We start from the raw sequence: 55,625 nt of genomic DNA on the forward strand, positions 1-55,625 counted from the left end.
GCCCAGTTCGCCGTCATCTTCGGCGAACGCTTCATCAAGGCCATGGCGGCGTAATGTTCATCCGCCCGCCCGCACACGAAATTCCTGACACTCCCACGCTGAGCGAAGTCGAAACGCACTCCCCGCCATCGCCTTCGCCCTAACTGCACAACCCCGTTCGGCGTTTGAGGTGAATGCCGGGGCTTGGCCTTCGACTGCGCTCAGGCGGAACGGACGTTAGGGTTGGGTCCAAACAGCCGTTCACGCTGAGCGAAGTCGAAGCGCACGCCCCGCCCTCACCCCGGGCTCACAACCCCGCCGCCGCCTCGATGATCGGCACAAACTTCGCCGCCGTCAGGCTGGCACCGCCGACCAGCGCGCCGTCGACATTCTCGACCGCCAGCAGCGTCGCGGCATTGTCGCCCGTCACCGAGCCGCCGTACAAGATCCGCACCCCGTCCGCCGCATCGCCGATCAGCATGCGCAGCTTGGCGCGGGCGATGGCGTGGATGCTGGCGATCTCTTCGACGGTCGGCGTCCGCCCCGTGCCGATCGCCCAGCGCGGTTCATAGGCGAGCGTGAACCAGCTGCCATCGGCATTGTCGGGCACCGACTTCTCGATCTGCGCCTGCACCACCCGCTCGGCCCGGCCGGCATTGCGCTCCGCCTCGGTCTCGCCGCAGCACAGGATGACGTGAAGACCGTTGCGATGCGCCGCCGCCGCCTTGGCCCAGGCGTCCTGGCTGGTCTCGCCCTGGTCTGCGCGGCGTTCGGAATGGCCGACGATGGTGAAGCGCGCGCCCGCCTCCTTGACCATCCCCGCCGAGACGCAGCCGGTATGCGCGCCCGAATCGCGCTCATGCACGTCCTCGGCGCCAATCGACAGGTCGGGCACGCGCTCGGCCGCCGCCGCGATCAGCGTGAAGGGCACCGCCATCGCCACATCGACCTGCGGAGCCGCATTCGCCGCCGCCGCGACGGCGTCCAGCTCGGCCAATGCCGCGCGCGAGCCGTTCATCTTCCAATTGCCCGCCACCAGTTTGCGCCGTGCCATTTCAGGGGCTCCCATGAGTCGACTGTTATACGTGTTCAACACCGATAGCGGATCGCGCGCGCGGCACAAGCTTGATGCGGGCGCGCCGTCCCCCTAAAGCACATGCGTTTTTATCCTTTGCCGATCGGTCGTCCATGCTCAGCTTCTTCCGCCGGATCATCAATTCCAAGGCCGGCGTCATCGTGACCTTCATCGTGCTGGGCATCATCGCGATCGCCTTTGCCGCCGGTGACGTGTCCAATATCGCAGGGATGGCCGGCGGGCTGACCGGTTCGACCGTCGCCAAGGTGGGCGATGCGAAGGTGACCGTCGACGATCTGCGCACCGCCGCGCAGAACGAGGTCGCCGCCTATCGCCAGGAACAGCCGACGCTCGACATGGCGCAGTTCATCGCCGCCGGCGGGTTCGAGGGCGTGTTGCAGCGCGAAGTGACCGGCCTGTCGCTCGAGGAGTTCGGCAAGGACCAGGGCATGGTCGTGTCACGCCGGCTGATCGATGGCCAGATCGCCTCGATCCCCGCCTTTCGCGGCCCCAATGGCCAGTTCGATCCGGCGCTGTATCAACAGCTTCTGGCGCAGCGGAAGATGACCGACGCGCAGGTCCGCACCGATCTCCAGCGCACGCTGTTCGCACAGCAGCTGACCGTGCCGACGATCGGCGCGACCCAGATGGCGACTCAGATGGCGCTGCCCTATGCCTCGCTGCTCCTCGAAAGGCGTCAGGGTGAGGTCGGCTATATTCCGACCCGTCTGGTCGGTGCCGGCGCCGCGCCGAGCGATGCCGACATCCAGGCCTTCTACACCCGCAACGTCCAACGCTACACGCTGCCGGAGCGCCGTGTGGTGCGCTATGCGCTGGTGACGCCCGCCTCGATCGCCGGCCAGTCCGCGCCGAGCGAAGCGGAGATCGCACGCTATTACCAGACCAACGCCGCGCGCTATGCCGCCACCCAGAAGCGCGACGTAACGCAGGTGATCGTCGCCGATCAGGCCGGCGCCAACGCGCTGGCCGCGCGTGCCAAGGGCGGCGCCAGCCTGGCCGATGCCGCCCGCGCCGCCGGGTTGGAAGCCTCGGTGCAGAAGGGCGTCGACAAGGCGACCTATGCCACGCAGAGCACGCCGGCAGTCGCCGATGCGGTGTTCGGCGCAGCGCAGGGCGCGGTCGTCGGTCCGGTGCGCGGTCCGCTCGGCTTCGTCGTCGCGCGCGTCGACGCGGTGACCCAGGTCGCCGGCAAGACGCTGGCGCAGGTTCGCCCCGAGATCGTCGCCGAACTGACCAAGCAAAAGCAGACCGCCGCGCTGGGCGAGACCCGCAACGCGATCGAGGACTCGCTGTCGGGCAACGCGACCTTCGACGAGGTTGTCGCCGACCGCAAGTTGCAGGCGCAGACCACCCCCGCCGTCACCGCGCAGGGCGCCGCGCCCGAGACGCCCGGCTTCCAGCCGACGCCCGAGCAGCGCGCGATGATCACCGCCGCCTTCACCGCCGAGGAAGGCGACGCGCCGCAGATCGTGCCCGTCGGCCAGGATGGCGGCTTCGCCATCGTCGGCGTCGGTCAGATCCAGCGCTCCGCCCCGCGTCCGCTGGCGCAGGTCCGCCAGCAGGTGCTGGCCGATCTGACCGCCGACCGCGCCCGCGCCGCCGCGCGCAAGCTGGCCAATGCCGTGCTCGCCAAGGTGAACAAGGGCATGCCGATGGCGCAGGCGCTGAAGGAAACCGGGCTGGCGGTGCCGCCGGTCCGTCCGATCGCCGCGTCGCGCCGCGACCTTGCCGCCGCGCAGAACACGCCCGCCGCCGCGCCGCTCGCGCTGCTGTTCTCGATGCCGCAGGGCAAGGCCAAAACGCTGGAGGCCCCGGCCAATGAGGGCTGGTACATCATCCGCGCGACCAAAATCGATGCGGGCAACGCCACCGGCAACACCGCCGCGATCCAGGCCGCACGCCAGGACATCGGCCGCCTGATCGGCCGCGAATATGTCTCGCAGTTCGCGCGCGCCGTGCGCGACACGGTCGGCGTGAAGACCGATCCGAAGGCGGTGGCGAAGGTGCGCTCGGAGCTGCTGAACAATGGGAGCAACTAAGCCCCGCACCGACGACGCCGCGATCGCCCAGCTTCAGGCGGGTCGCCCCGCGCTGATCTGGCGTCGGCAGATCGCCGACACCGAAACGCCGGTCGCCGCCGCGCTGAAGCTGATCGAGCCGGGGCGCGGTGACTTCCTACTGGAGTCGGTCGAGGGTGGTGCCACGCGCGGGCGCTACAGCCTGATTGGCCTTGCCCCCGATCTGGTGTTCCGCGCGCATGGTCATGATGCGGCGATCAACCGTCACTGGGCGACCGATCGCGAGACGTTCGAGTCCTGCACCGCGCCGACGCTGGAGGCGCTGCGCCAGCTGGTCGCCGAATGCCGCGCCGATGTGCCCGAGGGACTGCCCGCCGCGCTCGCCTGTCTGGTCGGCTATTTCGGCTATGAGACGGTCGGGCTGGTCGAGACGCTGCCCCAGCCGGCGAGCGATCCGCTCGGCCTGCCCGACATGATCTTCGTGCGGCCGACGGTGATCCTGGTGTTCGACCGGCTGGCCGACGCGCTCTATCTGGTCGCACCCGTCTGGCCGGGTTCGGACGTCGATCCCGTGAGGGCGGTTGCCGAGGCGCAGGACCGACTGGACGCCACCGCCGCCCGGCTGGCCTCGACTCCCCTGCCCGCGCCGGTTCGCGCCGAGCTGGACGAACCCGTTTATACCCCCGCCCTGCCTGCCGGCCGCTATGGCGAGATGGTGGCGCGTGCGAAGGACTATATCGTCGCGGGCGACATTTTTCAGGTGGTGCTGGCGCAGCGTTTTTCCGCGCCGTTCGCGCTACCGCCGTTCGAGCTGTATCGCAGCCTGCGCCGGATCAACCCGTCGCCCTTCCTCTACCATCTCGACCTGCCGGGCTTCGCGCTGATCGGGTCCAGTCCCGAAATCCTCGTGCGCGTCCGTGAGGGCGAGGTGACGATCCGCCCGATCGCGGGCACGCGCCCGCGCGGGAAGACCGGGGCGGAGGACATCGCCCATCGCGACAGCCTGCTCGCCGACCCCAAGGAGCGCGCCGAGCATCTGATGCTGCTCGACCTGGGCCGCAACGATGTGGGCCGTGCGGCGCAGGCGGGCAGCGTCCGCGTGACCGACAGCTATACGGTCGAATTCTACAGCCATGTGATGCACATCGTGTCCAACGTCGTCGGCCGGCTGGCGGAGGACAAGGACGCGCTCGACGCGCTGTTCGCGGGCTTTCCCGCCGGCACGGTCAGCGGCGCGCCCAAGGTGCGAGCCTGCCAGATCATCGCCGAGCTGGAGCCGGAGCGACGCGGTGCCTATGCCGGCGGCGTCGGCTATTTCTCGCCCGATGGTTCGATGGACTCGTGCATCGTGCTGCGCACCGCCGTCGTCAAGGATGGCACCATCCATGTCCAGGCGGGCGCGGGCATCGTCGCCGACAGCGATCCGGCGTATGAACAGCGCGAATGCGAGGCCAAGGCCGGCGCGATGCTGGCGGCGGCACGCGATGCGGTCGCACGGGCGAGCGAAGGCGGTTTCGGGCAGTAAGGTCCGGGCCGTTATGCCGGGGGCGGGATCGCTGGTCCCGTGGTGCCGCCGAAGTTCAGGAAACGAACGGCTCCCCCGCGCAGGCGGGGGTCCAGTTCTTTTTCCATGTGCCGGTGATTCGGGACCTCGCCTTCCGATTAGGCCGACAAAGGAACTGGGCCCCCGCCTTCGCGGGGGAACGGGGTACCGGCCGGGTTTCTGGTGGCAAAATCTCCGCGACCCGCTTGCTCCCCATCGGCGTATGCACGCCATGTGGTGGCAAGGTTGGATAAAAATGGCTTGGAGCAGTAAGCGCAAGTCCCCGTATTGGAGGCAGGATCGCTTCGGCATGATGCCGCCAAATTTCATGCCGCGAACAGTTCCCTCGCGAAGGCGGGGGCCCAGTTCTCTTTCAAACTCCGTTTATTCGGGAACTCCCCGTCCGATCAGCCCCTAAAAAACTGGGCCCCTGCCTGCGCGGGGGAACGACGAGCAAATCAGGTTCCGGCCTACGAATACTCAGCGCCCCGCTCACTCCCCATCGGCCGCCGGCGGCGTCGCCTCGGCTTGGCGGGCGCGGCGTTCGGCCTGATATTGCTGGTTCCACATCATGCTGCATCCGGTCTGGCCGCCAGTACCGATCGGCGAGCAGGTATTGGGGATGCCCCCGGCGACGCGGCCGACCTGATCCATCGTCGCCGCGCGATTGACCCAGCTCTGGTTCTGCGCCGCGATGGGCCGATCGTCGCGCAGCGCCTTGGGGATGCGATACGGTTCGTCGTCGCGGCCGCAGACCACAACCTCCTCAGCGGTGCTCTCGGGACATTTCTGGTCACCGGTCAGCGTCACGTTGCGGACACGCTTGGGCGGTTGGCCGGTGGCCGCCTGCTGATCCTGTGATGCCGTCTGGGCATAGGCGCTCCCCGAGGACAAGAGCAGGGCGGCAATCAGGGCGGCTCGAACCATGGCGACGGGACTCCTTTGATATTCTAACGTCAGACACGGCGCATGGCTCCATGCTGAACGATCGCCCAAGCGCGCGCATTCGGGCGAAATTACGGCCGCCGGCCGCATGTCCGGCCTGTTCGACCCCAAAGGCGTGACCATAAGGGAAAGCGGGGCGTTGCACCGCCCGTACGATCGGCTATGGCGGTCCCATGATCCTGGTCGTCGACAATTACGACAGCTTCACCTGGAACCTCGTCCATTATCTTCAGGAATTGGGCAGCGAGGTGGAGGTGGTCCGCAACGACGCGATCTCGGCGGGCCAAGCGCTCTCGTCGGGGGCGCAGGCTTTTCTCATCTCCCCCGGCCCCTGCACGCCGACCGAGGCGGGCGTCAGCCTGGACCTGGTCGCCGCCGCCGCCGATGCCGGTCGGCCGCTGCTGGGCGTGTGCCTGGGCCATCAGGCGATCGGCCAGCATTTTGGCGGGCTGGTCCAGCGTGGCGGGCTGATGCACGGCAAGACGTCGCCCGTGCTGCATGACGGGACCGGGCTGTTCCGCGGCCTCCCCTCGCCCTTCACCGCGACGCGCTATCACTCGCTGATCGTCAACGATGTGCCGGACGATCTGGTCGTCAATGCGCGTGCCGAGGACGGGACGGTGATGGGCTTCCGGCACCGGACGCTGCCGATCCACGGCGTCCAGTTCCACCCGGAAAGCATCGCCACCGAATATGGCCATGCGATGCTCGCCAATTTCCTGCGCGAGGCGGGCGTGGCGCACGATCTGCCCGAACGGCTGCGGCCCCCGGTCGGACACGCCGCGTGACGACCATCGCCTTGCTGCCCGACACGGCCAGCCCGCTGTCCCGCGAAAGCGCGGCGGCGGCCTTTTCCGACATTCTGGACGGGCGCGCCGAGGACGAGGCCATCGCCGCCTTCCTGATCGGCCTGACCGAGCGCGGTGAAACCTCGATCGAGATCGCCGAGGCCGCGCGCGCCATGCGCCAGCGGCTGATCCCGATCGAAGCGCCGGCGGGCACCATCGATGTCTGCGGCACCGGAGGCGACGGACATCACACGCTGAACGTCTCGACCGCCGTGTCGCTGGTCGTCGCCAGTTTGGGCGTGCCGGTGGCCAAGCATGGCAACCGTGCCGCCTCGTCCAAGGCGGGGGCCGCCGACACGCTGGAGGTGCTGGGCCTCGACATGCAACGCGCGGGTGAGATGGCGCAGGCCAGCCTGACCGATATCGGCATCGCCTTCCTCTTCGCCGCCAATCATCACCCCGCGATGGCGCGGATCACTCCGATCCGGAAGCGGATCGCGCGGCGGACGGTATTCAACCTGATGGGGCCGCTCGCCAATCCCGCGCATGTCGGGCGGCAGCTGATCGGCATCGCCCGCCCCGACTATGCGACCGTCTATGCCGAGGCGCTCGAGCAGCTGGGGGCCGAGGCGGCCTTGGTCGTATCGGGCGAGGAAGGGCTGGACGAACTGTCGGGCGCCGGACCCAGCATTACCGTGTCGGTCGGCCAGGTCGACGCGCCCCGCACGATCACGCCCGAGGATGCCGGACTGCCCCGTCATCCCATCACCGCCATTCGCGGCGGCGACGCGCGGCACAATGCCGAGGCGCTTCGCCGTCTGCTCGCCGGAGAGCCGGGCGCCTATCGCGACGCCGTTCTCCTCAACGCCGCGGCCGCGCTGCTGGTCGCCGGGCATAGCGCCGATCTGGCCCAGGGGGCCGTGGCCGCCGCCCGCGCGATCGACAGCGGCGAGGCCGCCGCCCTCCTCGATCGATGGATTGCTTACCGATGACGATGCTCGACCGCATCCTGGAAACCAAGCGCGCCGATGTCGCCGCGCGCAAGGCGACCATGTCGCACGCCGATCTCGACGCGCGCATTTCGCAGGTCTCCGCGCCGCGCGGCTTTCGCGCCGCCCTCGACGCCAGGACCGGCCATGCGCTGATCGCCGAGGTCAAGAAGGCCAGCCCCTCCAAAGGGCTGATCCGCGCCGATTTCGACCCGCCCGCCCATGCCCGTGCCTATGAGGCGGGCGGTGCCGCCTGCCTGTCGGTGCTGACCGACGAGCGTTGGTTCCAGGGGGCCGACGCCTATCTGGAACAGGCCCGCGCCGCCGTGTCGATCCCGGTGCTGCGCAAGGACTTCATGGTCGATCCGTGGCAGGTGCACGAATCGCGGGCGCTGGGTGCGGACGCGATCCTGATCATCGTCGCCGCGCTCGACGATACGCAGATGCAGGAGATCGAGGCGGCCGCCATCGACTGCGGCATGGACGCGCTGGTCGAGGTGCACGACGCCGCCGAGATGGAGCGCGCCGCCCGGCTCAAGTCGCGGCTGATCGGAGTAAACAACCGCGATCTCAGGGACTTCTCGGTCGATTTTCAGCGGACCTATGATCTGGTCGCGCACGCTCCTGCCGGTGCGACCTTCGTCGCCGAAAGCGGGCTGACCAGCCGCGCCGATCTGGACGCGATGGCCGAGCATGGCATCCGCTGCTTCCTGATCGGCGAGGCGCTGATGCGCCAGCATGACGTCGAGGCGGCGACCCGCGCGCTGGTCGGATGAGCGGACTGACCCATCTCGACGACCAGGGCTCGGCCCGGATGGTCGATGTCGGGGGCAAGACCGTCACCCAGCGTCAGGCGGTCGCGCGGGGACGCATCACGATGACGCCCGAAGCCGCCGCCGCGATCGCGGCCGGTAGCGTCCAGAAGGGCGACGTGCTGGCGGTCGCGCGAGTGGCCGGGATCATGGCCGCCAAGAAGACAAGCGACTTGATCCCGCTATGCCATCCGCTGCCGCTGAGCAAGGTCGAGATCGACCTCGTCCTGGACGACACCGGCGTGACCGCCACCGCGACCGCCGCGACCGCAGGGCAGACGGGCGTCGAGATGGAGGCGCTGACCGCCGTGTCAGTGACGCTCCTGACCGTCTACGATATGGCAAAGGCGCTCGATAAGCGCATGACGATAGGCGACATTCGCCTGTTGTCGAAGACGGGCGGCAAATCGGGCGACTGGCACGCCTGAGCCCCGGAACTTCGGGCGCGTCGGGTGCGTCCTTCGCGTCAACAGGAGTGACCGCCATTCTCTTACCCGTCACCGAAGCCCAGCAGCGCCTGATCGCGCTGACGACCGATCGCCCCGTCACCCATGTCGCGTTGCGCGAGGCCGCCGGCCGCTGGGCCGCCGAGGATGTGCCCGCCCGCCGGACCCAGCCGGCGAGCGACCTGTCGGCGATGGACGGCTATGCGATCCGCTTCGCCGATATGCCCGGTCCCTGGACGGTGATCGGCGAAAGCGCGGCGGGGCGGCCCTTCACCGGCCGTGTTGGTCCGGGGCAAGCGACCCGCATCTTCACCGGCGCCGCGCTTCCCAAGGGCACGGACACCGTGCTCGTGCAGGAAGAGGCCGCGCGCGACGGTGACCGACTGATCCTGGCCGGCGAAGGGCCGGCGCATCAAGGGCGTAATGTCCGCCGCAAGGGGTTGGACTTCACGACCGGCGACCGGCTGATCAGGGCCGGCGAGCGGCTGACCCCGGCACGGATCGCGGTGGCGGCGACGGGCGGCCATGCCACCCTGCCCGTTCGCCCGCGCGTGCGCGTCGCCATCGCCGCTACGGGCGACGAACTGGTCGCGCCGGGGGCGGGCGATCCCGCCGCCCTGCCCGAATCCAACGGCGCGATGCTGGCGGCGATGCTGGCCGACCTGCCGGTCGACATCATCGATCTGGGGATATTGCCCGACAATCTCGATCGGCTGCGCGATGCCTTTGCCGGCGTCGATGCCGACCTGCTGGTCACGACGGGCGGTGCCTCGGTCGGCGACCATGATCTGGTCCAGCCCGCGCTCAAGGCGGCGGGCGGGAGCATCGATTTCTGGCGGATCGCGCTACGTCCCGGCAAGCCGATGATGGCGGGCCGCCTGGGCAAGGCGGTGGTGTTGGGCCTGCCCGGCAATCCCGTGTCCGCGTTCGTGACCGCTCTATTGTTCGTCAAGCTGTTGATCGCGCATCTGGCGGGGGCGGCCGACCCCTTCCCCGCGCCGATCCCCGCTGTGCTTGGGGAGGATCTGCCCGCCAATGGGCCGCGCATCGACTATCTGCGTGCTGCAATGATTGACGGGCGTGTCCATGCCGCCGCCATTCAGGACAGCTCGATGCTGCTGACGTTGGCGCGTTCGACCTGCCTGATCATCCGTCCACCGCATGCGCCGCCGGCCAGCGCGGGCGACTCGGCGGAAATCCTGATGCTCGCTTGACGCAAGCCTTTCCGTTCCATATAAGTTCCACGTCTGTTCTGGACGGAGGATCGCGATGCTCACCGCAAAGCAGCATGAGCTTGTCTGCTTCATCAATGACCGATTGAAGGAAACCGGCGTTTCGCCGTCCTTTGAGGAGATGAAGGAGGCGCTGGACCTCAAGTCCAAGTCGGGCGTCCACCGCCTGATCTCCGCGCTGGAGGAACGCAATTTCATCCGCCGCCTGCCCAATCGCGCCCGCGCCTTGGAAGTGCTGCGGATGCCCGACCGTCCCGAAAAGTCGGCGGCCGTGCCGACGGTGGCGGACAATGTCCGCACGCCCTCGCCGCATGTGCCGATCGAGGCCGCGAACGACGTGGTCGAAATCCCGTTGCACGGCCGTATCGCCGCCGGTGTGCCGATCGAGGCGTTCGAGGGCAGTTCGATGCTCGCGGTACCCGCCGCGCTGCTGGGATCGGGCGAGCATTATGCGCTGGAAGTCTCGGGCGATTCGATGGTCGAGGCGGGCATCTTGGACGGCGATTATGCGCTGATCCGCCGCACCGATGTGGCGCGCGATGGCCAGATCGTCGTCGCGCTGATCGACGAGGCGGAAGCGACGCTGAAATATTTTCGGCGCGAAGGCTCGATGGTACGGCTCGATCCCGCCAACCGCGCCTATGACCCGCAGCGTTATGCGCCGGCGCAGGTCCGGGTGCAGGGCAAGCTTTCCGGGATCTTGCGCCGCTACGATTGAGCCGCGGTGACGGCCGGGAGACGCCGTTGGGTATCGGCCGGCCATGGGGTTGCATGTGACACGCAGCTGACGTTCGGAATGACGAAGCTTGTGACCAAGATTTAGGTTTTCGCGTCAGCCCTTTGCAAACACGACAAAAACCCGCGGGATCACCGTCTCACACGCCAAGCGGCTTAATGGCTCCAGACTTGTCTGGCCGCAGGCCGTGACAACTGTCTTCATCATGGCAGCATAGGCCCCTTCCTACCGTGCGGAAGCTGGTCAAGCGCAGATTATCCCCCGCCCCATGGCTACGGATCGTTCAGCGCCCCCCATGAGACACCGATCGCCGCCAGGGATGTCCGTCGCCCGGCCGATTGACCGTCGCGACCCGGGGCGGATCGAGCCAGACCGTGACGCCGCCGGTCCGGCGTAAAACGGGCGTATCCAGCTTCAACCATCGCGGGCGGCACGCCTGCGGCAGACGCCGGTCGGCGATCATGATGTCGACGCGTCGACACAGCGTGATCAGGCTGCTCCACGGCACCGCATAGCCGCTGCGCGTCGCGGCGATCCGCCATGATCGCCCGCCCGCCATCATGCGCGTCAGGCAGACATCCTTCCCGCATCGCGCGGCGGACTGATCGGACAGCGCGGCGAGTTCCCCCTGCGATCCGCTCATCTCCGCCAGCGTGGTCCGCATATAGTCCCCCGCCCGCTCGCGGAGCAGCGCCATGCCGCCATCGGTCCGGATCGCGGCATGCCGCCCGTCGCCGGTCACGATCAGATCGGGAGCCGGCGCGACGAGCATGGCCGCCGTCCCGCCCAGCAACAGCGGCACCCCGATCCAGCGCCCCCGCGTCCGCCACAAGGCCAGCCAGAGCCCTCCGGCCACCGCCAGCGCGAACGTCCAGGCGGGCGCGACCGGCATCGCCACCGCTGCGCCTGGCCGACTGGCGACGAAATGGGCGAGGCGCAGCAACGCCTCCAATGCCCATTCGAGCATCTGCCAGAAGGGGCCCGCCAATCCCCATGGCTCCAGCAAAAGGGCTACCATCTCGATCGGCATCGCGACGAAGGTCGTCCACGGGATCGCAACGATATTGGCGAATGCGCCGTAGAGCCCCGCCTTGTGGAAGTGAAAGATCGCGATCGGCATCAACGCCGCCTCGACCACCAGCCCGGTCACCAGCAACGCCCCACCCTGTCGGGCGATCGACCAGCGCCAGTCGGGATGCGGCCCGAACCAGCGACGCATCGCGGGGTGCTCGTGCAGCGCGACAATGGCGGTGATCGCCGCGAAGGAGAGTTGGAAGCTCGCCCCCATCAGCGCCTCGGGCCGGAACAGCAGCACGATCACCGCCCCCGCCGCGACCAGCCGCAAGGTCATCGCCTCCCGCCCCAGCGCCAGTGCCGCCAGCACCAGCATCGCGGCCACGCAGGAGCGGATCGTCGGCACCTCCGCCCCCGTCAGCCACGTATAGCCGATCGCCGCCAAGGCCCCCGCCAGCGCACCGACCAGCGGCAACCGTACCCGCAGCGCCAGCCAGGGCCACAATGCCAGCAACCGGATGGTGATCGTCATGACGATGCCGACCACGGCGGTGATATGCAGTCCGCTGACCGACAAGAGATGCGCCAAGCCGGCGCGCCGCATCGCCTCGGCATCCGCCAGCCCGATCGCGCCGACATCGCCGGTCGCCAGCGCCGCCGCGATCCCGCCGGCGCTGCCCTCGACGCGCGTGGTGATGCGCCGCGACAGACGCTGGCGCAGGCCGTCCTCCCGCTGTGCGCGCCGCAGGACGGTGACGGGCGCGAAGCCCCGACCCGTCGCGCCGATCCCCTGAAACCAGGCGGCGCAGGCGAAGTCGTAACCACCGGGCGCGACGGGGCCGGCCGGCGGCATCAGCCTGGCCCGCAATTGCAGGACCGCCCCGCGCCCCAGCCCCGCTGGTACATCGCCATCGGCGATCGAGACGCGGATGCGCGGTGGCAGGGTCAGGGTACGCCCGCGTCCGTCACGCGCCGTGACCGGACGGAGCATGACCCGCACCATCTGCCGCGCCATCAATCGCTCGGTATCATCGACCCGCGCGATCATATCGGCGATGACCGGCCGCGCCAGCACCGGCGCAGCCACCGACTCGGCGCGTAGCCAGGCCAGCGACAGCCCCGCCAGCATCAGCAAGGCCATTGCCCAGACCATTCGCGCGATACGGCCGCCATCCGCCACCACCGCGGCCGCCAGAGCCATCCCCGCCAGCAGACAGGCGAAGGCGGCCCAAGCGCGCGGATCGGGCAACAGGAACCAGGCGGCGATGCCCAGCCCCAGGCCGACCGGCATCCATAATGCTATCTGGGTCCGCTCAGCCTCGGCCCAGCATTCGGCCCGGTCGCGAAGGCCGCGCGACCCCCGCTGCATAGCCACGAAGCGCGGCATTTGGCGGCGCGGGCGCTTGATGCTAGGGGCTGCGGCGGCTGAATGGGCCATCGGATTTCATGATTGGGAGTATGCGCGGTTGAGCGCAACAGATGATATCGCCGCCAATGGGGTCGTGACCCGTTTCGCGCCCTCGCCGACCGGCTTCCTCCACATCGGCGGCGCGCGCACCGCGCTGTTCAACTGGCTGTTCGCCCGTCACCACGGCGGCAAGTTCCTGCTGCGCATCGAGGATACCGACCGGGTCCGCTCGACCCAACCGGCGATCGATGCGATCCTGGACGGCATGCGCTGGCTGGGGCTGGACTGGGACGGCGAGGCGGTGTTCCAGTTCGCCCGCGCCGATCGCCATGCCGAGGTCGCGCACGAGATGATGGCGCGCGGCCACGCCTATCGCTGTTACATGACGCAGGACGAGATCACCGCCCAGCGCGAGGCCGCGCAGGCCGCCAAGCAGCCGCTGCGCATCCGCTCGCCGTGGCGCGACGCCGATCCCGCGACCGCACCCGAAGGTCAGCCCTTCGTCGTCCGCCTGCGCGCGCCGCGTGAAGGCTCGGTCACGATCGAGGACCAGGTGCAGGGCAGCGTCACCGTCCAGAATGCCGAGCTCGACGACCTCATCCTGCTCCGCTCGGACGGGACGCCGACCTATATGCTGGCGGTGGTGGTCGACGATCACGACATGGGCGTCACCCATGTCATTCGCGGCGACGATCACCTCAACAACGCCTTCCGCCAGTTGCCGATCTACAAGGCGATGGGCTGGCCCGAGCCGACCTATGCGCACATCCCGCTGATCCACGGCGCGGATGGGGCCAAGCTGTCCAAGCGTCACGGCGCGGTCGGGATCGAGGCGTATCGCGATGAGATGGGCATCCTGCCCGAAGCGCTCGGCAATTATCTGCTCCGCCTCGGCTGGGGGCATGGCGATGCCGAGATCATCGCGCGCGAGGATGCGGTACAGTGGTTCGACCTCGCCAATGTGGGCAAGGCGCCGTCGCGCTTCGACCTGAAGAAGCTGGAAAACCTCAACGCCCATTATATCCGCGAAGCCGACGACGGCCGCCTGGCCGAGCTGACCGCCAAGCGCATGGGCGTCGAGGATGTCGCGCTGCTGACCGCCGCGATGCCGTCGCTCAAGCCCCGCGCAGCGAATTTGAACGAGCTGGCGGACGGCGCACGGTTCCTTTTCACGACCCGTCCGTTGACCATGGACGACGCCGCAGCCGGCCTTCTCGATGAAAAGGCACGGAACATTCTCTTTGCCGTGCACAGCGCGCTTGACGCGGTGCACAACTGGGATACGGAGCTTTTGGAAGACGCGGTACGCAAGGTGGCCGAAGCCGAGGGCGTGAAGCTCGGCCAGGTCGCCCAGCCACTCCGCGCTGCCTTGACCGGACGCAAGACGTCACCGGGGATCTTCGACGTGCTCAGCCTGTTGGGCCGTGAGGAAAGCCTGGGTCGGATCGCGGACCAGATGACCGCAGATAGGAAGGATAATTGAGCATGAGCGACACCGCGAAATTCAACATCGCAGGCAAAGAGTTCGACTATCCGGTCATGTCCGGTTCGATCGGCCCGGACGTGGTCGACATCCGCAAGCTCTATGCGCAGACCGGCGCGTTCACCTATGATCCCGGCTTCACCTCGACCGCGTCGTGCCGGTCGGAGCTGACCTATATCGATGGCGACCAGGGCGTGCTGCTCCATCGCGGCTATCCGATCGGCGAACTGGCCGAGAACAGCAGCTTCATGGAAGTGGCCTATCTGCTGCTGAACGGCGAACTGCCGAACCAGGACGAGCTGTCGGGCTTCACCAACACCATCACGCGCCACACCATGGTGCATGAGCAGCTGGCGGCGTTCTTCCGTGGCTTCCGCCGCGACGCGCACCCGATGGCGATCATGTGCGGCGTGGTCGGCGCGCTATCGGCCTTTTATCACGACTCGACCGACATCCATGATCCGGTGCAACGCACGATCGCGTCGCACCGCCTGATCGCCAAGATCCCGACGATCGCGGCGATGGCGTACAAATACTCGGTGGGCCAGCCCTTCCTGTACCCGGACAACTCGCTGTCCTACACCGGCAACTTCCTGCGCATGACCTTCGGCGTTCCGGCCGAGCCGTATGAGGTGAACCCGGCCGTCGAAAAGGCGATGGACCGCATCTTCATCCTGCACGCCGATCACGAGCAGAACGCCTCGACCTCGACCGTCCGTCTGGCGGGCTCGTCGGGCGCCAATCCGTTCGCGTGCATCGCGGCGGGCATCGCCTGCCTCTGGGGTCCGGCGCATGGCGGCGCGAATGAGGCCGCGCTCAACATGCTGCGCGAGATCGGCACGCCCGATCGCATCCCCGAGTTCATCGCGCGCGCCAAGGACAAGAACGATCCGTTCCGCCTGATGGGCTTCGGTCACCGCGTCTACAAGAACTACGATCCGCGCGCGACCGTGATGCAGAAGACCGTGCGCGAAGTGTTCGACGCGCTGAAGGTCAACGATCCGCTGTTCGAGACGGCGCTGCGCCTCGAAGAGATCGCGCTGAACGACGATTATTTCGTCGAGAAGAAGCTGTTCCCGAACGTCGACTTCTATTCGGGCGTCATCCTGTCGGCGATCGGCTTCCCGACCGAGATGTTCACCGTGCTCTTCGCGCTCGCTCGCACCGTCGGCTGGGTCGCGCAGTGGAACGAGATGATCACCGATCCCGACCAGAAGATCGGCCGTCCGCGTCAGCTCTATACCGGCCCGACGCAGCGTTCCTACGTCCCGGTTTCGCAGCGCTAAGCGATGAACCGGGTCCGGCCGATCCTGATCGCCATCGGCGTCATGCTGGCACTGACCGGCGCGTTGTGGATCGGCCAGGGCCTGGGTTACATCCGCTGGCCCGAACAGAGTTTCATGCTCGGCCGCGGCGAATGGGCCGATCGCGGCGCGTTCACCGCAGTGGCGGGACTGGCGCTGATTCTGGTCGCACGGCGACTGCCCCGGCGGCGCTGACGGCCGGTCAGGACCAGAGACGAAAAGGGCTCCCTCGGGAGCCCTTTTTATTGCGCGCGCAGGCGGAAGGTGAAGGTGGCGCCCTCGCCGGGCATGCTTTCGACGCTCAGGTCACCGCCCATCGCCCGCGCCAGGCGGCGCGCGATATAGAGGCCCAGGCCATTGCCGCCCGGCTCGGTCGGATCGACGCGTTCGAATTTCTCGAAGATGCGGGCCTGATCCTCGGGTGCGATCCCCTTGCCCTGGTCGACCACGCGGACAAGCGCCGCATCGCCGTCGCGTTCGGCCGTCACCACCACCTCGCCACCGCGCGGGGAATAGCGCAGCGCGTTGCCGATCAGGTTGATCAGGATTTGCAGGCTGCGTCCGAAATCGCCGATCGCGCCCAGGGTTTCGGTGATGGCGGGGCGCTGGATCGTCACCCCGGCGGTTTCGGCGCGGACGCCGAGCAGGCCGGCGGCCCGGCGCGCGACATCGGCCAGGTCCATCGGCATCGCCGCAAGCCGGAAATCGGGCTGTTCGATCGCCTGAAGCTCGACCAGATTGTCGACCAGCCCCATCAGATGGCGCCCCGCATGCGCGATGTCGCTGGCATAATCGGCATAGGTCGCCGCCACCGGACCGTCGCCCTGCGCGGCGATGCTGTCGGCATTGGCGACGATCCGCGCCAGCGGCGTGCGCAACGCGCGGTCGAGGCCGTTGGTGAAGCTCTCGGTCAGCGGTAGGGTGCCGGGCGATACGGTTTCCACGTCCTCGCCCGCCTCGTCTACCAGAAAGGCCGCGCCGATCAGCCCGGCGATGCCGCCCATGGCATCGTGCCGGATCGCCGCCGACAGGCGGACCGGCGCGTCGGTCGGCCGCAGCCTGGCCCCCTGCCCGTCCAGCGGCACCGGATCGGTGAGCAGCCGCCCGCCCGCCGCCGTGTCGAAGACGAACAGCGCATGGAGGGGCTGCCCCAGCAGCGCGGTCGCATCGAACCCATGGCGGGTGCCCGACGATAGCGAAATCAGGCGGAGCGCGGCATCGGTTTCCCACCGGAAATCGGCACCGGTCGCAGCGAATTCGGGGGGTGTCGCGCTCGGCCTCCACGCGTCGCGATCACGCCAGCCGCTGACGCTCAGCCGGATCTGGCCGGTCTCGGGCCGCGCCTGCACCCACAGGTCGAGATCGCCCTCATCGTCCGCGACGACCATGCGGCGCGACACCGCGATGCCCAACCGGCGGGCGAGCTGCGCGATCGTCGCGATGGGTGCCACCGCCAGCCGGTCATGCGCCCCGCCCCCGGCGCGCATATGCAGCAGCTCGATCGGCGGATCGGCGGACAGGATGCGGTTCTCGCCGTCGAGGATCGCCCGCGCCACCATCGATTCGCCGGGGCTGTTCATCGACGTCATCGCGGCAGCGTTCCGTCGAGCCGGTCGATCGCGGTCCGGAACGCGCGCGGCAGCTTCAACAGCGCCAGCGCCTCGGTCGCGTCCGTCGCGGCGATCGCCATCACCGCATCCAGCCCATCGGCAAAACGCTCGACATCGCGGCGGCGGTCGGCCTCGCTGATCGCCCAACCGATCCGGGCGATCGTCGCCCGGTTGAGATCGAGCGCCCTCAGCGCCAGCCACAACCGGTCGCCATCCGGCTCCAGCACGATCTCGCGGACATCGCGATCGTCCAGCCGCAGGGCATGGGCGAGCAGCGCGATGAACAGGCCGAGCTGGCGGTCGGACAGACATTCGAGCAGCAGCGCCGGCAATTCGCTCGGCCGCGCATCGATCGCCGTCGCCAGCCGCAGCGCGGGCGCGCCGAAGCACGCGCCCTCATCGCGTGCGTCGAGCATCCGCTCGGCCGCCTGCGCCAGCGCACGATCCGCCGCCGGGCGATGATTAGCGCGCATCGCGGCGGCGATCATCCAGATCAATCGCTCCTGCGCTCGGTGCGACAGGATCGCATAATCCTCCGCATGGCTCGCCGGTGCCTGCGCATGGCCTTCGGCGGCCAGCACCGCGCGGGCGGCGGAGGCGACGATCCGGTCGGGCGCCTCGGTCAGCCGGACGAGCAGGCTGGGCGCGTCGCCCCCCATGGCCTCGCTGGGCAACGCATCCGCGATCAGCCGCTGCTGCGCCTGGGCGACCAGTTCGTCCACCAGCGTTGAATCGTGCAACAGGCCCGCTATTTGCAGCCGCACGACGATGTCGGAAGCCGTGGCGGGCCAAGGATCGGCCTGATCATGGCCGGTATCGGCCGCCAGCCGGCTCGCCTGATGCTTCAGATCGCGGGCGACCGCCTCGACCAGCCCGCGAAGCCGGGTGCCCACGGCCAGCCGGATCTGGTCGCTCAGCCGGGCGGCTTCGTCCAGCCCCAGTTCGACCAGCGCCGCCTGCCGCCGCCGGGCCGCGCGGCTGCGCGCCTGCGCGACGCGCGCGAACAGCGACGCGGCTGGCGGGTCAGCCTGATACGGGTCCGGTTCTACGGCCATCCGGCATCGCTAACCCCTATGATCTTAATGCGACACTAAACTTGTGCGCGTAATGTCTCGATTGCGGACGCCAATGTCGCAATCGCATACACCCCCGCCAGCGCCAGCCCCCACAGGCCGATGCCCAGCATCGTCGCGGGGAGCATGACGAGCAGATAGGCCGGCGGGCTGGCCCACCAGCGCCGGCGAAAACGATAGAGCGCGGCGCGCTCCGCCAGAATGCCGAGGATGACCAGCATCAGCGCCAGCACCGGCCCCAATTCGTCCCCGGCGACGCGGTAATATTGCCAGCCCATCCCTGCGACCACGATGGCGGTCAGCGCGGCGATGGCGGCCGACTGCGCCTTGGCCGCCGGCTGTTCGTCGCGCAGGCCTGCCAGCGTCTCGCCCAGCCCCAGCCCGAGCGTCCCCGCGATCGCCATGCACAGGCCAAGTGCGGGCAGCCCGAACAGGATCAGGATCAGGCCCAGCGCGCCAAGACCGACACCCGCACCGCCCGCAACATGCGCCGGCACCGCCCGCTCGACCAGACGCGGCAGCGCGAAGCGCGCCACGGGGGCGAGGATGTAGCGATCGAACCAGCTCCGCCGCCCCGACACCAGCCGCGCGACGACCGCCCGACCGCGCGCGTCCAGCGTCTCACCGCGATGGACGATGCCGTGCCCCGCCCGCTCCGCCTCGGCCGGCAACAGGATATGGGTCGCATGCGCCTGTGCCGCGAGACGCAGCAGCGTCGATTGCAGGTCATAGTCGCGCGGCAGCGCCGCCACCTCGGCTACGCGGCGCGGATCGACGCGCGCGACGCCGGCCCAGGCCATCTGCCCGCCGACACGCTCCAGCCCGGCCTCGGCTCCCGCCTCGGGCACGACCATCAACGCGTCATGACCGGTATCGCGCAGGACCAGCGCGATCGTCTCCTCGGTGGTGATCAGCCCGTCCGCCAGCACGATCAGGCGCGACAGCGGATGCAGCTTCTCGGCCGCCTCGACCGCGCTGCGGACCGTATCGACCACCACGCCACGCTGCGCGATCCGGGCGATGGCGCCCAGCAATTCGGGGGTCAGGCGCGCGACGACGATGATCACCTGCGCCGCGCCGGCGGCGATCAGCAGCCGCGCCTGATATTCGATCAGGGTGACGCCGGCGAATGGCAGGGTGGCCGTCAACCGCCCGGGGCGGTCTTCAGCATCGTCGATCGCAAATAATAGCCCGGACAACATCGGTCGCTGTTAGGCGCTTGACGGCGTGCTTGCCAGCCCCGACCCGCACAGGCACGTCAGAGTCGCGCGACGACCTCGCCGATCCGCTCGAGCAGGGCGGGATCGGCCTCGTCCATCTCCGCCGCCTGACCCGCCAGGGTCATCAGCGGCAGCGCATTGACGCTGGCCGCCAGCCCCTTCAGCCGCAGCGCGGCCTCGCGCCATTCAGCGCCGCCCTGGGCCTTGTGCATCGCCTCCAGCGCGCGGGTCGCACTGTCGACGAAAGCGATACGCAAATCCTGGATCACGGCCGGTTCGTCACCCGCAACCGCTGCCAGGGCAGCGTCGATCGTTCCGCGTTCATAGGTCATGATGGCTCCCATAAACCGGAAGCTCCTGCACGGAATAGCGCAATTCGCTTTCTGCCGCCGGCAAACGTGATAAACCGACCCATTGTGACACGGGGGCTTGGATGATCGTGGATTTGCGCGCGGAGCGTCAGGACAGATCGGACCTGCTGGACGAAGCGTCGATCGCTGACGACGCGCCGCAGCCCTTCGACGTCGCCGACCCCATGACGCGCCCCGCCCCCGGCCAGCCGGCGCAGGTCTGGCTGGAGGATCGGGTCGGCATCCCCGCCGAGCCGCCCGCCCCCCGCTGGCCGCTGTTCGCTGCCATCGCGCTGTCCACATTATGGCTGGTCGGCATCGTCCTGTGGGGGCTTGCCGGATCGTCGCCGGTGACGCCCGACAGCTTCGCCCCGATCCTGACGCTGGCGCTCGCAGGGCCGATGCTGGTCACGCTCCTCTGGCTGATCGCACAGCGTAGCAGCCGCGCCGAGCAGCGCCGCTTCGCGCTGACCGCGCGTGACATGCGCGACGAGGCGCTGGCGCTGGAGAGCGCGGTCGCTGCCATCGGCCGCATGCTCGAGGCCAATCGCGGCGAACTGTCGGCGCAGGCCGTGGCGCTGGCGGAGATGGCGCAAGCCGCCGAAACCCGCTTCAACGCGATCGCCCGCGACCTGGCCGACGACATCCAGATGGTCGAGGCGCATGGCCGCACGCTGGCTGATGTCGCGGGCACCAGCCAGTCCAATCTCGCGCATCTGCTCGACGCGCTGCCCCACGCCGTGGACGAAGTCGGCGAGGCGAGCGACCGGATGGCGGAGGCCGCCCGCTCGGCGCAGAGCCATGCCGCCGCGCTCGACGCGCAGCTGGTCGCGCTCGGCCGGCGCGGGCAGGATGCCGATACGATCGCCAGCGGCGCCGCGCAGCGTCTGGCCACGCATCTGGAACAGATGGAGGCGACCAGCCGCGCCGCAAGCGCGCATCTGGACACCGTCACCGCCCATGTCGCGGCGACCATCGACGCGCTGCTCGAACGCGCCGCGCAGGCGCTCGACCAGTCGCGTCAGGGCATCGCCGAACAGGGCGAGGTGTTGGTCGCGATGGTCGGCGAGAACCAGCAGGCGCTCGACAGCGCGGCCCGCGACAGCGCCGATGCGCTGGCCGAGCGACTGACCCAGGTCGACGGTGCGGTGACCCGCCTGACCGCCGAACTGGAGGCGCAGCGGATCGCGGGCGAGGCGATCGTCGACACGCTCGACGCGCAGCTCGACCGGGTAGAGACGCGCATCGCGACGCTCCATGTCCAAGGCACCGAAAAGTCGCAGATGCTCGCCGCCTCGATCAGCGCGCTGGGCGGATCGGCGGATGCGATGACCGGCGCGCTGGAGGCGGGCGAGAGCATGGCCAATCGCGTGATCGGCACGACCGAGACGCTGCTGATCGCGCTGGATGCCGCCGCGCGCGAGATCGACGAGACACTGCCCGAGGCGCTGGCGCGGCTCGACCAACGGATCGTCGGCAGCCATGAGATCGTCGTCCGGACCAAGCCCGAATTGCTGGCGCTGGTGACCGCCGCCGAAAGCACCCACGAAGCGATCGAAGCGATTGCCGAGGTCATCGCCGAGCAGCGCCAGACGCTGGAAACCCTGTCGGGCACGCTGATCGAAACGCTATCGACCGGCCGCGCCAAGGCGGATGCGCTGGGCATGATGGTCGAGGAGACGATCGACCGCACGAACCAGTTCGCCGACGAGGCCGCGCCCAAGCTGGTCGACGCGCTGCTCCGCGTCCGCGAAACCGCCGTGACGGCCGCCGACAGCGCGCGCGAGACGCTGGCCAACGTCATCCCGGAGGCGGCGAGCGTGCTCGAACATGCCAGCGCCGAGGCGATGCGCCGCGCCACCGGCAACACGGTCGAGCGCCAGGTCCATGCCATCGTCGACGCAACGCAAAGCGCGGTCGAGGCCGCGACCCGCGCGACGGAACGACTGGCGCGTCAGGCCGAGCTGATCGCGGAGAAGACCGCCGTCGTCGAAAGCCGGATCGAAAAAGCGCGCACCGAACGCGAGGACGCCGACCGCGACAATTTCGCGCGGCGTGCCTCGCTCTTGGTGGAGTCGCTCAACTCCGCCTCGATCGACATCGCCAAAATCTATGCGCCCGAAGTCACCGACAGCGCCTGGGCGGCCTATCTGAAGGGCGATCGCGGCGTCTTTACCCGGCGCGCGGTGCGTATCCTCGACTCGCATCAAGCGCGCGACATCGCCGATCTCTATGATCAGGACACCAAGTTCCGCGAGCATGTGAACCGCTATATCCATGACTTCGAGGCGATGCTGCGCGGCGTGCTGGCCCAGCGCGACGGGTCGCCACTGGGCGTGACGTTGCTGTCGTCGGACATGGGCAAGCTCTATGTCGCGCTCGCCCAGGCGATCGAGCGGCTTCGTTGACGTCTGACGATGTGTCGTGACGGCGGCCGAGACGCGAAGCCTGGCCGAGCCCTGATCGACATTCATTCCTCCCCTGTAAGGGGAGGTGGCAGGCCGAAGGCCTGACGGAGGGGTGTCCCCGTCGGCGAGATCCGCCTCAACGCACGACGGTCACCCCCCTTACAGGTAAGGAACGACGGCGGCCGTGTCCGAATGTCGACAAGGCCTAGCCCTGATCCACGTCCCGTTCATACAGCCGGTAGCGGTCATGCGCGATGTCCGGCCGCCGGCGCCATTCGCGCAACAAGACGGTCCGGCGACGGCGATAGCGATCGGCTAGCAGGCGCGCGCTAACGATGCGGTCGATGCGGAAGGTCCGGTAATCGCCGCGCAATTCGCACCAGCCGATGAGCACTTCCGCGCGGTTGTACAGGCCGGTCGCGAAGGGCCAGATGATGCGCCGCGACGGATCGCCGTCGATGTCACGATAGACGAGATGCATCCGCCGTTCCTCCCGAATGGCGGCGTCCAGTTCCAGTGGGTCACCCCCCTCATGATCCTCGGCATCCGGATCGATGCACGACAGGGTGGACCGCATAGCCATGGCCTGTTCCGGCGTCATCGCGGCCATGATCCGTGCGGCGGCATTGCGCGCCGCCCGCGTCGTGTCCGGGTCGGCATGCTCGGCGACTTCGGTCACGCCCAGGAGCAGCGCCTCGACCTCCTCGACCGGCAAATGCAACGGCGCCAGCACTATGCCGGGGGTCAGCCGATAGCCGCGCTCGGCGTCGCCCTCGATCTCGGCCCCCAGCGACCGGAGCGTCGCGATGTCACGATCTAGGGCACGCGGTGACATGCCGAGCTGCTCGGCCATGTGCCGGCCGGGCACGACACCGACCTGGCGATGCAGCAGATGGAGAATATCCAACAGGCGGGACGGGCGCGCCATGTCAGACGTCCCGGCTCACCCCGCTCCAGTCGAGCATGCCGGCGGTGATCCAACCATTGACATAGTTGAGATAGAACAGCGCGAACATCACCGTCGCGGTGATCGTCGTACGCAGCAGGAAGCGCCCGACCAGAAACACATGCGGCGCGCTTTCCGCCGTGCCGGGGATATGCTCACCCCCCGCCTCGTGCGTGGTCCTGACCCCGAAGGGCAGGACCAGGAACACGGCGAGGAACCAGAAGAGGACGTAGATCGCAAGGGCCGACGTCCAGTGCATGGTCTTATCCCTCGATCAGCAGAACGTCGACGATCGGCTTCTTGCCGGTCCAGCGCGTCGCGACCTTGCGCACCGAGAGGCGGATGTCCTCGCGCAGCTTGTCGGTCGCGCGACGCGGGCCGTCGACCGCCTTGGCCGCGGCAGCGATCGCCTCGGTAATGAAGGCATCGCGCTCGTCCTCGACCGGCACGCCCTGCACGCGAACCTGCGGGCTGCCCACCAGCCGCCCCTTGGCGACCGCGACGCCGACCGAGATCTGGCCGTTGATCGCCAGCTTACGCCGCTCGTTCATCGTCGAGCCGTCCGACGGCAGGATGACGTCGCCGTCGAGCACCAGCCGCCCGACCGGCACATTGCCGATCTTGGTCGCATTGCCGGGCAGCAGGCGGACCATGTCGCCGTCCGACTGGACGAGGGTCTGCGGCACGCCCTGCGTCGTGGCGAAGCGGGCATGTTCCATCATGTGCCGCATCTCGCCGTGCACCGGCATCAGCGTGCGCGGGCGCAGCCACTTGTACATCTGCGCCAGTTCGGGCTGGCCGGGATGGCCCGAGACATGGACATGCGCCTGACGCTCGGTGACCATGCGGACGCCCTTGCCCGCCAGGATGTTCTGGATACGGCCGACCGCCGTCTCGTTGCCCGGAATCTGGCGCGCCGAGAAGATCACCGTGTCGCCGGTGTCGAGCCGGATCGTGTGGCTGCCCTCGGCGATGCGCGACAGCGCCGCGCGCGGCTCACCCTGCCCACCGGTTGCGACGATCAGCACGCGGTCCTTGGGCAGGCGCATCGCCGTCTCGGGATCGACAACCTCGGGGAAGCCCTTGAAGTAGCCACAGGCGCGGCCGACCTTCAAAATCCGGTCGAGCGAGCGGCCGGTGACGCACAGCTTGCGCCCCGTTTCCTTGGCGACCTCGCCCAGCGTTACCAGACGCGCGGCGTTGGAGGCGAAGGTGGTGACGACCACGCGCCCCTTGGCCTTGGCAACCGTCTCGGCGATGCCGGGGCGCACGCTGGCTTCCGAGCCCGAGGCTTCGGTGTTGAAGGCGTTGGTGGAGTCGCACACCAGTACGTCGACGCCCATGTCGCCGATCGACGACAGCTGCGCAGGGCTGGCGGGCTTGCCGATGACGGGGGTCTGGTCGAGCTTCCAGTCGCCAGTATGGAAGACGCGGCCGACAGCGGTCTCGATCAGCAGCGCGTTGGCTTCGGGGATCGAGTGCGACAGCGGCACGAAGGTGAAGTCGAACGGGCCGACCTCGAACGTCTTGCCCGCCTCCATCACGCGCAGCTTGACGCGGTTGGCGCTGCCCTCTTCCTCCAGCTTGCCGCGCACCAGCCCGGCGGTGAAGGCGGTGGCGTAGATGGGCACGCCCAGATCCTCGGCCAGATAGGGCAGCGCGCCGATATGGTCTTCATGACCATGGGTCAGCACGATGCCAACCAAGTCGTCCAGCCGGTCCTCGATGAAGCTCAGGTCGGGCAGGATCACGTCGATGCCGGGATAGGCCGGATCGGCGAAGGTGATGCCGCAATCGACCATCACCCATTTGCCTTCGGTGCCGTACAGGTTCACGTTCATGCCGATTTCACCCGATCCACCGAGCGCGCAGAACAGCAATTCTTTCTTCGGAGTCATTCACTTCCTGACAATAGAAGCCCCGCCCCGCTGCAAGCGGAGGCCATGGGGCATAGGGATTGCGCCGGTCAGGGCGCGGTCATCTCATGCGTGGCTCGAACGCCCTGCGGATATTCGCGGGCTGCCCGAACCAAATTCTGTTTACCCGATATGGGCGCGTTCCCACAGGATCGCCAGCCCCTGAATGGTCAGATCGGGCTCGATATGATCGAATACATGGGTGTGCGGGCTCAGCAGCGCGGCCAGACCGCCGGTGGCGAGCACCTTGACCGGCCGCCCGACCTGCGCTTTCAGCCGTGCGACCAGACCCTCGATCATCGCGATATAGCCCCAGAAGATACCGATATGCATCTGGTCGACCGTATTGCGGCCGATCACGCTGCGGCTCTCCGGCGCCTCGATCGCGATGCGCGGCAGCTTGGCGGCCGCGGTCACCAGCGCATCGAGCGACAGGTTGATGCCGGGCGCGATGATCCCACCCTTATAAGCGCCCTGATAGTCGCTGATGTCGAAGGTCGTCGCTGTGCCGAAATCGATGGTGATCAGGTCGCCGGGATGCAGCGCATGTGCCGCGATCGTGTTGACCGCACGGTCGGCGCCCAGCGAGGCGGGTTCGTCGACGTCGATCGCGATCCCCCATTCCACTGGCGCACGGCCGGCGATCAAGGGATCGACCTTGAAATATTTCTGCGCCAGCACCTGAAGATTATGGAGCGCGCGCGGCACGACCGTGGCGATGATGACGCCGGTCACATCCTCGCGCGCATAGCCTTCCAGCGCCAGCAACTGGCTGAGCCATACCGCATATTCGTCGCCCGTCCGGCGCGGATCGGTCGCGATGCGCCAGCGGCCCTTGATCGTCCGCCCCTCGAGCAGCGCGAAGACCACGTTCGTGTTCCCGGCATCGATGGCAAGCAGCATGAAAGTCCCTCAGACCAGGAAGATATCGCCGGCATGGATGACATGGGCCGCGCCATCCGCCAAGGCCAGCCGCAGCGCGCCGTCATGCGCCAGCCCGTCGAACGCCCCCGTCAGGACCTGCCCATCGGGCAAACGCGCGGTCAGCGGCGTTCCGCGCGGATGCGCCCGCGCCTCCCAACGCCGGACGATCGCGCCCAATCCTTCCTCGCGCCAGACGGCGAGCCAGCGGGTCATGGCTTCGGCGAGCAGCGCCTGCATCGTCGCGGGCGCGACATCGACGCCATGATCGACCAGCGCGGTCGTGGCGCGGTCGGGTAGCTGCGGGGCCGACGCCAGATTGATCCCCATGCCGATGATGACCGCATCGCCGGTGCGCTCCAGTAAAATGCCCGACAGCTTGGCTCCGTCGATCAACAGATCATTGGGCCATTTGAGCATCGCGCGCGTCGTGGTGCCCGACAGGCACGCCGCCACCGCATCCTCGATGGCGACGGCGGCGACCAGTGCCAATGTGGCTGCCATCGGATCGCCGGGCCGCAGCCGGACCAGCGTCGACCCGTAGAAATTGCCCGAGGGCGAGGACCATTCCCGCCCCTGGCGTCCGCGCCCCGCCGTCTGGCGGTCGGCGCGGAGCCAGAGGCCGTCTTCACCGCCTGCTTCCGCAAGCTGGCGAAGATCGGCATTGGTCGATCCCGTCTCCGCGACGTGGAGCAATCGGCTCAGAACAGCGCTCGAGCCGCCGCCAGCGACCATGCGCCGAGCACCGGGATCAGCAGATAGCCGACCGGCGACACGAACAACGCCGACAGCGCGATCAGGCCGTTCTCGACGGGCTGCGCCTCGCTATTGTCCCAGGCACCCGCCGGCTCATCGAAGAACATCGTCTTGATGATGCGCAGGTAATAATAGGCACCGATCACCGAGGCGACGACGCCGATCACCGCCAGCGGGAACAGCCCCGCCGCGACCGCCGCATTGAACACCGCGAACTTGGCATAGAAGCCGAGCAGCGGCGGAATACCCGCGACCGAGAACATGAAGAACGCCATCGCCCAGGCGAGTGCCGGACGCGTGCGCGACAGGCCCGACAGGCTGGCGATCGACTCCAGCGGATTGCCCTGCTCGTCGCGCATACGGATGACGATCAGGAACGCACCCAGCGTCATGATGACGTAGATGGTGAGGTACGTCAGCACCGCCGCGACGCCCTGCGCCGTGCCCGCCGCCAGACCGATGAGGGCAAAGCCGACATTGTTGATCGACGAATAGGCGAGCAGACGCTTGATATTGGTCTGCCCGATCGCCGCGACCGCGCCGAGGATGATCGAGGCGAGCGCCGCGAAGGTCACGATCTGCTGCCACTGCTGCACTGCCGAGCCCATGGCCTCGACGGCGACGCGGATCGCCAGCGCCATCGCCGCAACCTTGGGGGCCGAGGCGAAGAAGGCGGTCACCGGGGTCGGCGCACCTTCATAGACGTCCGGCGTCCACATGTGGAACGGCACCGCCGACATCTTGAACGCCAGGCCCGCGAACACGAACACCAGGCCGAAGACCAGACCCAGCGAGCGCGTGCCCATCGCCGCGTCGCGACCATAGGCGCCCGCGATCTGCGCGAAGTCGGTCGAGCCCGAGAAGCCATAGACCAGCGAGATACCATAGAGCAGGATGCCCGATGCCAGCGCGCCGAGCACGAAATACTTCAGACCCGCTTCGGCCGAACGACCGTCGCGACGCATGAAGCTTGCCAGGACATAAGCCGACAGGCTCTGCAGTTCGAGACCGACATAGAGGGTCAGCAGATCGCCCGCCGACACCATCATACCCATGCCGACCGCCGAGAGCAGCATCAGGATGGGATATTCGGGACGCAGATCCTCACCCGGCGAACGCGCGAAGAAGCGCGGGGCCATGATGATCGCCACGGCGGTCGCCAGATAGATCAGCACCTTGGCGAAACCGGCAAAGGCGTCCGCGCGGTACAGACCGCCAAAGGCAAGCCCACCGGTCGTCGACGGCCCGGCGAGCGCGACGATCGCACCGGCCAGCACGAACACCGCCGCGATCGAGATGCCGCGCGTGGCGTTCGTCCCGCCCCAGGCGGCGACGAGCATCAGCGCGATCGCGCCTAGGCTCAGCACCAGCTCGGGCAGGACCATCAGAAGGTTCAACGAATAGCTCATCAGTGCGCCTCCCCGTGCGCAGCTTGGTGCTCAGGGGTGTGGGCGGTCGCGAGTGCAGGATTACCGGCGGTCGGACGGCTGTCGGAACCCGGGTTCGCCCGGTCGATCCGCTGAAGCAGGACCTGCACGTCCTTGCGCATCGGCGCGAGGAAGCTCTCCGGATAGACACCCATCCACAGCGTCACCGCCGCGATTGGCGCGAGCAGCCACAGCTCCCGGCTCGTCAGGTCGGGCATCGCCGCAACCTCATCCGACTTGATCTCGCCATAAGCGACCCGCCGGTAGAGATAGAGCATGTACGCCGCGCCCAGGATGATGCCCGTGGTGCAGAGCAGCGCGGTCCAGGTCGACACCTGATAGGTGCCCATCAGCGACAGGAACTCGGCGACGAAGCCGCTGGTGCCCGGCAGACCGATCGACGCCATGGTGAAGAACAGGAACAGCACGGCATATTTGGGCATGTTGATCGACAGCCCGCCGTACCGCGCGATCTCGCGGGTGTGCAGCCGGTCATAGATGACACCGACGCACAGGAAGAGCGCGCCCGACACCAGCCCGTGGCTGAGCATCATGATCATCGCGCCTTCGATGCCCTGCTGGTTGAAGGCATAGAGGCCGATGGTCACAATCGCCATGTGCGCGACCGACGAATAGGCGATCAGCTTCTTCATGTCGGACTGCACCAGCGCGACCAGCGAGGCATAGATCACCGCCACCGCCGACAGCGCGAAGATCAGCCAGGTCAGCTGTCCGCTCGCCTCCGGGAACATCGGGAGCAGGAAGCGCAGGAAGCCGTATCCGCCGAGCTTCAGCAGCACGCCCGCCAGGATGACGGAACCCGCCGTCGGCGCCTGAACGTGCGCGTCGGGAAGCCAGGTGTGGACCGGCCACATCGGCATCTTGACCGCGAACGAGGCGAAGAAGGCGATCCACAACCAGGTCTGCACCGACGCCGGGAAGTCATAGGCGAGAAGCGCCGGGATCGAGGTCGTGCCCGCCGTGCGCGCCATATAGAGCATCGCGACGAACATGAGGAGCGAGCCGAGCAGCGTGTACAGGAAGAACTTGTACGACGCATAGATGCGGTTCGCCCCGCCCCAGATACCGATGATGAGATACATCGGGATCAGGCCGGCTTCGAAGAAGACGTAGAAGAGGAACAGGTCCTGCGCTGCGAAGGTGCCGATCATCAGCACTTCGGTGAACAGGAACAGGCCCATATATTCGGGAACGCGCTTGTCGATCGCGCGCCAGCTGGCGCCGATGCAGATCGGCATCAGGAACACGCTGAGCATGATGAGCAGCAGCGCGAAGCCGTCGATGCCGAGCGACCAGCCGAACGGGCCGAAGATGCCGGGGGCATGTTCGACGAACTGCCACTGCGCGCCGCCCACATCGAACTGCGTCCAGAGCACGATGCCCAGGGCGAAGTCGATCAGCGTGGCGGCGAGCGCCAACATGCGCGCGCCGTTCGCGTTGAGGAAAAGGCAGGCGATCGCGGCAACAGCCGGGACCGCCAGCATGACGGAGAGGATCGGGAAGCCCTGCATCACGCGATCAACCCAAAATGGCCCAGGTGACGGCCGCGGTCAGGCCGATCAACATGACGAAGGCATAGCTGTAGAGGTATCCCGTCTGGAAGCGCGCCGCACCCCGGCTGCCCTGCTGGATAAGCCAGGCGACACCGTTGGGGCCGAAGCGGTCGATCGTCTTCTCGTCGCCACGGTGCCACAGCAACCGGCCGATCGCGAAGGCGGGGCGTACGAAGAGGAAATGGTAGATCTCGTCGAAATACCATTTGTTGAGGAGGAAGCGGTACAGGATGCGGAACTGATCCGCGAACTTCGCCGGGAACTCCGGTGCGCGGATATAGGTCAGATACGCGGTCGCGAGACCGAGCAGCATGACGATCGTCGCCGACAGCTTCACCCACACCGGCACGCCGTGCATCGAATGCATCAGATGCTCGTTGAAGGCGATCGCGCCCTTCCAATAGCTCTCGCCCGCTTCCGGCTCGATGAACCAGCCATGGAAGACGAAGCCCGCCGCGATCGCACCGATCGACAGTACGATCAGCGGGATCAGCATGACCAGCGGGCTCTCATGCGGATGATAGCCACCGGTGCCCTCGGGCAGTTCCTCCTGCGACGGACCATGGACGTGCGGCTCGTCGCCGGCATCCTCGTTCGCGGGGTGCGGGTCATGGGTATGCCCATGATCGCCATGCCCGTGCGCGTCGTGCAGCGCGTGCTGAATATGCTCCGACGCGACCCAGCGCGGCTTGCCCCAGAAAGTCAGGAACATCAGGCGCCACGAATAGAAGCTGGTCAGCAACGCGGCGATCACGCCCGCCCAGAAGGCAAAGCCCGAACCACCCGCATAAGCGACTTCGATGATCGCGTCCTTCGAATGGAAGCCCGCGAAACCGAACGCCATCGGATTGCCGAACAGAGCCGGGATACCGACGCCCGTGATCGCCAGCGTACCCATCATCATCGCCCAGAAGGTGAGCGGGATGTGACGACGCAGACCGCCATAATAGCGCATGTCCTGCTCGTGATGCATCGCATGGATCACCGAGCCCGCACCCAGGAACAACAGCGCCTTGAAGAAGGCGTGGGTGAACAGGTGGAACATCGCCGCACCGTACGCGCCGACGCCAGCCGCGAAGAACATGTAGCCGAGCTGCGAACAGGTCGAATAGGCGATGACGCGCTTGATGTCGGTCTGCACCGTGCCGACAGTCGCGGCGAAGAAGCAGGTCATGGCACCGATGACGGTGATGACGCCCAGCGCGGTCGGCGAGGTTTCGAACATGGGCGACAGGCGGCACACCATGAACACGCCCGCGGTCACCATGGTCGCCGCGTGGATCAGCGCCGACACCGGGGTCGGGCCTTCCATCGCGTCCGGCAGCCAGGTGTGGAGCCCGAGCTGCGCCGACTTGCCCATCGCGCCGACGAACAGCAGCAGGCAAAGCACGGTCATCGTGTCGAAGCGATAGCCGAGGAACCCGATGGTCGAGCCCGCCATGCCCGGCGCGGCCGCCAGGATCGCCGGGATCGAGACGGTCCCGAACACCAGGAAGGTGCCGAAGATGCCGAGCATGAAGCCAAGATCGCCGACACGATTGACGACGAACGCCTTGATCGCGGCCGCATTGGCCGAGGGCTTGCGGAACCAGAAGCCGATCAGCAGGTAGGACGCGAGACCCACGCCTTCCCAGCCGAAGAACATCTGGACCAGATTGTCCGCCGTCACGAGCATCAGCATCGCGAAGGTGAAGAGGCAGAGATAGGCGAAAAAGCGCGGCTGATCCGGCTCCTCGCTCATATAGCCCCAGCTATAGAGGTGGACGAGCGCCGAGACGCTGGTGATGACCACCAGCATGATTGCGGTCAGCGAGTCGACGCGCAGCGCCCAGTCGACCGACATGGTGCCGCTGGTGATCCAGTGGAGCACCGGCGTGACGGTGGCGACATTGGCGCCCGACAGATAGCCGATGAAGATCGGCCATGAGAGCGCACAGGAAATGAACAGCGCGCCGGTCGTGACGACCTTGGCGGGCACGTTCCCGATGGCCTTGTTGCCGAACCCCGCAATGGCGGCGGCCAGCAACGGCAGGAAGACGATAGCGAGGATCAACCCGATTACCCCTTCATCCGGTTGACGTCGTCGACCGCGATGGTGCCGCGGCCACGGAAATAGATGACCAGGATCGCCAGACCGATCGCCGACTCACCGGCGGCCACGGTCAGCACGAACATGGCGAAGACCTGACCCACCAGATCCTGAAGCGCGGCCGAAAAGGCGACGAGGTTCAGGTTCACGGCGAGCAGGATGAGCTCGATCGCCATGAGGATGACGATCAGGTTCTTCCGGTTCAGGAAGATACCCAGCACCCCCATGGTGAACAGGATCGCCGCGACGACCAGATAATGGACGAGACCGATCGTCACAGTTCCACCCCCTGCCCGATAGGCTGATTGATGTTGCGGATCGCCTCATGCGGCTGACGCGCATTCTGCTTGGCGATGTTCTGCGGACGGACGCCGCCGCGCTTGCGATGGGTGAGCACGATCGCGCCGATCATCGCGACGAGCAGGACCAGGCCCGCACCCTCGAAGATGAACAGGTAGCGCGTGTACAGCAGGTTGCCGATCGCCTGGATGTTGGACACCTCCGGCGCGATCGGGGCCGCACGGGCCGCCAGCTGCACGCCGCCGACGCTCCATGCCTGGAACGCGATGATGACCTCGGCCAGCAAGGCCACGGCCAGTGCCAGGCCCAGCGGCAGATAGCGCGCAAAGCCCGCCCGCATCGCCGCGACCTCGATATCGAGCATCATGACGACGAAGAGGAACAAGACCGCGACCGCGCCCACATAGACGATGACGAGCAGCATCGCGATGAACTCGGCCCCGCACAGCACCATGAGGCCCGCGGCGTTGAAGAACGCCAGGATCAGCCACATGACCGAGTGCACCGGATTGCGCGACGCGATCGTGAGCCCTGCGGACACGATCACCACGGTCGCGAAAATATAGAAGGCGATAGCCTGTATCACTGCCTGTCAGGCCCCTTTTCTGTCCGCCCCGAACCGTTGGTCGCGGGCTTTAACGGTACGGCGCATCGGCGGCAAGGTTCGCCGCGATCGCGCTTTCCCAGCGGTCACCGTTATCGAGCAACTTCGACTTGTCGTAGATCAGCTCTTCGCGGGTCTCGGTCGAAAATTCGAAGTTCGGCCCCTCGACGATGGCGTCCACGGGGCAGGCCTCCTGGCACAGCCCGCAATAGATGCACTTGGTCATGTCGATGTCGTAGCGCGTCGTGCGGCGGCTGCCGTCGTCGCGGGGTTCCGCCTCGATCGTGATCGCCTGGGCAGGGCAGATCGCCTCGCACAGCTTGCACGCGATGCACCGCTCCTCGCCATTGGGGTAGCGACGCAGCGCGTGCTCACCCCGGAAGCGTGGGCTGATCGGGTTCTTCTCGTACGGATAGTTGATCGTCGCCTTCGGCTTGAAGAAGTAGCGAAGGGTCAGCGCATGGCCCTTCACGAACTCCCATAGCGTAAAAGCCTTGACGTACTGAGCGACGCTCATGCCGGAACTCCCACGCGCGCATACATCAGCACGCCAGACACCAAGAATACCCAGAACAGCGACACCGGCAGGAACACCTTCCAGCCCAGCCGCATGAGCTGGTCGTAGCGGTAACGCGGTACGGTCGCCTTCACCCAGGAAAAGACGAAGAAGAAGAAGCACATCTTCAGCAGCAGCCAGACGATGCCCGGCACGACATAAAGCGGCGCCCAGTCGAGCGGCGGCAGATAGCCACCCCAGAACAGGATCGCGTTCAGCGCGCACATCAGGATGACGTTGGCGTACTCACCCAGCCAGAACAGCGCGAACGACATCGAGCTGTATTCGGTCTGGTAACCCGCGACGAGCTCAGACTCCGCTTCGGTCAGATCGAACGGCGCGCGCTGCGTCTCGGCCAGCGCCGAGATGAAGAACATCACCGCCATCGGGAACAGCAGCGGGTTGAGGAAGAAGCCGTTGACCGGAATCCCCAGCACGCTCTTCTGCGCCTCGACGATCGCGGTCAGGTTGAAGCTCCCCGCCCACATCACGACCGAAATCAGGATGAAGCCGATCGCGACTTCATAGGACACCATCTGCGCGGCGGCACGCAGCGCCGAGTAGAAGGGATATTTCGAGTTCGACGCCCAGCCCGACAGGATCACGCCGTACACGCCCAGCGACGAGGCGGCGAGAACATAGAGCAGGCCGACATTGATGTCGGCGACGACCACACCCGGCTGGAACGGCACCACCGCCCAGACGATCAGCGCAACCGTGAAGGTGATGATCGGTGCCAGCAGGAACAACCCGCGATTGGCGGCGGCTGGAACGATGGTTTCCTGAAGGAAGACCTTCAGACCGTCGGCAAAGGACTGGAGCAGACCGAAGGGACCGACCACGTTCGGACCCCGGCGCAGCGCCATCGCCGCCCAGATCTTGCGGTCGACATAGATGACCATCGCGACGGCCAGCATCAGCGGCAGCGCGATCGCCAGAATCCCGACCAGCGTCGCGATCGTCCAGGCCCAGCCATAGGGAAGGCCGAGCGTCGAGTTGAAAAACGCGGTCACTCCGCTGCCTCCGCATAGCTCTCACCATGGACCAGTTCGGCCGAGCAGCGCTGCATCGTCGGGCTGGCGCGGCAGATCGCGTTGGTGAGGTAGAAGTCCTTGATCGGATAACCGTCCATCGTGCCGGACGCGGTCGCGTTCAGCGACGGTGCGGCCCAGTCGAAGGTCACGAGGCCGACCTGGCCGAGCGCCGGAACCTCTGCGGCCATCGCGGCGCGCAGCTCTTCCAGCGTGTCGAAGCTCAGGGTCTGACCCAGCACTTCGGACAGCGCGCGGAAGATCGTCCAGTCGTCGCGCGCGTCGCCCGGTGCGAACACCGCACGGTCGCCGCGCTGCACCCGGCCTTCCAGATTGACCCAGGTGCCCGACTTCTCGGCAAAGGTCGCGCCCGGCAGGATGACATCGGCGTGATGCGCACCCTTGTCGCCATGATGGCCGACGAACACCTTGAAGCTGCTGCCGAACTTGGTGAAGTCGACCTCGTCAGCGCCCAGGAAGAAAGCGAGCTTCGGCGCGGCCGAAACCACGTCGGCGATGCCGCCCTTCTGCGCGTAACCGAGCATCAGGCCACCCATGCGCGCCGCCGCCATGTGAACGACATTATAGCCGTTCCAGGCCGAGCCATCCTCCAGCGTCCGCACCAGATTGAACTGGTCGACCAGCTTCAGGCTCGCGCCGTGCGCGCCCTTCAGCGCACCGCCACCGACGATCACCATCGGACGCGCGGCCTTGCCGAACAGCTCGGTGACGCCCTCGGGCAGGTTGCCCAGCACCGACAGGTCGGCGCCCAACCACTCGACCTTGTAGGTCAGGTCGGTTTCGGGGCCGATCGCGAAGACCTTGGCGCCCTTCTTGATCGCCTTGCGGATACGGGTGTTCACCAGCGGCGCTTCCCAGCGCAGGTTGGTGCCGATCAGCAGGATCGCATCGGCCTTCTCGACGCCCGCGATGGTCGTGTTGAAGTTGACCGCGGCCAGGCTCGACGTGTCGTAATCCATGCCGGTCTGACGACCTTCGAGCAGGTTAGAGCCCATCTTGGCCAGCAGCGCCTTGGCGGCGAACATCGTCTCGCAATCGACCAGATCACCGGCGATGGCGGCGACGCTCGAACCCGCGTTCACGTCCCGGATCGCGGCGAAGGCCTCGTCCCAGGTCGCGGGCACCAGCTTGCCGTCGCGGCGGATGAACGGACGGTCGAGACGACGACGGACCAAGCCGTCGATCGCGTGACGCGTCTTGTCGCTCGCCCACTCCTCGTTCACCTCGTCATTGATGCGCGGCACGCAGCGCAGCACCTGACGACCACGGCTGTCGAGGCGGATATTGGTGCCGACCGCGTCCATCACGTCGATGGCGAGCGTCTTCTTCAACTCCCAGGGACGCGCCTCGAACGCATAGGGCTTCGACGTCAGCGCGCCCACCGGGCACAAATCGACGACATTGCCCGACAGCTCGCTCGACACGGCCTGTTCGAGGTACGAGGTGATCTGCATGTTCTCGCCGCGATAAATCGCGCCGATCTCCTCCACGCCCGCGACCTCTTCGGCGAAGCGGACGCAGCGGGTGCACTGGATGCAGCGGGTCATGACCGTCTTGACGATCGGACCCATATACTTCTCGGTGACGGCCCGCTTGTTCTCGTCATAGCGGCTATGGCCCTTGCCATAGGCCATGGACTGGTCCTGCAGGTCGCACTCGCCGCCCTGATCGCAGATCGGGCAGTCCAGCGGGTGGTTGATCAGCAGGAATTCCATCACGCCTTCGCGCGCGGCCTTCACCATCGGAGTGGTGGTGAAGATTTCCTGATTGTCCGCCGCCGGGAGCGCGCAGCTTGCCTGCGGCTTGGGGGGGCCAGGCTTCACCTCGACCAGGCACATGCGGCAATTGCCCGCGATGGACAGCCGCTCATGATAGCAGAAGCGCGGGATTTCCTTGCCCGCAAGCTCGCAGGCCTGCAGCACGGTGGCACCCTGCGGCACCTCGATCTCGACGCCGTCGACTTTGACCTTAGGCATTATTCGGCAGCTTCCATCATCGGGGCGTTGCCGCCCGTCTCGCCTTTGCGTTCGCGAATGCGGCGTTCCATCTCCGGGCGGAAGTGGCGGATCAGGCCCTGGATCGGCCAGGCCGCCGCGTCGCCGAGCGCGCAGATGGTGTGGCCTTCGACCTGCTTCGTCACCTGGAACAGCGTGTCGATCTCGGAGACGTCGGCATCGCCGGTGCGCATCCGCTCCATCACGCGCCACATCCAGCCGGTGCCTTCACGGCACGGCGTGCACTGGCCGCAGCTCTCATGCTTGTAGAAGTAGGACAGACGGCTGATCGCGCGGACGATGTCGGTCGACTTGTCCATGACGATCACGGCCGCCGTGCCAAGACCCGATCCGACCGCCTTCAAGCCGTCGAAATCCATCGGCGCGTCCATGATCTCGGCGGCGGGCACCAAAGGCACCGACGAGCCGCCCGGAATCACCGCGAGCAGATTGTCCCAGCCACCGCGAATACCGCCGCAATGCTTCTCGATCAGCTCGCGGAAGCTGATCGACATGCTTTCCTCGACCACGCAGGGGCGGTCGACATGGCCGGAGATCTGGAAGAGCTTGGTGCCCTTGTTGTTCTCGCGCCCGAAGGAGGAGAACCACTCGGCCCCGCGCCGCAGGATTGTCGGCGCGACCGCGATCGACTCGACATTGTTGACCGTGGTCGGGCAGCCATAAAGGCCCGCACCCGCCGGGAAAGGCGGCTTGAGGCGCGGCTGGCCCTTCTTGCCCTCCAGGCTCTCGATCATCGCGGTCTCTTCGCCGCAGATATAGGCGCCCGCGCCGCGATGGACGAAGACGTCGAAGTCGTAACCCGAGCCACAGGCATTCTTGCCCAGGAAGCCCCGGTCATAGGCCTCGGCGACCGCCGCGAACAGCGTCTCGGCCTCGCGGATATATTCGCCGCGAATGTAGATGTACGCAGCGCGCGCACGCATCGCGAAACCGGCGACCAGCGCGCCCTCGATCAGCTTGTGCGGATCGTGGCGGATGATCTCGCGGTCCTTGCACGAACCCGGCTCGGACTCGTCGGCGTTGATGACCAGGAAGCTCGGCCGGTCGGGGCGCGGTTCCTTGGGCATGAAGCTCCACTTCATGCCGGTCGGGAAGCCCGCACCGCCGCGCCCGCGCAGACCCGACGCCTTGATGACGTCGATGATCTTGTCCTGGCCCAGCTCGAGCAGCGCCTTGGTATTGTCCCAATCGCCACGCTTCATCGCCGCGTCGACGTTCCACGGCTGATAGCCGTAGAGATTGGTGAAAATGCGGTCCTTGTCAGCGAGCATTATGCGCCCCACTCCCCGCGATAGTCGTGATTGTCGCCGACCATGGCGGTCAGCGTGGTCGGGCCGCCGATCGGCTCGACCGTGTGGCGACCCGGCTCCTGCGTGCCGGTCTTGGGGCTCTCGCCGCGCGCCAGCGCTTCCAGGATCGTGACCGTGCGGTCGTAATCCAGATCCTCGTAATTGTCGTCGTTGATCTGGACCATCGGTGCCGAGGCGCAATTGCCCATGCACTCGACCTCGGTCAGCGTGAACAGGCCGTCGGGCGTGGTCTTGCCCTTGATCAGCCCCTTGTTCTTGCACGCCGCCAGCACGTCGTCCGACCCGCGCAGCATGCACGGCGTCGTGCCGCACACCTGGACGTGATAGCGACCGACCGGCGCGAGGTTGAACATCGTGTAGAAGGTCGCGACCTCGTAGATGCGCATATAGGCGACGCCGAGCTGACGCGCGACGAACTCGATCACCGGAACCGGCAGCCAGCCTTGCGTCTGCGTCTCCGCACCGACCTGGCGCTGCGCCAGATCGAGGAACGGGATCGAGCAGGACTGTTCGCGGCCCTTGGGATAGCGCGCGAGAATCTCGTTCGCCTTCTTCTGGTTCTCGTCGGTCCAGGCGAAATTGCCCCAGCGGGCGCGGACTTCCGCCTCGTCGGGGATGTTGGGAGCGTCAGCCATTAGCGGTCACATTCACCAAAAACGATGTCCATCGCGCCCAGGATCGCGGTCGTGTCGGCCAGCATATGCCCCTTGGACATGAATTCCATGGCCTGGAGATGGCTGAACGCGGTCGGGCGGATCTTGCAGCGATAGGGTTTGTTCGATCCATCGGAGACGAGATACACGCCGAATTCGCCCTTGGGGCTTTCGGTCGCGACATACACCTCGCCGGCGGGGACGTGATACCCTTCGGTATAGAGCTTGAAGTGGTGGATCAGCGCTTCCATCGAGCGCTTCATCTCGGCACGCTTGGGCGGCGTGACCTTGCGGTCGGTGGCAAGCACCGGACCTTCGGGCATCTGCGCCAGGCACTGCTTCATGATCCGGGCCGACTGGCGCACTTCCTCGACGCGCACCATGAACCGGTCATAGCAGTCGCCGCTGGTGCCCACCGGCACGTCGAAGTCCACCTTGTCATAGGCGTCATAGGGCTGCGACTTGCGCAGGTCCCACGGAATGCCCGAGCCACGGATCATCGGGCCGGAGAAGCCCCACTTGATCGCGTCCTCGCGATTCACCACCGCGATGTCGACGTTGCGCTGCTTGAAGATGCGGTTGTTCGACACCAGGCCGATCGCATCCTCGAACAGCTGCGGCAGACGCGTATCGAGCCAGTCTGCGATGTCGGTCAGCAGCTTGAGCGGCACGTCCTGATGGACGCCGCCGACGCGGAAATAATTCGCATGCATGCGCGCGCCCGAGGCCCGCTCATAGAAGTTCATGCAGTCTTCGCGGATTTCGAACATCCACAGGTTCGGCGTCATCGCGCCGACATCCATCACATGGCTGCCCAGGTTGAGCATGTGGTTCGAAATACGCGTCAGCTCGGCGAAGAACGTCCGCAGATATTGCGCGCGCAGCGGCACTTCGAGGTCGAGCAGCTTTTCGACCGCGAGCACATAGCTGTGCTCCATGCACATCGGCGAGCAATAGTCGAGGCGATCGAAATAGGGCAGCGCCTGCGAATAGGTCTTGTATTCGATCAGCTTCTCGGTGCCGCGATGCAGCAGGCCGACATGCGGATCGACGCGTTCGACGATCTCGCCGTCCAGCTCCATGACGAGGCGAAGCACGCCGTGCGCCGCCGGATGCTGCGGGCCGAAGTTGATCGTATAGTTCTGGATCGACACGTCACCCGTGGTCGGGTCGGCATCGTCCGTCTTGTGGAGCAGTTCGTCGACGTAGTCGCTCACTGATTCTGTCCTCCGCCCTTGCCCGGCACGACGTCCGGGTCCTTGGGCTTGTCCTCGGCCTTGTTGCCCGGATGCGGCTGACCCGCGCCCGTCTGCTTGGGGCTTTCGGTGGTCTTGGTCTCGGGCGCGTTGGCGGCAACCGTCTTGTCCGGCGCGGCATCGGCCTTCTTCACCGCATCGGCGCTGGCCGGGGTCTGCGCGCCCTTGCCCTGCGCCTGCACGCCCTTCTCGTCGCCGGGAAGGACGTACTCAGCGCCTTCCCACGGGCTCTGGAAGTCGAAATTGCGGAAGTCCTGCGCCAGCTTGACCGGCTCATAGACGACGCGCTTTTCCTCTTCCGAATAGCGCAGCTCGGTATAGCCGGTCAGCGGGAAGTCCTTGCGCAGCGGATGACCGCGAAAGCCATAGTCGGTCAGGATGCGACGCAGGTCGCTATTGCCAGAGAACAGCACGCCGTACAGGTCATAGACCTCACGCTCCAGCCAGCCGGCGACCGGCCACAGCCCCGTCACCGACGGAACCGGCTTGTCCTCGTCGGTCGAGACATGGACGTGCAGGCGGTGATTGCGGGTCAGCGACAACAGGCAATAGACCACCTCGAAACGCTCGTCGCGCTCCGGATAGTCGACGCCGGCGATTTCCATCAGCTGCTGATATTCCAGCCCCTTGGTATCGCGTAGCGCGGTCATGGCGGGCACCAGGTTCGCACGGTCGACGACCAGCGCGACCTCACCGACATGCTCGCGCGCGTCGAGCAGCCAGGGCCCGAGCGCGGCGCGCGCCGCATCGATCACGCCGTCATTCGCGGCGAAACGGGGAGCGGGCGCCCTCACCGTTCGATACTCCCGGCGCGGCGGATCTTCCGCTGCAGCTGCATCACGCCGTACAGCAGCGCCTCGGCGGTCGGCGGGCAGCCGGGAACATAGATGTCCACGGGCACGATCCGGTCACAGCCGCGCACCACCGAATAGCTGTAATGGTAATAGCCGCCGCCATTGGCGCAGCTGCCCATCGAGATGACATATTTCGGGTTCGACATCTGGTCGTACACACGACGCAGCGCCGGAGCCATCTTGTTGCACAGCGTACCCGCGACGATCATCACGTCCGACTGGCGCGGCGACGCGCGCGGCGCGGCACCGAAGCGCTCCATGTCGTAACGCGGCATGTTGACGTGGATCATCTCCACCGCGCAGCACGCCAGACCGAAGGTCATCCACCAGAGCGAGCCGGTGCGCGCCCATTGGAACAGCTCCTCGGTCGAGGTGACGAGGAAGCCCTTGTCGGTCAGTTCGCCGTTCAGCCCGTCGAAAAAGCCCTGATCGGGCTGGATGAGGGCCTGGCCGTCATGGACGGCTCCGCCATGGGCCTGCGGCTTGAACTCAACCGGACCGGAGTGAAGATTTACTCCCAATCCAATGCTCCCTTCTTCCACGCATAGACGAGACCCAGCGCGAGCTCGCCGATGAAGATCATCATCGAAAACCAGGCGGTCCAGCCGAGGCTGAAGACACTGACCGCCCAGGGGTACAGAAACGCCGCTTCCAGATCGAAGATGATGAACAGGATGGCGACGAGGTAGAAACGCACGTCGAACTGGCTGCGCGGGTCTTCGAACGCGGGGAAGCCGCATTCATATTCGGACAGCTTCTGCTCGTTGGGCTGGTGCGCACCGGTGAGGCGCGCGACGAACATCGGCAGAAACACGAAGGCCGTCGACAGTGCCAGGGCAACGCCCAGGAACAGGAGGATCGGCAGATATTGCGACAGATCGACCAAGTTTTTCTCTCGCGGATGCGGAACTGGATGCGGACGGCTTTAGGCCGATGGGTCGGCTGGAGCAAGCCAGCGGAGCCATGAGAATGAATCGCAAATGAACCGCGCCATTCATCCCATCCGACAGGAATTCAGATGGTATCTGAGGGGCTTGAGCACAATGACGATCCGCCATCGCGCTCGAAATCCCTCAAAAAACCTTAACGGAGCGCGTTCGCCAGCAGCTTGTGCAGCTTGGAATGCAGCCCCTCGTTGGCGGCCAGATACTCGCCGCGATCGAGCGACTTGTCCGAACCCCGGAAATCGCTGACGAAGCCGCCGGCCTCGCGGACCAGCAGCATGCCCGCCGCCGCGTCCCAGGGCTTCAGGCCCGACTCCCAGAAGCCGTCATAGCGCCCCGCCGCGACCCAGGCGAGGTCGAGCGCGGCCGACCCGAAGCGGCGGATACCGGCGACCTGCGGCGCGATCGCACCGAAAATGCGGCTCCACTGGACGAAATCGCCATGCCCCAGGAACGGGATGCCGGTGGCGATCAGCGCCTCCGACAGATCGCGGCGCGACGACACGCGCAGGCGGCCGTCCTGCAACCACGCGCCCCGGCCCTTTTCGGCCCAGAAGCTCTCGTCGGTCAGCGGCTGATAGATCAGGCCGGTCGTGACTTCGCGCTTGCCGTTCGCCAGCGGCTCTTCGACCGCGATCGAGATCGCGAAGTGCGGGATGCCGTGCAGGAAGTTCGAGGTGCCGTCGAGCGGGTCGATGATGAAGCGCGGCTTGGACGGATCGCCCTTGATCTCGCCGCCCTCCTCCATGAGGAAATTCCAGTCGGGGCGCGCCTTCTTCAGTTCCTCGAAGACGGTTTCCTCGGCGCGCTTGTCGGCCATCGACACGAAGTCGGCGGGACCCTTGCGGCTGACCTGGAGGTGCTGGACCTCGTTGAAGTCGCGGCGGAGACGCGGGGCGGCCTTGCGCGCGGCGCGTTCCATGATGGTGAGAAGCCCGGAGTGCGAGGCCATGATCGTCCTTTCGATCGCGCCACTGCATCTCAGGGCGCTCAGAATTGAAAAGGCCCGCCGCGAACGACGGGCCGGGACGGCGGATGACGGGGTCGCGCCTAAATCGCGCCGGTCATCCGCCGATCGTCATCAGTCCGCGCGGCGGACGTAGGTCTGTTCGTACACGTCGACGACGATGCGCGTGCCGGACGCGATGTGCGGCGGCACCATCACGCGCACGCCATTGTCGAGGATCGCAGGCTTGTAGGAAGACGAGGCGGTCTGCCCCTTCACCACGGCGTCCGCCTCGACGATCGTCGCTTCGATCTGATCGGGAAGCTGGACCGAGATCGGCTTCTCCTCGTGCAGTTCCATCACGACGTCCATGCCGTCCTGCAGGAACGCGGCGGCATCGCCCAGCAGGTCGCGCGGCAGCGTGATCTGCTCATAGGTTTCCTTGTCCATGAAGGTCAGGTCGTCACCCTCGGCGAACAGGAACTGGAAGTCCTTGGTATCCAGGCGGACGCGCTCGACCGTCTCGGCGGAGCGGAAGCGGACATTGGTCTTGCGGCCGTCGATGAGGTTCTTCATCTCGACCTGCATATACGCACCGCCCTTGCCGGGCTGGGTGTGCTGAATCTTCACGGCGCGCCAGATGCCGCCTTCATACTCGATGATGTTGCCGGGACGAATGTCCACGCCGCTGATCTTCATGGGTCTTCAACCTGCTGGAAAGAGCGAAGGACACCGGCGCGAGATACGCGGTCCGGCCTCCTGTGTCGGCCGCTTTAGCTCGAAGCGGTCTTTCCGGCAAGCAGCGGATAGGGATCGACCGGCTCCCCCTGATACCAGCGGTCGCCCGCGCGCATCCAGCTGACCCCGAAATGCAGATGCGTATTGCCCGCCCCCGCATTGCCGGTATCGCCGACATAGCCGACCACCTGCCCCCGCGCCACGCGCTGCCCCTCCGCCACATCCGGCGCATAGCCTTTCAGATGCGCGTAATAGAGGCTCCAGCGGCGATCGAGCGAGCGGATATAGAGCGTATGGCCGCCACGTTCGCTGTCGAACAGCTTCTCGACCGTACCCGGCAGGGCGGCGACAACCGGCGTGCCCGATGGCGCCATCAGATCGATGCCCTGGTGCTTGCGCTTGCCGCCCTCGCGCGGATCACCCCAGTCGCGGTGCAGCGCAGTGGCAGGATAGCCCGCGATAGGCATGGCCAGCGCCGCCGAACTCCCGGCCGCCGCCTGTCTGGGTGGCGCGGTAACCTCGGGCACGACGACTTCGGCGGGGCCGAAGGACAGCATCGACAGGAAGCCGCCGACGCCGATCACGATCAGCGCCAGCATCACCCATCCGAAACGGGAGAGCGGCCCCCTGCCCCCGCGCCGGCTCATTCGGGAATGGCCACCCCGGCCTCGAAGGTCTTCGAAAGCGGCGCCATGATCGGTGCCTGCCGCACAGCGGGATCGGCAAGACGGGGCGCACCCTGTGCGGGGGTCGGATGGGTCGCGACCGCGACGACGGCCAGAACGATGCCGCCGCCCATCGCCATTGCCAGTCTGCGCATCGGCCCCTCCTTCACGTCACATGCTACCGCATGGGTTAACGCGAGGCGCCACACTTGTTTCCGGAGCGCAACGGATCGGCCGTTCCGCCCCGGGCATCGGGGCGGGCCAGACCAGCAAGACGGCTAGACCATGATGACATGGCATGAAACCAACCCGAGCCCCTCCCCTTCAGGGGAGGGGTTGGGGTGGGGCCTCATCACAGGCGGCATGCACGCGGAGGCGCCCCACCCCCGGCCCCTCCCCTGAAGGGGAGGGGTGAGTCCGTCTTATGTCATCACGCTTTAGGCTGTATTGACGTTTGGACGCAGCCGGATGGACTGCTCCCCGTAGTGCAAAGGTGGAGGGGCACTTCCGGTCGAGAGTATCGTCCTGCTTCACGAACCGTGACACCCCTCCGTCACGCCTTCGGCCTGCCACCTCCCCTTGCAGGGGAGGACAAGGGCGAATGTCGATCAGCGCTCGCCGAGGATGTCCGCAAAGGCCTTGACCGCCGCTTCCTCGTCGCCGTTCCACACCGCACCCGACACCGCCAGGAAGTCGGCACCCGCCTTGACCAGCGGCGGGGCATTGGCCGGGGTGATCCCGCCGATCGCGACGCAAGGCAGCTCGAACAGGGTCGACCACCAGGACAGGATCACCGGTTCGGGGCGATGCGTGGTGTCCTTGGTCGTCGTCGGATAGAAGGCGCCGAACGCGACATAGTCCGCGCCGGTCTCGCCCGCTTCCATGGCGAGGTGACGACTGTCGTGACAGGTGATGCCGATCTGCACCGACGGCCCGAGCACGTCGCGGGCCTCGCGCGCATCGCCGTCATCCTGACCCAGATGCACGCCGTCCGCGCTCAGCCGCTTGGCGAGGCTGATGCTGTCATTGACGATGAAGGCGACCTCGCGATCGGCGCAGATGCGCTGGAGCGGCTCGGCCAGCTTCGCGGCGGCGTGCTGGTCCATGTCCTTCACACGGAACTGGAAGGCGGCGACGGGGCCGGCATCGAGTGCGCGCGCCAGTCGGTCGGCGAAACCGCCGGTCACATCGAGCGGCGAGATCAGATAAAGCTGGCAGGGGGGCCGCCGCATGTCGCGCACGAAGGCGGAGGCGAAATTGGGATCGAGGGGCCCCAGGGGATCGTCGTCAAGCGTCATGCCGCTTCCCTAACGCGTGACGGGCCTCACGTCACCTGCCCGACGCACCCGGCAAAGAGGCGTGGAATGGGCGTCCCGGTTCCCCAACCGGAACGCCCAACCCTAGCAAGAACTTATTCTTCGTTCTTGTAGATCGCGATCAGTTTGTCGAGCATCGCCAGCGCCTCGTCGCGCGGACGCTGGAAGGTGTTGCGGCCGATGATCGAGCCGTTGCCGCCACCGTCGCGAATGTCGCGCGCGTCCTGATAGACGGCGTCCGCCCCCTTGGCGGCGCCACCCGAGAAGACGACGATGCGACGGCCCGCAAAGCTGGACTGGACGACGTGGCGCACCCGGTCGGCCTGGTTGGACCAGTCGGTGCCCTCATAGACCTTCTTAGCCTCGGCCTGTTCGATATGGTCGCTGGGCAGCTTCACCTTGATGATGTGCGCGCCGAGCAGCGCCGCCATGTGCGCGGCATAGGCGCCGACGTCGAGCGCCAGTTCGCCGTCCTTGCTCAGCTTGCCACCGCGCGGATAGCTCCAGATGACGGTGGCGAGGCCCGCCTCGCGCGCCTCGGCCGACAGGATCGCGATCTGGTCCATCGCATCGAAAATGCCGTCCGAGCCGGGATAGATGGTAAAACCGATCGCCGAGCAGCCCAGCCGCACCGCGTCCTGCACGCTGCCCGTCACGGCCTGGGTGATCGAGGTGCCCCAGCTGTTCGAGCTGTTGATCTTCAGGATGGTCGGAATCTGGCCCGCGAAGGTGTCGGCCCCGGCCTCCAGCATGCCCAGCGGCGCGGCATAGGCCGACAGCCCGGCGTCGATCGCCAGCTGGAAATGGTAATGCGGATCATAGGCCGGCGGGTTGACCGCGAAGCTGCGCGCCGGGCCATGTTCGAAGCCCTGGTCGACCGGAAGGATGATCAGCTTGCCGGTGCCGCCCAGCTTGCCCTGCATCAGGATGCGGGCGAGATTGGCCTTCACCGCTGCCGGCGTGCCTTCATATTTGTCGAGAATGGCCTTCACGGTCGGGGTCATCGATTCTCTCCGGATTGAATGGGCTTCGGGAATAGCGGTCAGAGCATCAGCCAGCGGCGCAGCGCCTGATCGACCTGCTCCATACGGGTGGGCGAAGCATGGCCGATGACTTTGACGATATGATTGCGCGGGATGGACAGGATCTTGTCGACCTGCACTTCGCACTCGACGGTCAGGCCGGTATGTTCGCGCGGCGAGAAGGCGACGCGGAACAGCGCCTCACCGCCGACGACCGAGGTCATCGGGCAGACGGTGATGGTGTTGTGCGTCTCGTTATACAGGTCCGACTGGACGACCAGGAACGGACGATGGTCGCCGCCATCCCCCGTCGTCGCCAGCACGATGGCGGCATGCGAAATCGTCATGCCTGGTCCCCCTGCGCGTCGGATTCCCGGGCCAGCGCGTTCCAGAAGGCGAAATCCTCCGGCGTGTCGCGCTTCGACGCCCGCGTCGATTGGCGACGGGCTTCGCGCCGATAAGCCTCGTCATGCAGGTCGACATAGCGGCGCACGGCTTCCCGCGCGATATCGCTCTTGCTGCGCCCTTGCGTGCGGGCAACGGCCGCCAGCCGCTCTTCCAATTCGGTATCGAGGCGGACGCCGAGCATTGCCACTTCCTTCGTTTAACGTGTTTAACCTAGCAAGTCCGACAAGAGGGATCAAGCGGTCTTGCGTGCCGATGCCGACTGGATCATCCTGATCTGGGGCAAGGGGGGGCGATGAGCATGGCATGGCTTCGATGGATCGCGGCAGCGGCACTGGCGGCGGCGTCCACCGGTTCGCCGGCGCTGGTGCGCTCGGACCCACGAGTGGGTGAGATGGCCCCCGATTTCGACCTGACCCTGGTCGACGGCACGCATGTCCGGCTGGCGGACCTGCGCGGCCAAGTGGTCGTGCTGAACTTCTGGGCGACATGGTGCGGCCCGTGTCGCACCGAATTGCCGCTGCTCGACAAATATTATCGCATCCAGGGACCGCACGGACTGAAGGTCTTTGCGATCGCCACCGAGGACTCGGTGCCGCTCTACAAGCTGAAGCCGCTGTTCGCGACGCTGGCCATGCCGTCGGCCAAGCGGATCAAGGGGCCGTATAATACGCTCGGCGCCGTGCCAACCAACTACATCATCGATCGCGGTGGGCGGGTCCGCTACGCGCAGGCGGCGGCGTTCGATCTGGACGACCTCAACCGGTTACTCGTGCCGCTATTGAAAGAAGCCCCGCCGCCTGAGGCGACGGGGTTATAACCCTGCAAGCTTCCTCCCCTGCAAGGGGAGGGGGACCATGCGCAGCATGGTGGAGGGGTGTCCCCGGTTGCGATGACAGCCATCCTCGCCAGCCCTGACACCCCTCCGTCAGGCCTTCGGCCTGCCACCTCCCCTTGCAGGGGAGGAATGATCTCAGGCCAGCAACGCCGCGACGCCGGGCAGGTCCTGCCCTTCCATCCATTCCAGGAACGCGCCGCCCGCCGTCGAGACGAAGGTGAACTGCGTCCCCACGCCCGCCTGGTTGAGCGCGGCGACGGTATCGCCGCCGCCCGCGACCGAGACAAGGCTGCCGTCCTGGGTCAGCGCCGCCGCCGTCTTGGCGAGCGCGACGGTCGCCATGTCGAAGGGCGGCGTCTCGAACGCGCCGAGCGGGCCGTTCCAGACCAGCGTACGGCAGTTCTTGAGCACATCGCCCAGCGCCTCGACGGCATTGGGGCCGAGGTCGAGGATCATTTCGTCGGCGGCGACTTCGTGGACATTGACGGTGCGGGTGTCGGGGTTCGGCTTGAACTCCCTGGCGACCACCACGTCGTACGGCAGGTGGACGGTGCAGCCCGCCTTATCGGCGGCGTCGAGGATGTCCTCGGCGGTGCCGGTCAGGTCATGCTCGCACAGCGACTTGCCGACATCGACGCCGCGCGCGGCGAGGAAGGTGTTGGCCATGCCGCCGCCGATGATGAGGTGATCGACCTTGCCGACCAGATGCTTGAGCACGGCGAGCTTGGTCGAGACCTTGGCCCCGCCGACCACGGCCGCGACCGGATGCTCGGGGTTGCCGAGCGCCTTTTCCAGCGCGTCGAGTTCGGCCTCCATCGCACGGCCCGCGAATGCCGGAAGCTGGCGCGCCAGCCCCTCGGTCGAGACATGCGCGCGATGCGCGGCCGAAAAGGCGTCGTTGACGTAGAAGTCGCCGAGCTTGGCGATCGCCGCCGCCAGTTCGGGATCGTTCTTTTCCTCGCCAGCATGAAAGCGGGTGTTTTCCAGGATCGCGATATCGCCGGGGTTCAGCGTCGCGACCGCCGCTTCCGCCGCCTCGCCCGCCACGTCGTCGATGAAGCGGACCGGACGGCCCAGTACGTCGCTGTACGGCTGGGTCAGCATCGCCAGCGAGAATTCCGGGTTACGCTGCCCCTTGGGGCGGCCGAAATGGGCGAGGATCAGGACGATCGCGCCCTTGTCGGCCAGTTCGGTCACGGTCGCGATCGTCGCGCGCAGGCGGGTGTCGTCAGTGACGCGGCCATCGGCCATCGGCACGTTCAGATCCTCGCGGACCAGCACGCGCTTGCCCTGGACATCGCCCATATCGTCGAGCGTCTTGAAGGCCTTGGTCATGATTCCTCGATCCTGATTGTATCGCCGATGCGGATCGTGCCGCCCTCGATCACGCGCGTGCAAACGCCGCCGCGCCAGTCGGGGGTCAGGGCCGCGCGCAATCCGTCGGCGATCGCGTCCATGCGGTGGCACGGATCGCATTCCATGGTGATTTCCAGAAGGACAGGCCCGATACGCAGCCGGGTGCCCGGAATGTGGGGAAGGTCGAAATCCTCGACCAGCAGGTTCGCCCGGCGCTCCTGCCAGGGGATGTCGCGGTCGATTGCAGCGAGCGCCGCGTCCCAGTCGCCCCGCTCGATCAGCGTCACCTGACGCCGTCCGCGACCGCCGGGCTTCACGCGCCCGCGCACATCGCCTTCGATACCGCCCTCCAGGGTGACGATGGCGGTGTCGATCACCGCCATCGGCCCCTTCGGCACGGCATGGCGGGCGATGCCGGCCAGACGCCCGGTCATCGCCCGCCCGTCCGTCATTAGAGGAACTTCGCCATCGCGGTCGCGGTGTCGACCATGCGGTTCGAGAAGCCCCATTCATTGTCGTACCAGGACACGACGCGCACCAGCTTGCCGTCGATCACCGCCGTCTCCAGGCTGTCGACGGTCGAGGACTGCGGCGAGTGCATCAGGTCGATCGAGACGAGCGGCTCGTCGGTGTAGACCAGCACGCCCTTCAGCGCCTCGCTCTCCGAGGCAGCCTTCAGGATCGCGTTGACCTCTTCCTTGGTCGTATCGCGCGCGGGCGTGAAGGTCAGGTCGACCAGGCTGACGTCCGGGGTCGGCACGCGGATGGCCGAGCCGTCCAGCTTGCCCTTCAGTTCGGGCAGAACCTCACCCACCGCGCGGGCAGCACCCGTGGTGGTCGGGATCATCGACATGGCGGCGGCGCGGGCGCGGCGCAGGTCGGGGTGGATCTGGTCGAGGATCTTCTGGTCGTTGGTATAGGCGTGGACCGTGGTCATCAGGCCGCGCTCGATGCCGATGGCGTCGTTCAGCACCTTGGCGACCGGCGCCAGGCAGTTGGTGGTGCACGAGGCGTTCGACACGATGGTATGGTCGGCGGTCAGCTTGTCATGGTTGACGCCGTAGACGACGGTCAGGTCGACATTCTTGCCCGGCGCCGAGATCAGCACCTTCTTGGCCCCCGCCGCGATGTGCTTTTCGCACGACGCCTTGTCGGTGAAGAAGCCGGTGCACTCCAGCACCAGGTCGACGCCCAGTTCCTTGTGGGGCAGGTTCGCCGGATCGCGCTCGGCGGTGACGCGGATGCGCTTGCCATCGATCACGATGTCGTTGCCCTCGGCGGCGACTTCGCCCGGATAGCGGCCATGGATGCTGTCGCGGCTGAACAGCCAGGCGTTGGACTTGGCATCGGCGAGATCGTTGATCGCGACCAGTTCGAGAGCGCCCTCGCCACGCTCGAGGATCGCACGCGCGACCAGACGACCGATGCGGCCGAAACCGTTGATTGCAACCTTGACCGTCATGCCAGCAAGCTCCTGTCTCTTACGGGCCGTGCCTGGACGACACCGCCCCCGGTTCGATGGACCCCCTGATCGGTGATTCCATCCTTCGCGCCACGCCTTTCGGAGCCGGCGGGTTCGCTGTCAACCGCCAGCCGACCCCGCATCGTCCAATTGCGGGTTGCCGCGTGAAGCCATCATGCTAAGCCGATCCCATGTCCGAACCCATTGCCGACGATGTCCTTTCCTCCGTCGAGCGTATCGACCGCGCCATCGCGCGCATCGAGCAGACGATCCGCAACCGCGCCGCCAAGGAAGAGGCGCTGGCCCGCCGCCACGCCGCGTTGAAGGCGCGCATGGCCGAGGCGGTCAGCGCGCTGGACGATGTCATCGCCCGGGGGAGTGCCGCCTGATGGCCGAAGTCACGATCATGGTCGGCGACCGCCCTCATACCGTCTATTGCCAGGACGGCGGCGAGGCGCGCGTGCGGATGCTGGGCCAGATGCTCGACCAGCGCTGGGCCGCCGCGCTGCGCGCCTCGGGCGGACATAATGGCGAGCGGGCGCTGCTGTTCGTCTCGCTGATGCTGGCCGATGCGCTGGAGGAGGCCGAGCGCCGCCCGCCGGCGGGCGCGGCGGTCAGCGAGGCTGCGCTGGCGCGCATCGCGGAACGGCTGGAGGCGCTGGCCGACGCGCTGGAACCCGAGGGTCCCGGCGCCTTTGAATAGGATCGGGGCCTTGAGTAAGACGTCACCCTCGCCTACATTGCTCGGCGGCGGGCTCTGCCCGGTACGAGCCACGATAATCCCTGAGGCTATTCTTCATCCAAGGGGGCTGTCCCTGCCCGGGCCCTGGCCCGACGCACATGGTCCCCACCTGACGTATTGGGCGTCAGTGGATATTACGGCACACGGCCACGGCGGTCCCGCCACCCGCCCCTTCCCCGATCCGGCGTCATGATCGACAAGCGCGCCCTTCGCGCCCGGATGCGGGCGGTTCGCGACGCGCATGGCCCCGGGCTGATCCCGGTGCCGCGGCCCTTTCTCGACCGGCTTTTCCCCCAACAGACGATCGCGGCGTATCGCCCACTGGGCGCGGAGGCCGATCCGGCCCTGTGGGTCGAGGCGGCGCTGCATGCGGGTGCGACGATCGCACTGCCCCATGTCACCGACCGCGCGAGCCCCTTACGCTTCCTGACATGGGCGGACGGCGAGGCTTTGACCGTCGGCACCTTCGGGCTGCACCAACCCGCCCCCGACGCCCCCGAATGTCGCCCCGACATCATCCTGACGCCGCTGGTTGGCTTCGACCGGCGTGGCAATCGGCTGGGACAGGGTGCGGGCCATTACGACCGCGCTTTCGTGGCCCATCCGGACGCTTGGCGCGTCGGCATCGCCTGGAGCGTGCAGGAGGTCGAGGCGATGGTGCCGGACAGCTGGGACATGCCGCTTCACGCCATCGCCACCGAATCGGAATGGATCGTCCCATGACCCCCAGTTGGCGCAAACCCGCCGGTATGCTGCTGATCGTCGCGATCATCATCCTTTGGGCCGCGCTCGTCGCCAGCCTGTCGAGCGTGGTCGGGAGGTGGCACTGGGTGGTGCAGCTGGCGTTCTATGTCGTGGCGGGGATCGTCTGGATCACGCCCATGAAGCCGCTGTTGCGCTGGATGGAAGGTGGGCGGCGCTGAGGCGGGGGTTTTCGCGTGACCTTCGACTTCGCTCAGGCTGAACGGGATTTGGGGAATGTTTGAAATCGGTTTTTGGAGACCCTCGACGCAACCATGCGGTCGCGCGTCCCAATCGACAATATCCGCGCTGAAAACAAAAACGCCATCCCGAAGGATGGCGCGAGTGACGGGGCTCGAACCCGCGACCTCCGGCGTGACAGGCCGGCGCTCTAACCAACTGAGCTACACCCGCTTGAAAGCCATGTGATGCCAACCCAGATTGGCATCGGCCCCGAGAGGGGATTTCGATATTTTCAGCCATTCTCCGAAGAGGATGGCGCGAGTGACGGGGCTCGAACCCGCGACCTCCGGCGTGACAGGCCGGCGCTCTAACCAACTGAGCTACACCCGCTGAAAGCGTCGAGGCGCGCCAACTAGGCGAGGGTTCCGGACCTGTCAACGCATCTTTTCAACTTTCTTGCGGAACGTCCGGCGGATCGCTCTCGCGGTCGAGATGGGTGAGCGTGCCATGCTCGAACAGGAAGCCCGCAATGTCGGGCTTTCCGGCCGCCTTCAGGACGGTCTGGAGGATGATCAGCAGCGGCACCGCCAGCAGCGCGCCGACCGTGCCCCAGACCCATCCCCAGAAGCTCAGCGAGATCAGGATGAGCACCGGGCTGATGGTCAGGCGGTGCCCGACGATCAGGGGGGTGATCAAATTCGCCTCGACCAGATGCATGCCATACATGATCGCCGGCGGGGCGAGCGCGACCCAGATGTCGCTGAACGTCATCAACCCGCCGATCGCCAGCAGCAGCGCGCCGATCACCGGCCCGAAATAGGGGATGTAGTTCAACAGGGCGACGATACCGCCCCACATCAGCGGATAGGGCATGCCGAACAGCGACAGCGCGCCCGCCACCGCCCCGCCGAGCGCCAGGTTGATGATGGTGATGGTGCCAAGATAGGCCGAGACGTCGTCCACGACCTCCTGGATCACCCGCGCAGTCGCCATGGCCCCATCGAAGCTGGTCCGCCCCCGGATCGTCTCGCGCCGCATCCGCGTCCACCCCGAAAGCACGAAGAACACGACCAGCACGCCGAACAGGAACTGCACGATCAGCGCGGGCGCCGAGGTCGCAGCCAGTTCCAGGATCGAGCTGGGCGGCGATACCGCCGTCGTCTGCGCCTGACGGATGGGCGTGGTCGCGACCTGGCGCAGCGCCTTGTTCACATAGCGCTCGAGGTTGGAATAGAGATCGAGCAGCGGTGCCAGATTGTCCTGGATGCGCCCGATGCGGCTGGGCAGCAGCCGGAAGAAGTCGGTCGCCGGCACGATGATCGCCGCCAGCGCGATGTTGGCGACGATCAGGAACAGCAGCACGCACATCAGCGCGGCCAGCGGTGACGGCACCCGCCGCCGCTCCAGCCATTCGAGGATCGGCACCAGCGCAATCGCGATGACCAGCGCGGTGGTCAGCGGCAGGAAGAACTCCGCCCCCGCCCGCAGCGCAAACGGCAAGGCCAGGATGAAGCCCGCCCCCGCCGTCAGCGTCAGCCCGGCGAGCAGCCGGTCGCGGCGCATCGCGATCCGCACCGCATCGCGCTGCCCCATGCCGACCGGCATGCCCAAGATCGAATCGCCGGCGATCCCGGTCCTGCCGGTCGCCTCTTCCTGCGCGTCACTCATGACCGGCACGTTAGCGGCTTTCCCCTCAGTGAGAAGCCGCTAACGCGCGCGTATCGGGACGATTTTCATGACGAACCTGTCATGATGGACGGCGACGCGTCCCAAGCAACGCGCTACCAGGCGCGGGGGATGCCGCCGGTGCGCTCGGCCACCGCATTTTCGATCGACTGAAGCTGGCTCCGGCTCAAGACGCCCGCATCCATCAGGTGGCGCATCAACTCGTCCGTCAGGGCCGCCAGGAAGTGCAGTTCCGCACGTTCGGACGCGCCATCTTCGTTCAAAACTTCCATCGCAGACTCCCGGCTTGAGCGATGGCACCTGTGTAACCGTCCCGCATTTGTCGCGATAGTCGTTTCGGATCATCGCCCTACACTTGACGTTGACGTAAACTGCACTCATCAAATCGCGATGGATACCGTCCCCCGTTCCGCCCCGTCCCCCGATCGTCTGGCCCAGGGTCTGGTCGACCTGCTCGATGTCGAGGAGATCGACACCGACCTGTACCGCGGCGCGCGCCGGCCGGGTGGTCAGGGGCGGGTCTTTGGCGGACAAGTGATCGCCCAGGCACTGCAGGCCGCGCAACGCTCGACCGAGGCGCCCAAGGTCGCACATTCGCTCCACGCCTATTTCATGCGGCCGGGCGATGAGCGCTATCCGATCATCTACCGCGTCGAGCGCGATTTCGAGGGGCGCAGCTTCGCGACGCGGCGGGTGATCGCGATGCAGAAGGGCAAGCCGATCCTCAACATGGCCTGCTCGTTCCAGACGCCCGAGGAGGGTATGCATCATCAGGACGCGATGCCCGACGTGCCGCGCCCCGAGGCCCTGCCCACCGAACGCGCGCTGCTCGACGAACTCGGCGATCAGGTGCCAGCGCCGCTGCGCGCCTTTCTGAGCCAAATTCGACCGATCGAGATGCGCGTCACCGATCCCCGCCAGGTGATGACGCCCGCTCCCCGCGCGCCGCAACAATCGATCTGGTTCCGCCTGGTCGCGCCGATCGGGGACGATCCCATGCTGCACCGGGCCATCTTGGCCTATGCCAGCGACTTCGTGCTGCTGGGCACCTCCACCCTGCCGCACGGGATGAGCTGGCTGACCCATGACATGCAGACCGCCAGCCTCGACCATGCGCTGTGGCTGCACGAGCCGTTCCGCGCCGATGAATGGCTGCTCTACACGACCGACAGCCCCTGGGCGGGGCATGCGCGCGGGTTCAATCGGGGGCGGATATTCACTGCCGATGGCCGGCTGGTCGCCAGTGTCGCGCAGGAAGGGCTGATCCGCCTGCGCCAGCTCCAGGGCGACGCAGGCGCCTGATCATCGGCGCAGCATCCGCCGCGCCGACTGGGTGGCGGTGCGCGTGTCCTCGGCCAGCTTCTTGACCTCGGCGGCGACGATGCCGAAGCCGCGCCCGGCGGGGCCGGCGCGCGCCGCCTCGATCCCGGCGTTCAGCGCCAGCATGTTGGTCTGTTCGGCGATCGTCGTGATGCTGTCGACGATCCCCTCCATATCGCGCAGCATGGTTTCGAGATTGGTCTGGCGTTCCTCGGCCATGCGGCGGAACTGTTCCGCCTGGCTGAGCTGCTCGGCGGCCTGCGCCTCGAGCAGGACGCGATCGGTCATGTCGCTGGCGAACTTCACGACCTTGTAGGGCACGCCGTCGGCATTCAAGATCGGGGTGTAGGTCGCCTGCAACCAGACAGGCGAGCCGTCCGACCGGCGACGCTCGAACCGGCCGGAGATGAACTGCCCGGCGGCGAGGTCGGCCCAGAGTCTGGCATATTCGGGCGTGCGGGCATAGTCCGGGTCACAGAAGCGGCGATGATGGACGCCGATCGCCTCGCCCCGGCTATAGCCCATCACAGACAGGAAAATGTCGTTGGCGGCCAGCACATGGCCCTTCAGGTCGAACT

Annotated in this window: 58 protein-coding genes and 2 tRNA genes (1 of these 60 running past the window's edge); 18 read left to right on the plus strand and 42 right to left on the minus strand. The window is 66.9% G+C overall.

Features of this window, described 5'->3' with window-relative positions; all coding sequences use genetic code 11:
* Positions 1-286: 286 nt before the first annotated feature.
* Positions 287-1,033, minus strand: coding sequence for a triose-phosphate isomerase (gene tpiA / locus GGR48_RS07765; RefSeq protein WP_183951359.1), 747 nt, complete (start codon positions 1,031-1,033; stop codon positions 287-289).
* Between the two features lie 134 nt (positions 1,034-1,167).
* Between tpiA and GGR48_RS07770 the strand changes: the two genes are divergently transcribed.
* On the plus strand, positions 1,168-3,114 hold the full coding sequence (locus GGR48_RS07770; RefSeq protein WP_183951360.1) for a peptidylprolyl isomerase: 1,947 nt from the start codon (positions 1,168-1,170) through the stop codon (positions 3,112-3,114).
* Positions 3,101-4,618 carry an anthranilate synthase component I gene (trpE, locus tag GGR48_RS07775; RefSeq protein WP_183951361.1) on the plus strand — a complete coding sequence of 506 codons (1,518 nt, stop codon included), beginning with the start codon at positions 3,101-3,103 and terminating at the stop codon, positions 4,616-4,618. The genes GGR48_RS07770 and trpE overlap by 14 nt, the downstream gene beginning before the upstream one ends.
* Positions 4,619-5,128: 510 nt before the next feature.
* Here the strand turns inward: trpE and GGR48_RS07780 are convergent.
* Complete coding sequence (locus GGR48_RS07780; protein ID WP_183951362.1) at positions 5,129-5,563, minus strand: hypothetical protein; 435 nt, start codon at positions 5,561-5,563, stop codon at positions 5,129-5,131.
* 191 nt (positions 5,564-5,754) lie between these two features.
* Here GGR48_RS07780 and GGR48_RS07785 point away from each other — a divergent pair, with 191 nt between their 5' ends.
* Genes GGR48_RS07785 through lexA form a run of 6 tightly spaced genes read left to right on the plus strand, consistent with a single transcriptional unit; the run spans position 5,755 to position 10,566 of the window.
* Positions 5,755-6,369: an anthranilate synthase component II gene (locus GGR48_RS07785; protein WP_183951363.1), complete on the plus strand. Its 615-nt coding sequence runs from the start codon at positions 5,755-5,757 to the stop codon at positions 6,367-6,369.
* Positions 6,366-7,361, plus strand: coding sequence for an anthranilate phosphoribosyltransferase (gene trpD, locus GGR48_RS07790; RefSeq protein ID WP_183951364.1), 996 nt, complete (start codon positions 6,366-6,368; stop codon positions 7,359-7,361). Before GGR48_RS07785 ends, trpD begins: the two co-directional genes overlap by 4 nt.
* Positions 7,358-8,134 (plus strand): indole-3-glycerol phosphate synthase TrpC, encoded by a 777-nt coding sequence (gene trpC / locus GGR48_RS07795; RefSeq protein WP_183951365.1) that lies wholly within the window; start codon positions 7,358-7,360, stop codon positions 8,132-8,134. The genes trpD and trpC overlap by 4 nt, the downstream gene beginning before the upstream one ends.
* A complete protein-coding gene (gene moaC, locus GGR48_RS07800) occupies positions 8,131-8,598 on the plus strand; it encodes a cyclic pyranopterin monophosphate synthase MoaC (RefSeq protein WP_183951366.1) in 468 nt (155 codons plus the stop codon). Before trpC ends, moaC begins: the two co-directional genes overlap by 4 nt.
* Before the next feature lie 47 nt (positions 8,599-8,645).
* Complete coding sequence (locus tag GGR48_RS07805; RefSeq protein ID WP_183951367.1) at positions 8,646-9,830, plus strand: molybdopterin-binding protein; 1,185 nt, start codon at positions 8,646-8,648, stop codon at positions 9,828-9,830.
* 55 nt (positions 9,831-9,885) lie between these two features.
* Entirely contained in the window at positions 9,886-10,566 is a 681-nt protein-coding gene (lexA, locus tag GGR48_RS07810; protein ID WP_183951368.1) for a transcriptional repressor LexA, read from the plus strand.
* A gap of 301 nt (positions 10,567-10,867) precedes the next feature.
* On the opposite strand, the gene GGR48_RS07815 is transcribed toward lexA, so the two are convergent.
* Complete coding sequence (locus GGR48_RS07815; protein ID WP_183951481.1) at positions 10,868-12,967, minus strand: ComEC/Rec2 family competence protein; 2,100 nt, start codon at positions 12,965-12,967, stop codon at positions 10,868-10,870.
* A 133-nt stretch (positions 12,968-13,100) separates the two neighbouring features.
* Here GGR48_RS07815 and gltX point away from each other — a divergent pair, with 133 nt between their 5' ends.
* The 3 genes from gltX to GGR48_RS07830 are packed head-to-tail and all read left to right on the plus strand — an operon-like array spanning position 13,101 to position 15,988.
* On the plus strand, positions 13,101-14,489 hold the full coding sequence (gene gltX / locus GGR48_RS07820) for a glutamate--tRNA ligase (protein ID WP_338110474.1): 1,389 nt from the start codon (positions 13,101-13,103) through the stop codon (positions 14,487-14,489).
* 2 nt (positions 14,490-14,491) lie between these two features.
* Positions 14,492-15,775 (plus strand): citrate synthase, encoded by a 1,284-nt coding sequence (locus tag GGR48_RS07825; RefSeq protein WP_183951370.1) that lies wholly within the window; start codon positions 14,492-14,494, stop codon positions 15,773-15,775.
* 3 nt (positions 15,776-15,778) lie between these two features.
* Complete coding sequence (locus GGR48_RS07830) at positions 15,779-15,988, plus strand: hypothetical protein (RefSeq protein ID WP_183951371.1); 210 nt, start codon at positions 15,779-15,781, stop codon at positions 15,986-15,988.
* A gap of 47 nt (positions 15,989-16,035) precedes the next feature.
* Here GGR48_RS07830 and GGR48_RS07835 read toward each other — a convergent pair whose 3' ends face one another.
* From GGR48_RS07835 to GGR48_RS07850, 4 genes are all read right to left on the minus strand, one after another.
* Complete coding sequence (locus GGR48_RS07835; protein WP_420854042.1) at positions 16,036-17,382, minus strand: sensor histidine kinase; 1,347 nt, start codon at positions 17,380-17,382, stop codon at positions 16,036-16,038.
* Positions 17,379-18,458: a hypothetical protein gene (locus GGR48_RS07840; RefSeq protein WP_183951372.1), complete on the minus strand. Its 1,080-nt coding sequence runs from the start codon at positions 18,456-18,458 to the stop codon at positions 17,379-17,381. Before GGR48_RS07840 ends, GGR48_RS07835 begins: the two co-directional genes overlap by 4 nt.
* A 35-nt stretch (positions 18,459-18,493) precedes the next feature.
* A complete protein-coding gene (locus tag GGR48_RS07845) occupies positions 18,494-19,624 on the minus strand; it encodes a glycosyltransferase family protein (protein ID WP_240455881.1) in 1,131 nt (376 codons plus the stop codon).
* A 110-nt stretch (positions 19,625-19,734) separates the two neighbouring features.
* Complete coding sequence (locus GGR48_RS07850) at positions 19,735-20,028, minus strand: Hpt domain-containing protein (RefSeq protein WP_183951374.1); 294 nt, start codon at positions 20,026-20,028, stop codon at positions 19,735-19,737.
* Positions 20,029-20,129: 101 nt separating this feature from the next.
* On the opposite strand from GGR48_RS07850, the gene GGR48_RS07855 reads away from it, so the two are divergent.
* Complete coding sequence (locus GGR48_RS07855; protein ID WP_240455882.1) at positions 20,130-22,454, plus strand: coiled-coil domain-containing protein; 2,325 nt, start codon at positions 20,130-20,132, stop codon at positions 22,452-22,454.
* A 205-nt stretch (positions 22,455-22,659) separates the two neighbouring features.
* Here GGR48_RS07855 and GGR48_RS07860 read toward each other — a convergent pair whose 3' ends face one another.
* From GGR48_RS07860 to GGR48_RS07990, 27 genes are all read right to left on the minus strand, one after another.
* Positions 22,660-23,382, minus strand: a complete 723-nt coding sequence (locus tag GGR48_RS07860) for a helix-turn-helix transcriptional regulator (RefSeq protein ID WP_183951375.1) — start codon at positions 23,380-23,382, stop codon at positions 22,660-22,662.
* A gap of 1 nt (position 23,383) precedes the next feature.
* Positions 23,384-23,659, minus strand: coding sequence for a DUF1467 family protein (locus tag GGR48_RS07865; RefSeq protein WP_183951376.1), 276 nt, complete (start codon positions 23,657-23,659; stop codon positions 23,384-23,386).
* Between the two features lie 4 nt (positions 23,660-23,663).
* On the minus strand, positions 23,664-25,298 hold the full coding sequence (locus GGR48_RS07870) for a ribonuclease J (protein ID WP_183951377.1): 1,635 nt from the start codon (positions 25,296-25,298) through the stop codon (positions 23,664-23,666).
* 141 nt (positions 25,299-25,439) lie between these two features.
* Positions 25,440-26,219: a type III pantothenate kinase gene (locus GGR48_RS07875; RefSeq protein WP_183951378.1), complete on the minus strand. Its 780-nt coding sequence runs from the start codon at positions 26,217-26,219 to the stop codon at positions 25,440-25,442.
* Positions 26,220-26,228: 9 nt separating this feature from the next.
* Positions 26,229-26,972 carry a biotin--[acetyl-CoA-carboxylase] ligase gene (locus tag GGR48_RS07880; protein ID WP_183951379.1) on the minus strand — a complete coding sequence of 248 codons (744 nt, stop codon included), beginning with the start codon at positions 26,970-26,972 and terminating at the stop codon, positions 26,229-26,231.
* Positions 26,939-28,402 (minus strand): NADH-quinone oxidoreductase subunit NuoN, encoded by a 1,464-nt coding sequence (gene nuoN / locus GGR48_RS07885; protein ID WP_183951380.1) that lies wholly within the window; start codon positions 28,400-28,402, stop codon positions 26,939-26,941. The genes GGR48_RS07880 and nuoN overlap by 34 nt, the downstream gene beginning before the upstream one ends.
* A complete protein-coding gene (locus GGR48_RS07890; RefSeq protein WP_183951484.1) occupies positions 28,402-29,952 on the minus strand; it encodes an NADH-quinone oxidoreductase subunit M in 1,551 nt (516 codons plus the stop codon). The genes nuoN and GGR48_RS07890 overlap by 1 nt, the downstream gene beginning before the upstream one ends.
* Before the next feature lie 7 nt (positions 29,953-29,959).
* Positions 29,960-32,047 carry an NADH-quinone oxidoreductase subunit L gene (gene nuoL, locus GGR48_RS07895; protein ID WP_221211431.1) on the minus strand — a complete coding sequence of 696 codons (2,088 nt, stop codon included), beginning with the start codon at positions 32,045-32,047 and terminating at the stop codon, positions 29,960-29,962.
* A 5-nt stretch (positions 32,048-32,052) separates the two neighbouring features.
* The gene (gene nuoK, locus GGR48_RS07900; protein WP_007404079.1) at positions 32,053-32,361 is read right to left on the minus strand and encodes an NADH-quinone oxidoreductase subunit NuoK; all 309 of its coding nucleotides are present in this window, start codon (positions 32,359-32,361) and stop codon (positions 32,053-32,055) included.
* Entirely contained in the window at positions 32,358-32,969 is a 612-nt protein-coding gene (locus GGR48_RS07905; RefSeq protein WP_007404217.1) for an NADH-quinone oxidoreductase subunit J, read from the minus strand. The genes nuoK and GGR48_RS07905 overlap by 4 nt, the downstream gene beginning before the upstream one ends.
* A gap of 49 nt (positions 32,970-33,018) precedes the next feature.
* The gene (nuoI, locus tag GGR48_RS07910; RefSeq protein ID WP_007403979.1) at positions 33,019-33,504 is read right to left on the minus strand and encodes an NADH-quinone oxidoreductase subunit NuoI; all 486 of its coding nucleotides are present in this window, start codon (positions 33,502-33,504) and stop codon (positions 33,019-33,021) included.
* Entirely contained in the window at positions 33,501-34,556 is a 1,056-nt protein-coding gene (nuoH, locus tag GGR48_RS07915; RefSeq protein WP_183951381.1) for an NADH-quinone oxidoreductase subunit NuoH, read from the minus strand. The genes nuoI and nuoH overlap by 4 nt, the downstream gene beginning before the upstream one ends.
* The gene (gene nuoG, locus GGR48_RS07920) at positions 34,553-36,571 is read right to left on the minus strand and encodes an NADH-quinone oxidoreductase subunit NuoG (protein WP_183951382.1); all 2,019 of its coding nucleotides are present in this window, start codon (positions 36,569-36,571) and stop codon (positions 34,553-34,555) included. The genes nuoH and nuoG overlap by 4 nt, the downstream gene beginning before the upstream one ends.
* Positions 36,571-37,881, minus strand: coding sequence for an NADH-quinone oxidoreductase subunit NuoF (nuoF, locus tag GGR48_RS07925; protein WP_042483195.1), 1,311 nt, complete (start codon positions 37,879-37,881; stop codon positions 36,571-36,573). Before nuoF ends, nuoG begins: the two co-directional genes overlap by 1 nt.
* Positions 37,881-38,555 (minus strand): complex I 24 kDa subunit family protein, encoded by a 675-nt coding sequence (locus GGR48_RS07930; protein ID WP_183951383.1) that lies wholly within the window; start codon positions 38,553-38,555, stop codon positions 37,881-37,883. The genes nuoF and GGR48_RS07930 overlap by 1 nt, the downstream gene beginning before the upstream one ends.
* Complete coding sequence (locus tag GGR48_RS07935; protein WP_183951384.1) at positions 38,555-39,790, minus strand: NADH-quinone oxidoreductase subunit D; 1,236 nt, start codon at positions 39,788-39,790, stop codon at positions 38,555-38,557. The genes GGR48_RS07930 and GGR48_RS07935 overlap by 1 nt, the downstream gene beginning before the upstream one ends.
* Positions 39,787-40,623, minus strand: coding sequence for an NADH-quinone oxidoreductase subunit C (locus GGR48_RS07940; protein ID WP_183951385.1), 837 nt, complete (start codon positions 40,621-40,623; stop codon positions 39,787-39,789). The genes GGR48_RS07935 and GGR48_RS07940 overlap by 4 nt, the downstream gene beginning before the upstream one ends.
* Positions 40,620-41,204 carry a NuoB/complex I 20 kDa subunit family protein gene (locus tag GGR48_RS07945; protein WP_221211432.1) on the minus strand — a complete coding sequence of 195 codons (585 nt, stop codon included), beginning with the start codon at positions 41,202-41,204 and terminating at the stop codon, positions 40,620-40,622. The genes GGR48_RS07940 and GGR48_RS07945 overlap by 4 nt, the downstream gene beginning before the upstream one ends.
* On the minus strand, positions 41,195-41,569 hold the full coding sequence (gene ndhC / locus GGR48_RS07950; protein WP_183951386.1) for an NADH-quinone oxidoreductase subunit A: 375 nt from the start codon (positions 41,567-41,569) through the stop codon (positions 41,195-41,197). The genes GGR48_RS07945 and ndhC overlap by 10 nt, the downstream gene beginning before the upstream one ends.
* Positions 41,570-41,766: 197 nt before the next feature.
* Positions 41,767-42,579: an inositol monophosphatase family protein gene (locus GGR48_RS07955; protein ID WP_007404243.1), complete on the minus strand. Its 813-nt coding sequence runs from the start codon at positions 42,577-42,579 to the stop codon at positions 41,767-41,769.
* A 129-nt stretch (positions 42,580-42,708) separates the two neighbouring features.
* Entirely contained in the window at positions 42,709-43,272 is a 564-nt protein-coding gene (efp, locus tag GGR48_RS07960) for an elongation factor P (RefSeq protein WP_058716349.1), read from the minus strand.
* Between the two features lie 74 nt (positions 43,273-43,346).
* Positions 43,347-43,958, minus strand: coding sequence for a M23 family metallopeptidase (locus GGR48_RS07965; protein ID WP_183951387.1), 612 nt, complete (start codon positions 43,956-43,958; stop codon positions 43,347-43,349).
* Entirely contained in the window at positions 43,955-44,131 is a 177-nt protein-coding gene (locus GGR48_RS07970; RefSeq protein ID WP_183951388.1) for a hypothetical protein, read from the minus strand. Before GGR48_RS07970 ends, GGR48_RS07965 begins: the two co-directional genes overlap by 4 nt.
* 453 nt (positions 44,132-44,584) lie before the next feature.
* Entirely contained in the window at positions 44,585-45,274 is a 690-nt protein-coding gene (thiE, locus tag GGR48_RS07975; RefSeq protein WP_183951389.1) for a thiamine phosphate synthase, read from the minus strand.
* A 113-nt stretch (positions 45,275-45,387) separates the two neighbouring features.
* Positions 45,388-46,296: a class I fructose-bisphosphate aldolase gene (locus GGR48_RS07980; protein WP_175311414.1), complete on the minus strand. Its 909-nt coding sequence runs from the start codon at positions 46,294-46,296 to the stop codon at positions 45,388-45,390.
* 38 nt (positions 46,297-46,334) lie between these two features.
* Positions 46,335-46,661, minus strand: a complete 327-nt coding sequence (locus tag GGR48_RS07985; RefSeq protein WP_183951390.1) for a type II toxin-antitoxin system PemK/MazF family toxin — start codon at positions 46,659-46,661, stop codon at positions 46,335-46,337.
* The gene (locus GGR48_RS07990; protein WP_183951391.1) at positions 46,658-46,903 is read right to left on the minus strand and encodes a ribbon-helix-helix protein, CopG family; all 246 of its coding nucleotides are present in this window, start codon (positions 46,901-46,903) and stop codon (positions 46,658-46,660) included. The genes GGR48_RS07985 and GGR48_RS07990 overlap by 4 nt, the downstream gene beginning before the upstream one ends.
* A gap of 117 nt (positions 46,904-47,020) precedes the next feature.
* Here GGR48_RS07990 and GGR48_RS07995 point away from each other — a divergent pair, with 117 nt between their 5' ends.
* On the plus strand, positions 47,021-47,539 hold the full coding sequence (locus GGR48_RS07995; protein WP_183951392.1) for a TlpA family protein disulfide reductase: 519 nt from the start codon (positions 47,021-47,023) through the stop codon (positions 47,537-47,539).
* Between the two features lie 153 nt (positions 47,540-47,692).
* Here the strand turns inward: GGR48_RS07995 and GGR48_RS08000 are convergent, their stop codons facing one another.
* Genes GGR48_RS08000 through gap form a run of 3 tightly spaced genes read right to left on the minus strand, consistent with a single transcriptional unit; the run spans position 47,693 to position 50,375 of the window.
* Positions 47,693-48,892 carry a phosphoglycerate kinase gene (locus GGR48_RS08000; RefSeq protein WP_183951393.1) on the minus strand — a complete coding sequence of 400 codons (1,200 nt, stop codon included), beginning with the start codon at positions 48,890-48,892 and terminating at the stop codon, positions 47,693-47,695.
* On the minus strand, positions 48,889-49,347 hold the full coding sequence (locus GGR48_RS08005; RefSeq protein WP_183951394.1) for an MOSC domain-containing protein: 459 nt from the start codon (positions 49,345-49,347) through the stop codon (positions 48,889-48,891). Before GGR48_RS08005 ends, GGR48_RS08000 begins: the two co-directional genes overlap by 4 nt.
* Positions 49,348-49,364: 17 nt before the next feature.
* Positions 49,365-50,375 (minus strand): type I glyceraldehyde-3-phosphate dehydrogenase, encoded by a 1,011-nt coding sequence (gap, locus tag GGR48_RS08010; RefSeq protein ID WP_183951395.1) that lies wholly within the window; start codon positions 50,373-50,375, stop codon positions 49,365-49,367.
* Positions 50,376-50,566: 191 nt separating this feature from the next.
* Between gap and GGR48_RS08015 the strand changes: the two genes are divergently transcribed.
* The 4 genes from GGR48_RS08015 (at position 50,567) to GGR48_RS08030 (ending at position 52,040) form a co-directional block, all read left to right on the plus strand.
* Entirely contained in the window at positions 50,567-50,764 is a 198-nt protein-coding gene (locus GGR48_RS08015; protein ID WP_183951396.1) for a hypothetical protein, read from the plus strand.
* Entirely contained in the window at positions 50,764-51,078 is a 315-nt protein-coding gene (locus tag GGR48_RS08020) for a cell division protein ZapA (protein WP_183951397.1), read from the plus strand. The genes GGR48_RS08015 and GGR48_RS08020 overlap by 1 nt, the downstream gene beginning before the upstream one ends.
* Positions 51,079-51,306: 228 nt before the next feature.
* Complete coding sequence (locus GGR48_RS08025) at positions 51,307-51,840, plus strand: 5-formyltetrahydrofolate cyclo-ligase (protein WP_183951398.1); 534 nt, start codon at positions 51,307-51,309, stop codon at positions 51,838-51,840.
* Entirely contained in the window at positions 51,837-52,040 is a 204-nt protein-coding gene (locus tag GGR48_RS08030; RefSeq protein WP_183951399.1) for a DUF2842 domain-containing protein, read from the plus strand. Before GGR48_RS08025 ends, GGR48_RS08030 begins: the two co-directional genes overlap by 4 nt.
* Positions 52,041-52,195: 155 nt before the next feature.
* Here the strand turns inward: GGR48_RS08030 and GGR48_RS08035 are convergent.
* From GGR48_RS08035 to GGR48_RS08050, 4 genes are all read right to left on the minus strand, one after another.
* Positions 52,196-52,272: transfer RNA gene (locus tag GGR48_RS08035), tRNA-Asp, on the minus strand.
* An 82-nt stretch (positions 52,273-52,354) separates the two neighbouring features.
* Positions 52,355-52,431, minus strand: a tRNA-Asp gene (locus GGR48_RS08040).
* Between the two features lie 57 nt (positions 52,432-52,488).
* Positions 52,489-53,646, minus strand: a complete 1,158-nt coding sequence (locus GGR48_RS08045) for an AI-2E family transporter (protein ID WP_240455894.1) — start codon at positions 53,644-53,646, stop codon at positions 52,489-52,491.
* A 176-nt stretch (positions 53,647-53,822) separates the two neighbouring features.
* Entirely contained in the window at positions 53,823-53,999 is a 177-nt protein-coding gene (locus GGR48_RS08050; RefSeq protein ID WP_183951401.1) for a hypothetical protein, read from the minus strand.
* A 118-nt stretch (positions 54,000-54,117) separates the two neighbouring features.
* Here GGR48_RS08050 and GGR48_RS08055 point away from each other — a divergent pair, with 118 nt between their 5' ends.
* A complete protein-coding gene (locus tag GGR48_RS08055; RefSeq protein ID WP_183951402.1) occupies positions 54,118-55,029 on the plus strand; it encodes an acyl-CoA thioesterase in 912 nt (303 codons plus the stop codon).
* On the opposite strand, the gene GGR48_RS18310 is transcribed toward GGR48_RS08055, so the two are convergent.
* On the minus strand, positions 55,030-55,625 hold the 3' portion of the coding sequence (locus tag GGR48_RS18310) for a methyl-accepting chemotaxis protein (RefSeq protein ID WP_183951403.1). It continues 460 nt past the right edge of the window; the window shows 596 of its 1,056 coding nt (coding positions 461-1,056); its start codon lies off the right edge, out of view; it ends in the stop codon at positions 55,030-55,032.

The sequence above is a fragment of the Sphingomonas pseudosanguinis genome (assembly GCF_014196255.1).
GTDB classification, from domain to species: Bacteria; Pseudomonadota; Alphaproteobacteria; order Sphingomonadales; family Sphingomonadaceae; genus Sphingomonas; species Sphingomonas pseudosanguinis.

Bases quoted from the DNA above. Each gene is read 5' to 3' on its own strand.
- tpiA (WP_183951359.1), bottom strand. From the start codon at position 1,033: ATGGCACGGCGCAAACTGGTGGCGGGCAATTGGAAGATGAACGGCTCG.
- GGR48_RS07770 (WP_183951360.1), top strand. From the start codon at position 1,168: ATGCTCAGCTTCTTCCGCCGGATCATCAATTCCAAGGCCGGCGTCATC.
- trpE (WP_183951361.1), top strand. From the start codon at position 3,101: ATGGGAGCAACTAAGCCCCGCACCGACGACGCCGCGATCGCCCAGCTT.
- GGR48_RS07780 (WP_183951362.1), bottom strand. From the start codon at position 5,563: ATGGTTCGAGCCGCCCTGATTGCCGCCCTGCTCTTGTCCTCGGGGAGC.
- GGR48_RS07785 (WP_183951363.1), top strand. From the start codon at position 5,755: ATGATCCTGGTCGTCGACAATTACGACAGCTTCACCTGGAACCTCGTC.
- trpC (WP_183951365.1), top strand. From the start codon at position 7,358: ATGACGATGCTCGACCGCATCCTGGAAACCAAGCGCGCCGATGTCGCC.
- moaC (WP_183951366.1), top strand. From the start codon at position 8,131: ATGAGCGGACTGACCCATCTCGACGACCAGGGCTCGGCCCGGATGGTC.
- lexA (WP_183951368.1), top strand. From the start codon at position 9,886: ATGCTCACCGCAAAGCAGCATGAGCTTGTCTGCTTCATCAATGACCGA.
- GGR48_RS07815 (WP_183951481.1), bottom strand. From the start codon at position 12,967: ATGCAGCGGGGGTCGCGCGGCCTTCGCGACCGGGCCGAATGCTGGGCC.
- GGR48_RS07825 (WP_183951370.1), top strand. From the start codon at position 14,492: ATGAGCGACACCGCGAAATTCAACATCGCAGGCAAAGAGTTCGACTAT.
- GGR48_RS07830 (WP_183951371.1), top strand. From the start codon at position 15,779: ATGAACCGGGTCCGGCCGATCCTGATCGCCATCGGCGTCATGCTGGCA.
- GGR48_RS07835 (WP_420854042.1), bottom strand. From the start codon at position 17,382: ATGACGTCGATGAACAGCCCCGGCGAATCGATGGTGGCGCGGGCGATC.
- GGR48_RS07840 (WP_183951372.1), bottom strand. From the start codon at position 18,458: ATGGCCGTAGAACCGGACCCGTATCAGGCTGACCCGCCAGCCGCGTCG.
- GGR48_RS07850 (WP_183951374.1), bottom strand. From the start codon at position 20,028: ATGACCTATGAACGCGGAACGATCGACGCTGCCCTGGCAGCGGTTGCG.
- GGR48_RS07855 (WP_240455882.1), top strand. From the start codon at position 20,130: ATGATCGTGGATTTGCGCGCGGAGCGTCAGGACAGATCGGACCTGCTG.
- GGR48_RS07860 (WP_183951375.1), bottom strand. From the start codon at position 23,382: ATGGCGCGCCCGTCCCGCCTGTTGGATATTCTCCATCTGCTGCATCGC.
- GGR48_RS07865 (WP_183951376.1), bottom strand. From the start codon at position 23,659: ATGCACTGGACGTCGGCCCTTGCGATCTACGTCCTCTTCTGGTTCCTC.
- GGR48_RS07870 (WP_183951377.1), bottom strand. From the start codon at position 25,298: ATGACTCCGAAGAAAGAATTGCTGTTCTGCGCGCTCGGTGGATCGGGT.
- GGR48_RS07875 (WP_183951378.1), bottom strand. From the start codon at position 26,219: ATGCTGCTTGCCATCGATGCCGGGAACACGAACGTGGTCTTCGCGCTG.
- GGR48_RS07880 (WP_183951379.1), bottom strand. From the start codon at position 26,972: ATGGTCGCTGGCGGCGGCTCGAGCGCTGTTCTGAGCCGATTGCTCCAC.
- nuoN (WP_183951380.1), bottom strand. From the start codon at position 28,402: ATGAGCTATTCGTTGAACCTTCTGATGGTCCTGCCCGAGCTGGTGCTG.
- GGR48_RS07890 (WP_183951484.1), bottom strand. From the start codon at position 29,952: ATGCAGGGCTTCCCGATCCTCTCCGTCATGCTGGCGGTCCCGGCTGTT.
- nuoI (WP_007403979.1), bottom strand. From the start codon at position 33,504: ATGAGCGTCGCTCAGTACGTCAAGGCTTTTACGCTATGGGAGTTCGTG.
- nuoG (WP_183951382.1), bottom strand. From the start codon at position 36,571: ATGCCTAAGGTCAAAGTCGACGGCGTCGAGATCGAGGTGCCGCAGGGT.
- nuoF (WP_042483195.1), bottom strand. From the start codon at position 37,881: ATGCTCGCTGACAAGGACCGCATTTTCACCAATCTCTACGGCTATCAG.
- GGR48_RS07930 (WP_183951383.1), bottom strand. From the start codon at position 38,555: ATGGCTGACGCTCCCAACATCCCCGACGAGGCGGAAGTCCGCGCCCGC.
- GGR48_RS07955 (WP_007404243.1), bottom strand. From the start codon at position 42,579: ATGGCCTCGCACTCCGGGCTTCTCACCATCATGGAACGCGCCGCGCGC.
- efp (WP_058716349.1), bottom strand. From the start codon at position 43,272: ATGAAGATCAGCGGCGTGGACATTCGTCCCGGCAACATCATCGAGTAT.
- GGR48_RS07965 (WP_183951387.1), bottom strand. From the start codon at position 43,958: ATGAGCCGGCGCGGGGGCAGGGGGCCGCTCTCCCGTTTCGGATGGGTG.
- GGR48_RS07970 (WP_183951388.1), bottom strand. From the start codon at position 44,131: ATGCGCAGACTGGCAATGGCGATGGGCGGCGGCATCGTTCTGGCCGTC.
- thiE (WP_183951389.1), bottom strand. From the start codon at position 45,274: ATGACGCTTGACGACGATCCCCTGGGGCCCCTCGATCCCAATTTCGCC.
- GGR48_RS07980 (WP_175311414.1), bottom strand. From the start codon at position 46,296: ATGACCCCGACCGTGAAGGCCATTCTCGACAAATATGAAGGCACGCCG.
- GGR48_RS07985 (WP_183951390.1), bottom strand. From the start codon at position 46,661: ATGACGATTTCGCATGCCGCCATCGTGCTGGCGACGACGGGGGATGGC.
- GGR48_RS07990 (WP_183951391.1), bottom strand. From the start codon at position 46,903: ATGCTCGGCGTCCGCCTCGATACCGAATTGGAAGAGCGGCTGGCGGCC.
- GGR48_RS07995 (WP_183951392.1), top strand. From the start codon at position 47,021: ATGGCATGGCTTCGATGGATCGCGGCAGCGGCACTGGCGGCGGCGTCC.
- GGR48_RS08000 (WP_183951393.1), bottom strand. From the start codon at position 48,892: ATGACCAAGGCCTTCAAGACGCTCGACGATATGGGCGATGTCCAGGGC.
- GGR48_RS08005 (WP_183951394.1), bottom strand. From the start codon at position 49,347: ATGACCGGGCGTCTGGCCGGCATCGCCCGCCATGCCGTGCCGAAGGGG.
- gap (WP_183951395.1), bottom strand. From the start codon at position 50,375: ATGACGGTCAAGGTTGCAATCAACGGTTTCGGCCGCATCGGTCGTCTG.
- GGR48_RS08015 (WP_183951396.1), top strand. From the start codon at position 50,567: ATGTCCGAACCCATTGCCGACGATGTCCTTTCCTCCGTCGAGCGTATC.
- GGR48_RS08020 (WP_183951397.1), top strand. From the start codon at position 50,764: ATGGCCGAAGTCACGATCATGGTCGGCGACCGCCCTCATACCGTCTAT.
- GGR48_RS08025 (WP_183951398.1), top strand. From the start codon at position 51,307: ATGATCGACAAGCGCGCCCTTCGCGCCCGGATGCGGGCGGTTCGCGAC.
- GGR48_RS08030 (WP_183951399.1), top strand. From the start codon at position 51,837: ATGACCCCCAGTTGGCGCAAACCCGCCGGTATGCTGCTGATCGTCGCG.
- GGR48_RS08045 (WP_240455894.1), bottom strand. From the start codon at position 53,646: ATGCCGGTCGGCATGGGGCAGCGCGATGCGGTGCGGATCGCGATGCGC.
- GGR48_RS08050 (WP_183951401.1), bottom strand. From the start codon at position 53,999: ATGGAAGTTTTGAACGAAGATGGCGCGTCCGAACGTGCGGAACTGCAC.
- GGR48_RS08055 (WP_183951402.1), top strand. From the start codon at position 54,118: ATGGATACCGTCCCCCGTTCCGCCCCGTCCCCCGATCGTCTGGCCCAG.